This is a genomic window from Cyanobacteria bacterium FACHB-DQ100 (genome assembly GCA_014695195.1).
Classification (GTDB): Bacteria; Cyanobacteriota; Cyanobacteriia; order Leptolyngbyales; family Leptolyngbyaceae; genus Leptolyngbya.
Genome location: JACJNW010000023.1, coordinates 287,381 through 343,591, shown reverse-complemented (window position 1 = coordinate 343,591; position 56,211 = coordinate 287,381). Strand labels below are relative to the sequence as shown.

Sequence of the window (56,211 nt, the reverse complement as noted above, 5' to 3'; positions counted from 1 at the left end):
TTGGCTCGTCCGTCTTTCTGGTGTCTGAGAATCGGCGTTTCAGGAATTTGAACTTCCAAAATCCGGTTCGCGACATCAAGGGTTTCGATGCGCTGCTCTAAGTTCATCTTCACGCGCTTTTCACAGCCCGATGCCACTTGCACAGCATACCAACGGGCGCTTTTTGACAACACCTCATCCTGGTTGTCGTCAGCGCGATCGTTTTGCGTTTCGTCTGAAGTGTATGTCATCCGAACACCTTCACTTGTGCCCAATGAAAGAGTTGATCGACGAGATAGATCGTGGTTGCAGAGAGCGTGACCATCAAAATCACTGAAATGGACTCACCGATCAGTTGCTGACGGCTGGGCCAAACGACCTTATCCAGTTCTTCCTTCGTTTCCTTAGCAAACTCGTTCGGGTCAAATCCTGATTTTTGGGGAGTTAAGACCTCTTCTTTCTTTGCCACCGCTGGTGCTCCATTAGCGCTCGACCGACTTTCTATAATAAAGACTTTTCTCGATCGCGGCACACGATCCGATCAAAATCGCTACTCATGCAAAATCAGAGTAATTCAGCGCGCCCTGGAGGACTTGAACCCCCGACATCAGGTTTTGGAGACCTGCGTTCTACCAACTGAACTAAGAGCGCATATGCTGAACGACTCTGATTGCGTTCTGTATCTAGTTTACCAGCAATTGGACAAACTAGGTTAAAGGACGATCGAAACGCTGCTTCAAGCGAGTTGCCTTACCCACGCGATCGCGCAGGTAGTACAGTTTCGCCCGACGCACTTTCGCCCGACGAATCACTTTGATGCTTTCAATGCGCGGAGAGTGAATGAGGAAGACTCGCTCCACTCCAACACCTTGAAACACACGCCGCACCGTGATGTTTTGCGTGATGCCCGTACTGCGTTTTGCAATAACGACACCTTCATAGGGCTGCGTCCGTTCCTTGTCGCCCTCTTGAATGATCACGCCGACACGAACCGTATCCCCGATATAGATCGTGGGGATATTGTCTTTCATTTGTTCCGCTTCGATCGAGCGGATGATTTCTTGCGCTTTCATAAAGGGCGTGTAAAACTCACAATCGCGTATCTTAGCGCATCAATTGTCATTTCGTCTATAGCAATTTCGGAAGTTTTTTGGAAAAAGAGGTTTGAATCTTAAGTCAGGCTTAAATTCGGGCGATTATCCCCCCATGCAGGATTGAATTCTTAGAGACCGATCAACTCTACTAAACGTTTAGAACTCGCTACAGGTTTTCTCACAAGGATGTCTCGTTGGAGATAAGTTCATGCTTTCTGTGCTATTTTTTCCGCACCATTTGGCGTTGCACATTCCAGATGGCTTTTTAAATTTACCTGTCACATTGCTGACTTGGGTATTTGCGATCGCTTTGATTGCAATCAGTCTCAACCGAGTTCAGGCAGAGTATCAAGACCGTGTGGTTCCCCTGATGGGGGTGTGTGCGGCATTTATCTTTGCGGCTCAGATGATCAATTTTCCGATTCCGGGGGGAACTTCAGGACACTTGCTTGGTGGAACTTTGGCGGGTGTCTTGTTAGGTCCTTGGGCGGGATCGCTAGTCATGACAGTCGTGTTTATTGTTCAGTCCCTGTTGTTTCAAGACGGCGGAATCACTGCGCTGGGAGCCAACATCTTTAACATGGGATTGATTGGCACGTTTGGTGGCTACTACTTGTATCGATCAATTCGCAATATGATCGGGCGCGATTCTACGAAATCTGTGCTGATTGGAGCCGCGATCGCAGCTTGGATAAGCGTTGTAATTGCGGCACTGGTTTGTGCAGTTCAGCTCGCGATTTCAGGAGCCGTACCGCTCGTCGTTGCGCTGGTTGCAATGCTGTTGTGGCACGTCATGATTGGGATTGGTGAAGCAATCATTACCGTCGTGGCATTGAGCTATATCTTGAAAACTCGCCCGGATATGGTTTACAGAGCACCCCGTGCTGCTATGCAAGAGCTTCCTCGATCGTACTCTTCACGTTAAAAAGGTAGTGCTATGACTCAAGCTTCACAAACTCGAAATCGCGCTTTTATTATCTCCGGTTTAGGAATTGCTTTGTTGGTTGCAGTGTTTCTTTCTCCGTTTGCTAGCTCTGATCCAGACGGACTCGATCGCGTCGCTCAAGATCAAGGCTTTGAGAAAAAAGCGGCAGAAGAACCGATCGCACACAAGTTACCGTTTTATCAAATCTTTGAGGAATATCAGTTGCGGGGTGTTCCTGAGCAAATCGCCACTCCCGCAGCAGGCTTAGTCGGAACGTTAGTTGCGTTTGGATTAGCTTGGGGGGCTGGAAAAGTTCTGGTTCGTAATCGTGAGCATGATTGATTAGGATTTGCTTCAAAGTCCCCCACCTGTGGGGGATTTAGAGAACGAACCCCAAAGCTTCAATGATTCAAGTAATCCAATTTAGACTCGATGATTTTATTGCACATTGGCGCACCGCATCTTGCTGAAGCTGAAGAAAAGAAAACGGTTTGGCATCGATTGACACCACGATCGCGCGTGTTGTGCGTGTTGTTATTAGTATTCGCGATCGCGTTAACCCCGAACGGTCGCTGGTGGACTTGGGCAATTTATGGAAGCGCGATCGCGCTAATTGTCCTAGCGAGCCGTGTTCAATTATCAGTTTTATTGAAGCGAGTTGCAGTAGAGTTTGTTTTTATTGGCGTAGTCATTCTTGGAACGTTGTTTCGAGGCGGCGGTGATGTTTTATTCCAATGGGGTTGGATACAAATTACAACTGAAGGCTTAACTATTTTAGGAAGTATTGCCCTTAAAGCACTCTTGTCATTACTGATTCTGAATACTTTAATTCTCACAACCTCGATCCCAGCATTACTTCATGCGTTGGCTGCACTGAAGATGCCGCCGTTGCTCGTTGCGATTCTTGCGTCGATGTATCGGTATATCTCCGTGTTAAGTGATGAATTTAGCTCGATGCACAAAGCGGCTCGATCGCGCAACTTGTTGGGCAATTCCAAACGTCAGCGCACGGTCATCGGGAATATGTTCGGCTCGTTGTTCATTCGCACTTATGAGCGCGGCGAACGCGTGCATCAAGCCATGTTAGCGCGGGGTTATCAAGGTTTACCTCCGATTGCAGAGGTTCAGAAAGGGGGACGGCGCGATATTTTAGCGTTAACGATTACGATCGCAGTCTTATTGTCCGGTCAAGCACTTTATCTATTTCATGCACCATAATCCGATCGACATCTACAATCTTTCCTATGCTTATCCAGACGGCACTCAAGCACTCAATGGAGTGACTGTTTCCATCGCTGCCACAGAACGAGTGGCTTTAGTCGGTGCAAACGGGTCTGGAAAATCAACCTTACTCATGCACTTTAATGGCTTGATTACGCCGCAAGTGGGTCAAGTGCTCGTCGGGACGCTGCCAGTCGAGGCGCAGAATCTAAAACGGATTCGCGATTTTGTCGGGCTTGTGTTTCAGAACCCAGATGATCAACTGTTCATGCCGACGGTTTGGGAAGACATTACCTTTGGCCCAATGAATCAAGGCATTGCTGGACAGGAACTCAGAGATCGATCTATTCATGCAATGCGCTGTGTTGGACTCGATCCCGAAACGTATGGATCGCGCAGTGCAAACGGTTTATCAGGTGGAGAGAAAAAAAGAGTCGCGATCGCAGGAGTTCTGGCAATGCAGCCGCAAGTTCTCGTTCTCGATGAACCCTCGGCACAGCTTGACCCACGATCGCGTCGTCAGTTGATTGAACTGTTAGATACGCTGCCGTTGACGCAGCTAATTGCAACCCATGATTTAGATTTGGCGTTAGAACTGTGCAATCGAACGATCGTTTTAAGCAAAGGGCGAATTGTATTCGATGGTGAAACTGAGCGAATTATGAGCAATCCAGAGCTATTAGCTGAACATGCTCTAGAGCCACCTTTAAGCTACAGTCGCCCGTACTGTCAGCTTGAAGATGCTTACAACAATGCCTGAATGTCTTTTTCAATGTCTTCAGGCTTGGTGGTCGAAGGATAGCGTTTGACGACTTGACCGGAGCGATCGACTAAGAACTTCGTGAAGTTCCATTTGATGCCTTCTGTCCCAAAGATTCCGGGTGCAGCTTTGGTCAGGAATTTGAACAGCGGATGTGCATTTGCTCCATTGACATCCACTTTTTCAAACAATGGAAACGTCACGCCAAACCGCATTTCACAGAAGGATTGAATTTCGTTAGCGCTTCCGGGTTCTTGTTGTCCAAACTGATTACAGGGAAATCCCAAAACTGCAAATCCTTGATTCTCATATTTATTGTGAATCGATTGCAATCCCTGATACTGAGGTGTAAAACCGCACTGACTTGCAGTATTCACAATCAGCAATACTTTATCTTTGTAGGCGCTAAGTGAAACAGGCTGACCTTCGATACTATTCGCTGAAAAATCGTAGATAGAGGGCGATGTTTGCGTAGTCATAGTGATCGTTGTGAAACTGCTCCTCTCAGTTTACAACTGCTTTATATTTCTTTACTGAGCTTGCAGGATGATCGATCCACGATCGACACCTCGCTCATACCAAATTGATTTGTGGATGCAACAGATTCTCGCCCCCTGAATCCCCCATTCTGGGGGACTTTGAGTATGATCTGTCGCATTCTATGTTTAATTCGGTATCACACCTGCAAACGCTAGATTGCAAACGCTAGAGTGGAACCTGCTCGACGGTCTAAGGTCTAGGCTTTACAGACCAAGCATTTTCTACCATAGGCGCTTTAATCTTCCGATGTCTTTTCTAAAATTTCTTCAGCAATATCGCTTTGCCAGCTTTCTGTTTATGCTCTGTCTCAGCGCGGTACTGCTATCCAACTCGGTTCCTTTTCTACAATCCGCATCGGCGGCGGTTCCAGATTCCGTCACCACGACAGATACTGTTCGTAAGACTGTTCTTGATAACGGATTAACGGTCTTAACCAAAGAAGTTCCAACCGCTCCAGTCGTCACGGTACAAGTTTGGTATCGCATTGGATCGCGGGATGAAGCGGCAGGCGTGAATGGCATTGCCCACCAATTAGAGCATTTGATGTTCAAAGGAACGACCGATCGACCGATTCAGTTTGGTCGCTTGTTCAATGCGTTAGGCAGTCAATCGAATGCATTCACTAGCCACGATCAGACCGCATATTACGGCACGGTTCAGCGAGATAAATTGCAATCGCTGCTAGCACTCGAAGCCGATCGAATGCAGAATGCTTTGATCAACTCCGATTCATTGACCAGTGAAAAGCGAGTAGTAATCTCGGAATTGCAAGGCTATGAAAATAGCCCGGACTATCGGCTCGATCGTGCGGTGATGAGAGCAGCTTTACCAAATTCACCGTATGGATTGCCTGTGGGTGGCACAAAAGCGGATGTCGAGAAATTTGAAGTCGAGCAAGTTCGTAACTACTACAGCAACTATTACAGCCCGGACAATGCCACATTAATTCTAGTGGGCGACTTCAAGACAGAACCCACTCTGCAAGCGGTGAAGGAATTGTTTGGCAAAGTTCTGAAGCGGGAAAAGACCAATACCCCGAAACCGACTGCAACGGCTGCGAAACCGACAAAGCAAACTCAACCGATCGTGCTACGAGAGCCAGGTAGTGCTCCTTTGCTCAGTGCCGTTTATCCTTTACCCAATGCAACTCATCCAGATGTGCCCGCGCTGCACGTTCTAGATCTCGTTCTCACTCAAGGTCGCAGTTCTCGTTTGTATCAAGCCCTCGTCGAAACCGGATTGATTAGCGGTTTCAGTGGCTATCCCGCAAACATGATTTCAGGCGGATGGTATGACCTTTCTGCTACCGCTGCCCCAAATCAGGACTTGACCAAGGTTAGTGAAGCGATTCAAACGGTATTCGCAGAGGTTCGATCGCAGGGTGTGACCCAAGAAGAACTCACCCGCGCTAAAACCCAGCTAAAATCCTCAGTGCTTCTAAGAAATCGTGATATTACTAGCCAAGCGTTTCAACTTGGGGACGATCAAACCACCACCGGGGATTACAAATACACCGATCGCTTTTTGGCAAACGTCGATCGTGTGACTCCTGCTGACTTACAGCGCGTGGCTAACACTTATTTCATCCCAGACAAAGCAACGATCGGGTTGTTTCAACCTACGACGATCGACGGCAAATCTGGCAGCGCTGTGAATGCAGGTCAAACCAGTGAGAAATTTAGTGCGGGACTACCTGTTGATCCGGCTCAGGTGTCAAAATACCTGCCTACGGTGCAACAAGGCGATCGCACTCCACAAGCTCTACCCGAAAAATACGTGCTGCCAAACGGCTTGAGAGTTCTACTCATGCGCGATACCAGCACTCCGACGATCTCGCTCAGTGCTGCGATACAAGCGGGTTCAGAATTTGATTCCAACACAAAGGCAGGACTGGCAAAACTAACGGCAGACAACTTAACGAACGGCACAACGACCAAAGACGCGCTAACCCTGGCGAAAACGCTTGAAGATCGAGGAATCAATTTTGGCGTTGACACCAATCGAGAAAGCGTTCTAGTGAATGCTAACGCCCTATCCGAGCACCTGCCGATCGTGCTGCAAACTTTATCAGACATCGCGCAGAACGCAACGTTTCCCGATCGAGAACTCGAACTTTCTCGCGCCCGATCGCTGACCACACTCAAAGTTCAACTCGATAACCCTGCCGTTCTTGCTCGTCGTGTCTTTCAGCAAACCGTTTACCCGGAAAATCATCCGTTCTACAGCTTCCCCACCGAAGCCAGCCTAACAGTGATTCAACGTCAGGATTTAGTCAACTTCTACCGATCGCACTACCGACCGGATAAGACGATCGTCGCGCTGGTAGGCGATTTTGATCCAATCGCAGTCAAATCGCTGATCGAAAAAGAATTAGGCGGCTGGAAAGCGACTGGAAAAGCGCCAACTCTGACCTTCCCGCCCGTTTCATCTCCAAGTGCAACCGTTCGCCGTTATGCTGCGATTCCCGGCAAAACTCAATCCGTGACGCTAATTGGCTCAGCCGGAATCGATCGCCGCGACCCACGCTTTTATAACGCTTCCGTGATGAATCAAATTCTCGGCGGAGATACCCTATCGAGCCGATTGGGGTCAGAAGTGCGCGATCGTCAAGGACTCACCTACGGAATCTACAGTTTCTTTCAAGCAGGCAACCGTCCTGGCCCGTTCGTGATTTCGATGCAAACGGCTCCCGAAGATGCCGATAAAGCGATCGCTAGCACGGTCAATCTCTTAGCCCAAATCCGCACCAAGGGTGTGAGTACAACCGAAGTAGTGACGGCGCAGCGATCCATCACCAACAGCTACCCCGTTGACTTAGCAAACCCCGATCAACTTGCCAGCGTTCTCTTAATGAACGAGATGTACGGCTTGAATGCGATCGAGCTGCGACAGTATCCGAATCAAATTGATGCGGTGACGCAGGCTCAAGTGAATCAAACTGCCCAAGACCTACTTCGACCTGAACAGGTCATCATCGTTACAGCAGGCCCGCCAAAGTCGTAATTCCTCGTAGTAAGATTAAGTTTTCTTAAAGGGTGTGTCTAAGCTGTCACATCCTTTTATTTTTTTAATAGGAACGCGCAGAACAATTCAAATCTAGTAGAGATGTTCTATTCAATCGACAATCGGTTCGTTAAAATGGAAGTAGAATTAAGTACCTGTTGGTTTACTGCCTTCGGGAACCCTTGATACGCGATTTCGAGCCTCTGGCTAACTCCGGATTACCAGCGTTATCTACCGATTTGAATTGAGCTTGTCTTGATTCAGATTTTGCGCCAAGTCCCTTTACTGCCTCAACAATGACTTTAAGAGTGTCTCCCCAGTCCCGACTCCCAGGCTACGACCGTGTTGCGCTTCAAATCCTGTCCTTGGTGAGAAAGCTTTTGCCTGATCCAGCACTAGGCTTGATTGTATGAATACTCTGCCCCTGGATCAGATCAACCGAATTGCGATCGCACCCTACCCATCCCGTGCCATTGCGCTCAAATCTGTTTGATGAAAGACGGCGGCAGAATCGAAGCTGCGGTCTAATTTAGTGATATTCGAGTAATTCGCTCAGGAGAAGCATATGCTACACCGCAAGATCTATCAACTCTGTTGTGATGGTCGTGAAGTTTGGATCTTCTTGCGGGATCAACAACGCTGGATCGAACGCGCCAAGATTCTAGATATCGAAGGAGATTTGGTGACGTTGCGTTATGAGACCGACGAAGAAGACGAGAACTGCTCTTGGGAAGAAATGGTACGGCTCGAAAGCATTGGAGCGGTAACTCAAAAACTCTCCTCTGTGCCGAAAGGATGTGTTGATCCGCTCGTATCGGATGATTGCCCCGAAGCCGAACAGATTTCCAATCCTCCGTCCGATAAGCGCGAAGACTAAGGGAATCTATATCGCAACAATAGGGAGAAGGGCTGATTGCCCTTCTTTTTTTAGGGTCTAAGCGGCGAAGCCCTGATTTGAAGAGATGACCCACTTAACATACAGGTGATTCGACAGGTGATTTGATTCTGGTATCTGCACTGCACAACTTGTCTTAACATCGTGGTTGATCGTACCGCAGTCGTCCAAGTTTGCGATCGTTGCCACGGACTCACCAACCGCTTGAATCAGCCAACGAAGGTAAGATAATCTTGCTTGCCTGGAGTACGAAGAACCCTATGGATGAACCACCCACAATCGAGATTCGTTTATCGCTTGAGTTTCAGCAGAGCCTTAGCAAACTTGCCAAGAAATATCGAAATATTGAGCCTTCAAGGCTTGCGGAGTGAGGAAAGCTCATGAATTTGCTGATCTAAGGCGAGATTACCTTGAGCACCAATCTCGCCTTAGATCAGCAAATTCAGAATGTGACAAATCAACGAGTGTGGGTGCTCATCTTTGCCTCAGAAGTGGAAGATCAGTTTGATCCAATGATCCACCCGTTGACGCAATTAAAGCCAATTTACAAAAAGCACTGCATCAGGTTAGGACAAGATAAACAATTCTACTTTCTCAACTCTGGAGCGACATTGAGTAAAACTGTAATGATTACCTACTTGATTAACCCTAGTTTGTCAGGTTCAGAATGGGGGCTTGGCACTGAAAAATATGATAGTGTCTCCACAGTAGAACTTCGCTAGGCATCCATTCTGAAAATCTTGGACAATAGATAACTTTGTCTTCAAATTCTGCATACTTACTGCTACTCAGCAATACTGAAAGACAAAGTTTTCTAGTTCTAGGATGTACCGAAATTAAGTACCTATCAAACAATTTATGAATATCTGCCCTCAATAACAATCCATTGGAAATCGAATTTGAACCGCCTTTTGCGAAAGGATCAATATGAGAAGCTTCTAATGCAGCCGGAACATCACAACCTGTAACAGCACAGCGATTTTCGTACACTTTCAGCAAGGTCTGACGAAATTCTTTCTGCTTAGGACGAGAAAGAGTTATGACACTGACTCTCTGAATCTCTTCCTCAATATCAGCTTCAGCAATAGGTGAGAAATAAGGAACTTTAGCGGCAATTTGTTTTTCGATTTTTTCAAGCTGCTTTGTTAGACGTGTAATTTCTCTCCTTCTTTCAAGCATCCTTATAGCTTCAAGATGCTCAGGTGATCCTGCTCTACCAATATATTTTCTTGTACGGCTTCTTTTGCTCGAAGCTTCAATTGTTGAATTTTCGCTACACCATCTAGCTTGCCTAAAGTTCCGACTGCCGACTTTATCAACTTCAATCCATGCTCCTTTTGGAGCAACCTCACCTGATTCAAAAACACAGGAAATCGCCTGTAAAATCTTTTTACGCTCGTCCCCAATTGTATCAAAAGCTTTTTGGAAACTCATGGGCTGCTTGTGATAACTATTAGTGTAATTTTGCCCAAATAGAGCAGTTGTAAAACTTCCCAAAATAAAAGGGTGAGAGTAATCTCACCCTAATCGCAATGTTCAATCGTCCAGACTTTATTATTGTGTTGTCACCACTTCCGCAGGTAAGCGTTTGAACTCTAAGCGCTCAGTGTCACCGACATCGACAAAGATCGTATCGCCTTCCGTGTAGTGTCCACGCAGGATTTCTTTCGCGATCGCCGTTTCCAATTCTCGCTGAATCGCCCGCTTCAATGGACGCGCTCCGTACACTGGATCAAAGCCCACTTCAGCTAAGAAATCTAAGGCAGCCTCAGACAACTTCAGCGACATCTTGCGCTCTGCCAATCGACTCTCCAACCGCTTGACTTGAATCTTGACGATTTCGCGCAGTTGCGATTTTTGCAAACTGTGGAAGATGATGATTTCATCGATCCGGTTCAAGAACTCAGGACGGAAGCTCGATCGCATTGCATCCATCACCCGCGATCGCATCTCTTCGTAGCGATCGTCGTCTCCACCATATTCAAAGATGTACTGTGAACCGATGTTCGAGGTCATGATGATAATGGTGTTCTTGAAGTCCACTGTGCGACCTTGAGAATCCGTGACGCGACCATCATCGAGAATTTGCAGCATCACGTTGAATACATCGGGATGGGCTTTCTCGATCTCGTCAAACAGAATCACCGAGTACGGACGACGACGAACGGCTTCGGTTAACTGTCCGCCTTCTTCGTAACCGACATATCCAGGGGGCGCACCGATTAGGCGGGAGACGGAATGCTTCTCCATATACTCGGACATATCGATCCGCACCATTGCTTCTTCGGTATCAAACAGGTAAGCAGCAAGAGCTTTAGCAAGCTCGGTCTTACCGACACCGGTTGGGCCTAAGAAGATAAAGCTGGCAGTCGGACGGTTTGGATCAGCAAGTCCGGCTCTCGATCGCTGAATCGCATCGGATACCGCCGTTACCGCTTCATCTTGTCCGATCACTCGTTTGTGCAGAACATCTTCAAGCTGTAAGAGCTTCTGCATTTCAGATTCAACCAGCTTGCTCACTGGAATACCCGTCCACTTAGAAATGATTTCAGCAATATCTGCCTCGATCACTTCTTCACGCAGCAGAGATGTACCAGATTTCTGGGCTTGAGTCAGACGGGCTTCGGCTTCTTCAACTTTACGGTTCAATTCATTGAGCTTGCCGTACTTCAATTCAGCCGCTCTGTTAAGGTCATAATCGCGCTCAGCTTGCTGAACTTCAAGGCTAACTTGATCAATCTCTTCTTTTAGCTTCTTCAGCTCATCAATCACGCCCTTTTCAGCTTGCCATTGAGCATTGAGCTTCGATTGGTCTTCTTTGAGATCTGCCAGTTCGCGATCGAGGCGTTCTAAACGATCGCGAGAAGCTGCATCACTTTCTCCCTTAAACGACAGCTTTTCCATTTCAAGCTGGAGAATTTTGCGATCGACCTCATCCAACTCTTCTGGCTTCGAGGTAATCTCCATCTTCAACTTCGCAGCCGCTTCGTCTACGAGGTCGATCGCTTTGTCAGGCAAGAAGCGATCGCTGATATAACGAGTCGAAAGCGTTGCGGCTGCAATCAAAGCAGAGTCCGAAATCTTAACCCCGTGGTGAACTTCGTAACGTTCTTTCAGCCCGCGCAGAATCGAAATGGTATCTTCAACCGTTGGCTGATCGACAAAGACCTGCTGGAATCGCCGCTCAAGGGCTGCATCTTTCTCGATGTACTTGCGATATTCATCTAAGGTTGTTGCACCAATACAGCGCAATTCACCCCGCGCCAGCATCGGTTTCAGCAAGTTACCCGCATCCATCGCGCCTTGAGTCGCACCTGCACCGACGACCGTATGAATTTCATCAATAAAGAGAATAATATTGCCGCGAGAATCAGTGACTTCCTTCAGAACGGCTTTTAACCGCTCTTCAAACTCACCGCGATATTTCGCACCTGCAATCAGCGCCCCCATATCTAAGGCAATCAGCTTGCGGTCTTTCAGCGATTGCGGCACATCTCCGCTCAAAATACGCTGTGCTAAACCTTCAGCGATCGCAGTCTTACCCACACCCGGTTCCCCAATTAAAACCGGATTATTCTTGGTTCGACGAGACAGGATTTGAATCGTGCGGCGGATTTCGTCGTCTCGTCCGATCACGGGGTCGAGCTTCCCTTCGCGAGCATACTGAGTCAAATCACGCCCGTACTTCTCTAGCGCTTCGTATTTGTTTTCTGGCGTTTGGTCAGTCACTTTTTGATTACCCCGAACTTGTTCGATCGCGTTTCTCAGCTTCGCTTCATCAACTCTAAATTCTGTCAGTAGAGCCTTTCCGAAGCGACTATCTTGGGCATACCCTAACAGCAAATGTTCGATCGAAATAAAATCATCCTCGAACTGTTTGCGATAGTCTTCAGCGCGATCAAGCAGCGAATCGGCACTGCGTCCCCAATAGACATTCGTGCCGCTCCCCGATACTTTCGGCTGACGACGGATAAATTCATCGGCTCGATCGCGCACTCGATCGACAGGAACAGCCAATTTATTGAAAATGCTAATCGCTAAACCGTCTTGTTCCAGCAGCGCCTTCATCAAGTGTTCGGTTTCAATCTGCTGTTGCTGTACCTGCTTTACGATCTCTGGAGTGCGGACGATCGCTTCCCAGGCTTTTTCGGTAAATTTTTCGGCATTGGTTGGCTGCATCGCGTTCCCCCTCATAAGATCGATCGTGATAAAGACATTGTAGAGAAGCGATCGACCTTGGCGAGATCGGAGTACCGCCCTTTACCCGTCCAAATACCCGAAGAGTATGATTAGAAAATTCTTGACGGTGGAGATGGCGATGAGGCGATTAATCGAGAGATTTATGGCGACGACCTCTAAGCTGAGTTAATCAAAATCAAGCTCGGTGAAGAGTTCAGCGATCGCTAACCGAAATCCCTCAATGACTTCCTCACCCTCTAGAAAATCAGTCTTTTTTAATAAGCGATCGAGCGTTGCGCCGCGATACACAAGCACCGTTTCTTCATCAGGATTAATCACCCAAACCAACCGAGAACCACTTTCAAAATACTCCACAATCTTCTGGTGAATCTCATCGAACGTATTGCTAGGAGAAATGACTTCGACCGCTAAATCTGGCGCACCCTCAAAGAAGCCTTTCGGCAATTTTTTCAAGCCTTTTAATCGGTCTTTGGCAACGAAGGAAACATCGGGCGATCGCAGGTTTCCAGACTTCATCCTGAATGCCGTACTCGAATTGCACATTATACCCAGTTTGAAATCGAAACAACGTTCTCCTAAATAGCTACCTACAAGTGCAGCAAGATAACCATGCTCCATTCCTGCACACTCCAAAATTCGGATTTGTCCATCAACGAACTCGTAGTGATCGCCGTTGTCGGGCAATGCCATAAACTCTTCGTCTGTCCAAATCTTGGGCTGTGCAGAAATAGTCATGGTGATGTCCTCAATTGCCAAACTTCTGTTTAGCTTGATCGTAGATCTCAGATGTAATTTGAGTTGCGCCCATTTCTTGAGCGAATTTCTCAATTTTCTTTCGGGCTGCCGGACGCACAAAGAAGGGAATTTCTTTTAATTTTGCCTCGGCTTCAGATGTCCACTCGATCATTAGTCCTCCTGCACTTGCTATGTTCGCCCTCACGTTTAGTCTAGAAGAACTGTTCTACTCGATCGATAACTTTTGCCAAACTTTTGAGTCTCGCTGGCAACTTGGACTCAAGTATCGCAACCGACAAGGGAGCTTAAGTAAATCATGAGTAAATCAGGACATCCTGAACTGCGATGATTAAAAAACCCTCTAGAAACGATCATCCGCTTCTAGAGGGTCAGGTTTATCTCAGTCCTTAAATCTTTGCTTCTTCTTGCACCAGCTTCTCCCAGCCCATGTTCTGTAATGCACTATTACGACGAAGCGGACGAGTGACAAGCTCTAAGATATCGCGAGTGTTGCTAAATCCATGAATTTGAGCGAAGGTAAACTCAACTGACCACTTCGTACTAATGCCTCGCGCCTCTAATGGATTGGCATGAGCCATTCCAGTGATGACCAGATCGGGCTTGAGTGCATGGATGCGCTGAAGCTGATTGTAGTTATCGGGCTTTTCGATAATCTTGGGAACTGGAACTTCCATTTCATTGCAGGTTTTCACCAGAAAATCGAGTTCTGCGGCTTGATAGCGCTTATCCATATAAGGAATACCAATTTCTGGACAAGTCATGCCACAGCGAATCAGAAACCGCGCTAGCGAGATCTCCAGCAGGTTATCCCCCATAAAGAACACTGACTTTCCACGAACCAATTGCAGATAGTCCTCAACACTTTCCCAAATCTTGGCTTCTCGTTCTTCTAAGCCTTTCGGTTCAATGTTGAACACAGAACAAATCTTTTCGATCCAAGCGCGGGTGCCATCCGGCCCGATCGGGAACGGTGAGCCAATGAGCTTCGTTTTCCGTCGCCGCATCAACGTGGTAGCTGTCCGCGATAGAAATGGATTCACACCCGAAACATAGTATCCTTCTTCGATCACTGGAAGCTCTGTGTATCGCTTTGCAGGAAGCCATCCAGAGACTTTAATGCCTTGCTTCTTCAGCTCTAAAGTGAGCTGAGTGACGATCGGATCTGGTACTGATCCAAACATCACTAATGGCGGATGATCTACATACTCGGAATCCTGCTGTTTGATCTCTTCCTGCTTGCGCCCAAAGTTCATCAGCTTTTGGATGGCGTTGCGCTCTTCTTTCTCTGTTTCACCTGTGGGGGCTTTGGTCGGACAGCGTTGCGCCATTGCTGCAAGCACCGTGTCTTCGCCCTGAGTAAAGGCATAGTCTAGACCGTTAGCGCGAGCCACGACGATCGGAATTCCAATCTCTGCTTCAAGCTTTGGGGCTAATCCTTCTAAATCCATTTTGATAATCTCAGTGGTGCAGGTTCCGATGAACACAATCACACTGGGATTACGATCGCGCTTGACTTGTTCACACAGTCGTTTTAGTTCCTCGTAATCATTGAGCTGGGCTGAAATATCACCTTCTTCAAGTTCTGCCATTGCATAACGGGGTTCTGCAAAAATCATCACGCCCATTGCGTTTTGCAGAAAATACCCGCAAGTTTTTGTCCCAATGACTAGGAAAAAGCTATCTTCAATTTTTTGATAAAGCCATGCAACACAGCTAATCGGACAAAAGGTGTGGTAATTACCGGTTTCACACTCAAATTGCAGAGCTTGAGGTTGAGGATCAGCGAGAGTCATAACAGTGTTTCTCTAAATGAGGGTTTTATCGAGGAGCGCGATTCGATTGATGCGATCGATCCCGTCCTTCACAGGCTTCGTCTACTTCAGCAGGGCGGCGGGATTTGACTTCAGGGGCAGAACTTGCAGGTAGATATTTCGGCTTTTCGGCTTGAAGCTGCTTGAGATGGATCAGTTCTTGCTCTGGGTCGAAGTTCAGTCCCAGGGCAACAATGATGCGATCGGGATGATTGCTCAAATCCACAATCAGCGGCAGGAGGTCAACGAGTCGCGGTTCTACACTGGAAAGCGCACCTAAGATGAAGCTGGATGACGGTCGCCGCTGTCCGTCGCAACTCACCCAAATCGATAATCGAGTAATCCAAGCGCGGTTTTCCTGGTAGTAGTCGAGCCAGCGATCTTTGAGCGATCGCCGCAGTTGATCAATGTTCACAAGTCAAATCAAGATAACGATAAAGTCAGCCTCAATGTAATCACATAGTAATCACATATCGCGATTTGCCTTCTCTATCCGTTACCCTTCATTCTTTCTTTAGACCATCATTAAGTCGAGTTCTTCTTCGGCGGTTTTGGGCTGTTTTGGATTGAGGTAGAAGTCCGACAGCAGCGAGAACAATTCACGATCTTGGGCATCTTTTGGCACAACGCCTTCTGGGTTTGCCAAAATTTGATCAGCAATGTTCAGATAGTAGTCGCAGACATAGTTCAGCGAGGGATCAGATTCTGCCATCTCGAACAATGTTTTTCCTTTCACCCGCGATACGCGAATATCTTCGATGAGCGGTAGCACTTCTAACACAGGCATGGGAACGGCATCGACGTATTTATCAATCAAATCGCGCTTTGCAGTTCGATTGCCGATCAGTCCTGCCAATCGGAGTTGATGTGTCCGTGCTTTTTCGCGCACTGAAGCTGCAATCCGATTGGCTGCAAACAGGGCATCAAATCCGTTATCAGTCACAATCATGCAGTAATCTGCATAGTTCAAGGGTGCAGCAAATCCACCACAAACTACGTCGCCAAGAACATCAAATAGAATGACATCGTATTCATCAAACGCATTCAGTTCTTTGAGCAGTTTTACCGTTTCGCCCACGACATAGCCACCGCAGCCTGCACCTGCTGGCGGGCCGCCTGCTTCTACACAATCGACTCCTCCGTAACCTTTGTAGATCACATCTTCAGCCCAGACATCTTCGTAGTGGTAATCCTTTTCTTGAAGCGTGTCGATGATCGTGGGGATGAGAAATCCAGTCAGGGTAAAGGTGCTGTCGTGTTTGGGGTCACAGCCGATTTGTAGTACCTTTTTGCCGCGTTTTGCGAGCGCAACGGAGATGTTGCAGCTTGTCGTTGATTTGCCGATACCGCCTTTTCCGTAAACTGCGAGTTTCACTCTGGGTCTCCTGTCTTTTGTGAAGGGGTGAGCGCGGGTACGTCTCTATTTGCATTGTTGTTGATGTTTGCAGTTCTGCCTAGCTGTCGAAAGAAGAAGTTACATTGATAGCAGAAGTCTGGTTCTGCTAAAAATCAAGAGAACCTACTAATTGACTCAGATCATCTCTAAAGTCTAATTTTAGAATTTCCTTAGCTTTTATATCTCAGACTTTACAAAATATAGAACAATAAGCAAAATAAAACGAAGTCGCTGTATAGGCTTTTATACCTGGCTTTTGTGAAGGTTTTAGCGCTTCAATACGGTTATTCGCTTCGTTATGAAGTGCTTCTTGCCCCCTAAATCCCCCATGAATGGGGACTTTGAAGTTGGAGGAATCTTGGGGATTCGAGAACCCCCTTTTTTCAAAGTTCCATCCTGGCATTTAGGGACATCGAGCCTGATCTACCGAAGCCAATTCTATTAAGAATCATCAAACTTTCAGACAAAAAATCGTGCCTCCTGGGAAAAGCACGATCGCGACATCACCGAATTGTGCAAACCCTACATCAGATAGTTCATATCAATCTGAATTTTCGTACCGTCGCCGGAGACCTGAACCGCCGTTTCCTCGAATTTCGGGGCACTCATGCCGATCTTAGGATTGCGTGAAAAACCGAATCCTTCTTTAGGAATGCCGAATATGCCTGTATTCAGCTTCCCATCCCCGTTATCGTCATGAATCACAGCAACAGCATACTCACCGGGAGACAGTTGATCAAATATGACTGAAACCGAAGCTTCCTTTGCCTCAACAAAGCGAGACGCAATGGCACGATCGCTCTCGTTCGGAAAGCCTTGCTCCCCTGAAAACAAGCTGAAACACACAATCCCTTTCTGGTTTCTCAAGCCATTGATCTCAACCGTCAAGCATCCATTAGCGATCGTATTTGTAGAAGGCGACATTCTTGATTGTTCCAACATTGTTATCAGCCGTATTTAAATTTAATCTTTTTTATATTCATATCGCTTCTATAAACAGGTCTCAACTCACACTAGGGTATATTTCAGTTAATTCTTCAATCGAATCAAGTATCATGTCCCAACTTACGACAGAATCGCGGAGTGATACGATCGGTGCAGAACGCCGTTGTAGGACTGTTGTATGTCGATTATCGTTTCACTAGAAGATCTTGAACTGTTCCGGGAACAACTTTCAGATCATCCAAATGCACTTGCAGCTTTAGACGTGATCGAAGATTGTGACGGAGATCTTGAAGATGCCGCAATCTCTCTTGCGATCAAATCAGGACAGCTACCAGAAGAAAATGAGCGCTGGATCGATGGACTTGCTAAGCGATGGCGACATATTCTGTGTGAAGCGCAGATTAAAGAAGGACTCGAAGACGGGTTATCCGGGGTGTTGATTGATGCGATCGTTGCGCAAACAGAATTGCCGATGCGATTAGCTGTTCCCGTTGCAATTTATGTAGTTAAAACGGGAGTCCAGCCCTTTTGCCAGCCCATGCAAGAAAAGATTTTTGATGCTTAAAAGGACGCGACGACTCACGGCGTAAAGACGCGATTAGGAGCTTCGCTGCATCTACGGTATTCGCGTCTTTACGAGGAGATCGTGCCTAAGCAACCAGGGATTGACAAATTTGTCCTTGAAGCTCTCCTTCTCGAACCTGCATTGCTTCAATCGATCGCATCAGAATCTCGCGATTGTCGAATCCTTGTTCGCTCAGTTTAATCCAGCGTTGGGCTTCATTGCCTTCGCGTACAATCTTCTTCACCGGCAGCAAGAAACAGCTAAAGCCCTGTGCTTTTGCAATCCCGAACATTTCCCCGTAAAGTTGCTCAACCCAATCCCGCGCCCGGATCGGCTGTCCATCTTTCCAATGTCTTAATTCTGCATCTAAGCTCGATCTCGCTGCCGCCGCCTCATTTGCATCGGTAATCTCAATTAAATCCTCTGCGCTCAATTGGCTGAGTTGCAGCGGATCTAAGCTCGGATCTGACATCACTTGATGCAATCGCGCCTCTAATAACGCAGTAATCGCCAGCAGCGCGATCGGATCAGACACCAAATCACAAATTCGCAATTCCAGCCGATTCAAATTGTAAGGACGACGATCGCCATTCGGACGCACCGAAGACCAAAGATGCCGCACATTCTGCATTGTCCCTATGGCGATCTGTTCTTCTGTCCAGCGAATATAGTGAGCATGACTTTCAAACAGCGGCACATGGGCAGGCGTTTTTGGAAACAAACCCCAGCGCGTGGAATGATACCCAGTGATCTCACCGTTAAAGATTGGAGATGCCGCGCTCAATGCTAAATATAAAGGTGCTTCAACGCGCACTAATCGACAAGCCCGCATCAATACATCGGGATCACTCATGCCAATATTAATATGAACGCTAGCCGTGACAACTTTTGTACCGTAGGTGTTTTCGATGTAATCGTGATAAGGATTCGTGGGATCAGAGCGCCAGAATCGATCGCCCTGTCCTTTAAGCGGCAAAGTGCTGCCCGGAATCAGCGTGTAATCGCCCTTGGACTTGAGAAATTGACGCAGCCGCAACCGAGGTGTAACTAAATCACACAGCGATCGCTCATACCGAAAGCCGGGCGGTGTCGTGTACTCGACATTGCGGCTATCTGGCTCACGCACGAATCCATCCAATGCCGCCACAATCTGATCCGATAGTCCTACCACATCCCCTTGCGGAGTCCCAGTGTAGACTTCAATTTCAAATCCTTTCGATAACATCGCTGACCCCTTTCTGACTGTCGCCTCTTCTAGTATCTGAGAAAACCGAACGCCTGCCACGCTCTAAAGGAGTGCGCTCATATTTTCCTTACACAATGCTGAACTCTGCTTTGCATTTCGGATCGCCACTTCTTGAGAAGTTGTGTATAGTGCAGTAGCTCACAATTCGGGGAACTTGCATCTACTCTGGCTTGTCATCCCCCATAAGAGACACGCATGCACTTATGACTCTGAGATGAGAGAACTTATGGTACGTCTAGGCATTGGTAAATTTCCCTTTTCCCGCGCGATCGTTCCCACCCAACTGAGCTTACTTGCTTTACTGTGCTTGGGTACTCCCTTAATGGCTCAAGCACCCACCGATAGCCAGCTCCCAACTACTTCAACCCCATTGGTGACTAGCCCCACGATTACAACAGTTTTATACGTCAATCCCACAACCGGCAGCGATCAGCCCACGGCTGGAAAAACCGATGCTGCACCCTATCGCACCATTACGTTCGCACTCCAGCAAGCAACCGCAGGAACGCTAATTCAACTCGCTCCCGGCAACTACACCGAACAAACCGGCGAACAATTTCCGATCGTGCTTAAACCCGGTGTTGTCCTACGCGGTGACGAGAACAGTAAAGGCGCGAATTTCCTAATTCAAGGCAGTGGACTAACGCCGAGTAAAGCCTTTGGCAACCAAAACGCCGCGATTCGAGCCGCCAATAGTAGTGAAATTCGCGGTGTAACCGTGACGAATATTGTCACACGCGGCACTGGAATTTGGGTCGAAGATGCAGACTGCATGATTGCCAACAGCACGTTTACCAATAGCAATCGGGAAGGCGTTTTCATCGTAGGTAACTCTAGTCCTGTTGTCACCGACAATGTGTTTACCAAAAACTCCGGCAATGGTATCTCGATCACTGGCGGAGCGCGGGGTGTGATTAGAAACAATGTCTTTAATGCAACCGGATTCGGGCTGGCGATCGGCGGTAACTCAATCCCTCGACTCGAAGGCAACCAGATTACGCAGAACACAGCAGGCATTTATATGGATGGATCGAGTAGAGCCATCCTCCGCAACAATGTAATCACCGATAGCCAAGGCGATGGTATTGTTGCCAGAGATAACGCATTCCCTGATTTGGGAACTGCGGACAGCCTAGGAAACAATACGATTCGTAACAACGGTCGAGATGCCAGCCGCAAAGGTGTTGACCTGAACAACACGACAAACAATACGTTTCAAGCGATCGGCAACAACATCGATCCGAAGCGCATCTCAGGTCCAGTAGCGTTTGTAGCTGGCGGAACAAACACAGCGTTTTCTGACGTTCAAGGGCATTGGGCACAACAGTACATCCAAGCGTTAGCATCACAAGCAATCATCACAGGCTTCCCAGATGGCACATTCAAGCCGAACGAGCCAGTGACTCGCGCTCAGTTTGCGACGATCGTTTCCAAAGCCTTTAATCCGGCTCCTAGAAATCCGGCAGTCAACTTCTCTGATGTTCGCAGTAACTTCTGGGGCTTTGCGGCGATTCAATCGGCTTCACGGGGTGGCTTTATGGCAGGTTTTCCAGGCGGCACGTTCCGACCGGATCAGCGAATTCCGAAAGTTCAGGCATTAGTCGCGCTGTCGAATGGCTTACAGTTCGGGGCTGGAGATCCGAGCGCGCTTTCTCGCTTCCAGGATGCGAATTCGATTCCCGGCTGGGCAGCAAGCCCGATCGCGGCTGCTACCCAACGTCAGATTGTGGTGAACTATCCAACAGTCGGACAACTCACGCCTAATCGAGAAGCCACTCGCGCAGAAGTAGCCGCCTTTATTTACCAAGCGCTGGTGAATCAGGGTAAAGCTCAGGCGATTCCGTCTCCATACGTTGTTGGAGCGCGTTAAGTTAGACCGAGACTCGCGTTCTCTAAGGGGTTTTGCGGCTCTCAAAGCGAAATAGCCAGACCATGAGCGCGACTAACCCAATTTGCAGGGCAAGATTTGGCACAGCCGTTTCTAAATCTCGCCCTGCAAGGGTTCGCGCGAGAAACACGACTGCGCCGATCGCGCCTGATCCCCCAAAGGCAAGATAGATAAATTTCCGCAGTCCGCGGTAGGGTGCAGCGGCTTCAGCTTTAAGACGCGCATATTTTTTGGGGTCGGATCGCTTGAGTTGCTCAGATTGCTGATTCATTAAAAGAGTCAAAGTTTTCTCGATCGTGGCATGAGATGGAATTTTGTGCAATTTGTGTGAAAGTGCGATCGAAAACCTGTTATACTTGCTAAGGTCTTATGCCGATGTGGCTCAGGGGTAGAGCACTCGATTCGTAATCGAGCGGTCGCGGGTTCAAATCCCGCCATCGGCTTTTTAAGCTTTTCAATTAAATCGCTGATCTCGGAGTTTGATGAGGCCTTCAAGCTTCGCTTCTGTCAGTTGATACCTCATCCCACATAAATAAAAAACACCCCGACCACATCTTCGGAGTGCCTTTTATGTTAGACGCGTATTTGCGGCTATCTAAGTTCCCATATCAATAGAATAATTTTGCTCTGTTTCCCGTAAATCAGTCTTAAGGAATGGATGCTCTCGTCCGATCGGAATAGTTGGTCACGCAATGCTACAACTCTTGAGGTTGATGAAACCAGGCTTCCTGTAGGAAAGTTCATAGTCGTTAACCTGCTTGAGCAACAGCAGCTTACTCAAGAACTAGAAAACCACTCCCACAATGGTTTGAGCTTGTTGAACGATCGCACTGATAAGTTGATGAGTTGCAGGGAGTGAATCAATTCCCATTCCCGCACAAAGCAGCATCATGTACAGAATTGAATACTTAAAGGTAGATCGAGCTACCATCAAATCTGACGGAGCCTGCATCAAATTCCAAGCTTTTTGCACAAAGATGCCGCCCAATAGAAGCGCGATCGCGGCATACACTGCACCCATCACATGCAACGGATAAACCAACAGCAGCGACACCGGAATCAAAGATAGCGTGTAGTAGAAGATCTGTTTGCTCGTTGGTTCATTCCCATTCACCACAGGCAACATCGGAACACCAACTTTGGCGTAATCTTCGCGAATCAGAATCGCTAGCGCCCAGAAATGCGGCGGAGTCCAAAGAAAGACGATCGCAAACAACACCCAAGCCGCCCAACTGAGATCACCCGTCACCGCAGCCCAACCGACTAGCGGCGGAATCGCACCCGCAGCTCCACCAATCACAATATTCTGCGTGCTATGGCGCTTTAGCCAGTGCGTATAGACGACCACGTAAAAGAAGATTCCCGACATTGCCAGACAAGCACTCAGCAAGTTCGCAAAATACGCTAACAATCCAAACGAAGTTAACGCCAATGTGACAGCAAAGATGAGCGCGTCTCGAACGCTGACTCGACCGGATGGAAGCGGACGGCTGCGAGTCCGTTCCATGATGTAGTCGATATCGCGATCGTACAAACAGTTAATTGTGTTCGCTGATCCTGCTGCAAATGCGCCACTGATCAACGTCACGATTAGCAGTACCGGATCAACCTGTCCCTGAGCTGCAATCCACATTCCACCTGCTGTTGTAATCAAGAGCAAGAGAATAATGCGCGGCTTGGTGAGTTGCCAATAGCTTTTAATAACTTGAAGAAAATCTTGGTTGTGGCGGATTACGCCCGTTGCTGAATCTTGCATTTTTTATCTCGGTCAAACGTAGAGAGAGTAAGCATAAATTATTCAGATCTTAAGCTTCAACTTTGACGACCTGCCCTTCAGCCGAATCGCGCAAAGCCAGCACCGTAAAGACCAGTAATGTTCCGAGTAAAGCGGCTCCGGTTACTTGGTGAGCGACGGTAAGCGGTTCAACTTGCAGCTGCAAGCGGAAAGTTGCTACTCCTAACGTAATTTGCAGTACCAGAAGCAATCCGGCAACATTGATTAAGCGACGTAGAAGGGGATGCAAGGCAGGAGTACGCCAAGCCAAAATCACCAAAGTGAGCACAGATAGAATCGGCGGCACAATTCCTGCAATGTGGCTATTCATGATCGTGCACAGTTGCGACTGTCCAAAGCATTGATGCAATGCCCACTGCGACGACACTAATCCGCCTAGAATGCTCTGAAAGTAAACAAAACCCGTCGCAGCAATTCCGACTAACCGAAGCTTTCCAACCGTTCCGGTGCCTTGATAAGGAATCAGTAAGGTTCCGATCGTCAATAACGTACTGAAGAATAACAATCCGGTTCCCAAGTGCGCCGTCACAATATCAAAGCGCAGTAGCTCTGTGACCGTCAAACCGCCTAAAACGCCTTGAAACACAACTAAGAACAAGGCCAACAAAGTTGCCCAAGGTGTCCACTTCGGTAAGTCGCGGCGGAACCACCAGGAAACAGCGACCAATGCGATCGTACCAAATCCGATCGTGGTAGCAATCAAGCGATGGAACCATTCCAGAAACACTTCAAGATTCATCTGACTGCGGGGCACAAATTCACCATAACACAAGGGCCAATCTGGACAGGACAGTCCCGCATTCATGACTCGTGTGGCACTGCCCAGCGCCATCAGAAATAGAGTGGCGACTGCCAAACCAAAAACGAGGCGAGTAATCCAACTGCGAGCCTGAGCCGGATGAGAAATCTTGGAGGGATCAAACAGTGAATCAGACATAATTAATTCCGAAAGGCGGATAGTCGTTCTCTAGAAATAAAAGTTCATGAAGCGTGAAGCATCTGCTCTAGGTTCTACTTTAGTGACGTAATCTTAAAATTAGGGTCGAGTTTTGGAAATTCTTTGGATTTCGCCTAAATTGAGTCCACACTGTTCCTTTACTCTGAGGTGATCCCAAAGAAAACCTTAAAGTTCAGGAATTTTGTCCCCCAGATTCGATTCCCCTGCCCTACCGTGGAAGAAGACTAGACTGGATTGAGCAAGCATTCTCAATAGAAACTGTTCTCTCTACTCGTTGGAAAATTGTTAAGACGGCAACATAGACAGTCGAATCTCTACCTAAAAGCTGTTTACCCAATATCCAGAATCTAGAACCCTTGAAGTAGTTATAGGCAAGATTGGTGAGCCGTGAACATTCCTAGTCAAATTTCAACTCTCCTCGCGGGTATCATTCTGACGCTCGTAAGCCTTTGGTATGGTCAGAACCATAACCTGCTCCCGATCGCTGCTTCCGAAGCAGCCCCACTGATTGATCAGTTGTTTGGTGCAATGTTGACGATCGGCACGGGCATTTTTCTTCTTGTGATCTTTGTGCTGGTTTATTCGTACTTCCGCTTTCGCCGTGATCCCGATGACCTCAGCGACGGGCCACCCGTCCACGGCAATATTCCGCTTGAAATTCTTTGGACGGCGATCCCGGCGGTGATCGTGCTGGGAATTTCGGTGTATAGCTTTGAGATCTATAACACTGAAAGCGGCATGAATCCGATGGATCACTCGATGGCAGCGCACTCGAAACACTCGCATCAAGTCGCACAGATGAAAGGATCAGCGATCGCAGCCCCGTTAATCGCGCAAGTTGATCCCGTCGCCAAAGATGCGGAAGTGCGCCAGAATGCGGCAACCGATGCGATCGAGGAAAAAATTCCTCTGCGTCAAGATGCGCCTGCGGCTGGGAACGTTGCTCCTAGAGCGGGTTCGATTCCCGCAACCGGACAAGAACCGTTAGTCATCAATGCCGCAGGAATGCAATACGCTTGGCTGTTTACTTATCCCGAAGAAATTATTGCGGGTGAACTGCACTTGCCTGTCGGTCGGCCAGTCGTGATGAATATCACGGCGAACGATGTGCTTCATGCGTTTTGGGTGCCTGAATTTCGCTTGAAACAGGATGCCGTGCCAGGAAGACAATCTGAAATTCGCTTTGTTCCGACCAAAGAAGGAGACTATCCGATTATTTGCGCGGAACTGTGTGGAGCCTACCACGGCGCAATGAAATCTCATGTGGTGGTGGAATCGCTCGAAGCTTATGAAACTTGGCTACAGAGCATGAAGGTCGCGCAGACCAATGCAAGCGATCGCGCGATCGCGCTGAATCCTGCTGAGATGACAGATAGCGAGTATCTCGCGCCCTACGCCCAAGAAGCGGGTGTCACTCCTGATCTGCTGCATCAACTTCATCCGATGAGCTAACCTCTTAAACACCTTTGCTATGACACAAGCAGCCCAAATTCAAGAACAAGCGAATCGCCCCGCTCATCCAGAGAAAAAGGGCGATTGGAAACAATACTTCACTTTTAGCACTGATCACAAAGTCATTGGGATTCAGTACCTTGTGACAACCTTCGTCTTTTATCTGATTGGCGGTGTGTTGGCAACCATGGTGCGGACAGAGTTAGCGACTCCAGAATCTGATTTTGTCAGCCGCGAAGTGTATAACAGTCTGTTCACCGTTCATGCAACGGTGATGATCTTTTTGTGGATTGTCCCGGCAGGAACGGGTGGCTTTGGTAACTATCTCGTGCCTCTGATGATCGGGGCGCGAGATATGGCGTTTCCGAAGCTCAACGCACTGGCATTCTGGATGATCCCGCCGGCTGGAATTCTGCTTATGAGCAGCTTTCTGGTGGGTGCGCCTGGTGCGGGATGGACGAACTATCCACCGCTGAGTCTGATCAGTGGAAAAGCCGGAGAAATGATCTGGATTCTCAGCGTGTTGACTCTGGGAACCTCTTCGATTTTGGCGGCAATTAACTTCCTGGTGACGATCGCCAAAATGCGGACTCCCGGCATGGGCTGGAACCAGATGCCTCTATTTTGCTGGGCGATGTTCGCTACCTCCATTCTGGCGGTGATTGCTACTCCGGTATTGGCGGGTGCATTGATTCTGCTGTCGTTTGATGTGTTGATTGGAACGGCATTCTTTAATCCCACCGGGGGCGGCGACCCGATCGTTTATCAGCACTTGTTCTGGTTCTACTCGCACCCTGCGGTTTACATCATGATCTTGCCTGTGTTCGGCATGATCTCGGAACTGATTTCCGTTCACGCTCGTAAGCCGATTTTTGGATACAAAGCGATCGCTTACTCCAGTCTTGCCATCTGTGGCTTGGGCTTAATCGTCTGGGTTCACCATATGTTTACCAGTGGCACACCGCCTTGGATGCGAATGTTCTTTATGATCACGACGATGATCATTGCTGTTCCGACTGGGATTAAGGTGTTTAGCTGGTTGGCAACGCTTTGGGGTGGAAAATTAGACGACAGTTCCGCATTGCTGTTTGCGATGGGATTTATTGCGCTCTTCGTGATTGGTGGAATTAGCGGTGTAATGACGGCTTCTGTTCCGTTTGATATTCACGTTCACGATACTTACTTTGTCGTCGCTCACCTGCACTATGTTCTGTTTGGCGGTAGCGTATTCGGATTGTATGGAGCGTTCTATCATTGGTTCCCGAAAATCACCGGGCGCATGATGAATGAGGCTTGGGGCAAGGCTCACTTCTGGTTAAGCTTTGTCGGCTTTAACTTGGCGTTTATGCCGATGCACAAGTTGGGCTTAGAAGGCATGAACCGCCGGATTGCGGAGTACGATCCCAAGTTTGCAACGCTGAATTTGATTTGTACGATCGGGGCCTTTCTGCTGGCGATGTCAACCATCCCGTTTATTGTGAATGTCACTTGGAGTTGGCTACGCGGTGAGCCTGCGGGAGATAATCCGTGGCGGGCGTTGACGCTGGAATGGATGACCACTTCTCCGCCTCCGCCAGAGAACTTTATCGCCGATCCGGTGCTGGCAACAGGCCCTTATGACTACGGTTTAGCGCCACGATCGACTGAGGTAGATGTGCCATTTTCGGATGCCAGTAATCCAGCACTGTCGGCTGGCCCTAGCTCGACGCTAAGAGCAAAGCCTGATCCCGTAGTTGCTGCTAATCCGAGCGATCGGGGAACCGAAAGCAACAATCGATAAAGCCTTGTAAGGATGAAGCCACTTCATCCTTTTGTCCTTTATTCTTGCAATACCCATGACGACTATCGATCCTGCAAAAACTTCTCGCGACTACCAACAAGAAGCGATCGCAGAACCTGCCCATCATCAGGAGCATCCCGATCTCCGCATTCCTGGACTGATTGTGTTTCTTGCGGCTGAAGGAATGATCTTTCTAGGGTTATTCATGGCATATATTGCCTTTCGTGCCGTGACTCCGGACTGGCCTCCGGAAGGAACGCCAAAACTAGAACTCTTACTGCCTGGAATTAACACGGCAGTTCTGATTGGCAGTAGCTTTGTGATTCACAATGCGGATCAAGCAATTCAGAAAAATGATGTGAAAGGCTTGCGGTTGTGGTTTGGGATCACGGCGCTGATGGGGGCTGTGTTCTTAGCAGGTCAGCTTTATGAGTATTTCCATTTAGAATTCGGACTGAGAACAAACATTTTTGCCAGCACGTTTTATGTTCTAACTGGCTTTCACGGGCTGCACGTTTGTTTTGGGTTGATTCTGATGTTGGCGGTACTGTGGCGATCGCGCGTTCCGAATCACTACAACAGCGAAAAACATTTCGGAGTCCAAGCTGCAGAAATCTATTGGCACTTTGTTGATGTCATCTGGATTATCCTGTTTATCCTGCTGTATCTTCTGTAAGTTTGATAAATTTAGAGGACGGATGGAGTAGTTTTGCTCCATCCGTTTTTAATTGGACTTAAAGATCTTGCGTTTTACCTATTTATGCTGTCAACGTTTGTGATTACTCTGCGCGAAGGCGTAGAAGCAGCACTCGTCGTGGGAATTGTGCTGGCTTATTTGAGTAAAGCGGGTCGATCGAATCTCAATCCTTGGGTTTACGCTGGTATTGGTGCGGGTATAGTTGCCAGCGTTGCCGTTGGGGTTGTCTTTCTTTGGACATTGGGAAGTTTAGATGCTTCCAATCATGTATATGCGCCAGTGTTTAAACCATTGCTCGAAGCGATATTTGGATTGATTGCGATCGTGTTGCTGAGTTGGATGCTGATTTGGATGACAAAGCAGGCAAAATCACTCAAAGGAGAAGTCGAACGCGAAATCGATCAAGCAATGCAAACCAATGCCGCTTGGGGTGTGTTTGGCTTGATTTTCTTTGCGGTGCTGCGGGAAGGATTTGAAACTGTTGTGTTTATCGCAGCACAGTTTCAGCAAGGGTGGTCGCCTGTGATTGGTGCAGCGGGGGGATTAACAGGCGCGATCGTCGTTGGCATTCTCTTGTTCAAGCTGGGTGTGAAAATCAATCTGAAACAGTTCTTTCAGGGGATGGGAATTTTCTTGCTGCTGATTGTTTCTGGATTGGTGATCGGAGTATTGGCGCACTTGGATAAGAGCTTTGCAATTCTGTCTCAGTTGAATCCGCGCTATGCCAGCTTATGTCTCTCTGAGCCAAGTTCTTGCTTTCTGGGTGGATTGATTTGGGACGCTTCAACGGTGCTATCGCAGAAACAATTTCCAGGAGTCATTCTGCATACATTGTTTGGATATGTCGATCGACTCTATTGGATTGAAGCGATCGCTTATCTCAGCTTCCTTACGATCGTGGGTCGTTTGTATTTACAAAGCCTCAATCCTGTTAAGGAACCAAAACCGTCAGCGCTTTCGGAACAACCTTAAAATGTGCGGGCGTTGTCGTCGTGATTTCACCATCCGTATTGATTGATTTCGCCTTTGGCACATACACAAAAATCTCTTTTCCTTGCCAAGACTGCACCCAGCGAGATTGGGTATGAGTTCCACGGCGCAGAGCAGGCAGCGCCAGCGCCATTTGCCACCAGTGATCAATCTCTAGACTGTAGAGATCCAAGCGTTCATCGTCGATCGCGGCATCTTCCGCAACTGCCATTCCGCCACCGTAATAGCGACCATTGCCGACAGCGATTTGAACGGTTTTCACTTTCTGCGAGCGACCATCGCACACAATTTCCGCTTTAAACCGCCGCGACTTCCACAACACCTGAAACGCAGTTGCAGCATAGGCAAATACACCCCAGCGGCGTTTAGCGGTCTTAGTTAAGCCGCGTGTAATCTGAACACTCAACCCCAAACTTGCAACATTAAAGAAATACTTGCCATTTACCCAACCGAGATCAATTTGTTGCTTCTTACCGTTCGCGATCACCTGACACGCTTCGGGCAAAGTTGAAGGAATGCCGAGCGTTCTCGCTAAATCGTTTGCCGTTCCGAGCGGCAGAATTCCAAGCGGCAACTTTGTTTCGATCAACCCTTCAACGGCAGCGTTCAGTGTGCCATCTCCGCCGCCGACAATGACTAGATCCACGCGATCGCGATACTCCCGAATCGTTTCCGCTAAGCGAGACGAACGATCGATCGGTGCTTCGAGCAGTTCAAAGCCCAATACGTTTAACTGGCTAATCGCAGCTTCAAGCTGAGCCTGTCCCTTACGGGCATTGCGATTGACGAGGAGGAGCGCACGACGAACCATGATAACCATCACAAGAATACAGCCGATGCCGCGATTTTAGCGAATGTTCAACGTTCTCGCACGGATATACAACAATCGCTAAGATTACGATCGAGCAAAAGTCGCCCAAAACGAAGCGAAAACCTCGATCGAACTCAGCACCTCGACACTAAGCCGTTAAGAAAACCACACCAGAATGATACAGTTTGATTCTAAGTATCCTCCTCCATCCGTCCTATGACTGCTCCGATCCTTGAAGTTGAAAACGTTCATGCAGGCTATGTCAAAGACCTGGACATTTTGCAAGGTGCGAATATGCGCGTCTATCCGGGTGAACTGGTGGCGATTATCGGACCCAACGGAGCCGGAAAATCAACGCTTGCCAAAACGGTGTTCGGACTGCTGAAGCCGCATACCGGAAATATTCGCTTCAACGGCAACGAAATCGCAGGACTCCGATCGGATCAAATCGTGCAGCGGGGCATGTCCTATGTGCCACAGCTTGCGAATGTGTTTCCGTCTTTGACGATCGAAGAAAATCTCGAAATGGGCGCATTCGTCCGAGATGTCCCGCTCCAACCGCTCAAGGACGAAATCTATCAGCGGTTCCCCCGTTTAGCAGAACGACGTAAGCAAAGAGCTGGAACCCTCTCCGGTGGCGAACGGCAGATGTTAGCGATGGGAAAAGCTTTGATGCTCAAACCGAATTTGCTGTTACTCGATGAACCTTCTGCGGCACTGTCTCCCATCTTGGTGAATAGCGTCTTTGATCAAATTAGACAGATTAATCGGGATGGAACCGCGATCGTGCTGGTCGAACAAAACGCCCGCAAAGCCTTGGAAATGGCGGATCGAGGCTATGTATTAGAAGCGGGGCGCGATCGATTTGAAGGAGTTGGATCAGAATTGTTGAACAATCCGAAAGTCGCAGAACTTTATTTAGGCGGGGGTAGGGCACGCGGTTAAAGAGGGATTAATCTTTCCTACTGTTGAGAGAGAGTGAGTAACCCCGAAAGACAGAGAACGACTGTAGTTTTTCTTTTTACAGTTAAGGAGTATAGGAAAGCACAGATTTTCTAACGTCATTTACTACTTTAGTCTTTTGAGGAAACCTATGAAATCTCACATGAACCTTGCTCAACGTACACTCGCTATTCTGAGCGCAACTGGAACCGCTGCCGTGATGGCATTGCCCGCATTTGCTCAAGCAGTGCCCACACAAGGCGTTGTTAACAATGGCGATGTCAACCGCCTGGAAAACCAAAATCAGTTCAATACTCAAACCCCCGGTAGCACTTCTGATAACTGTGTACCTGTAGCCGGTGGTGTGGGTGGCCCGATCGACTCCGAAACTTCGAGCAGCACCGGAATTGCACCGTCGAGCTATGACACTGCCAGAACTGGAGTTGACAATGGTAGCCTGACTCTGAATTCAGACCTCAGTGTCCGTAACAGCAGTGTTCGTAACAGCGCAAGCAATTCGATCGGCGGCACCAATAATACTCAGAACTTAGACTCGAGTACCGCGGCTGCGAGAATTGGCGTTCCCAACACGGCTGGCGCGACTACTAACCAGAGCGCTAACGCTAATATGAACGGCGACATGAGTATGAACCGCAGCATGAGCAGTTCGGTCAATTCGACCTCAGCGAACAACACTCAGAATTTAGATTCAAGCACCGCGGCTGCAAGAATTGGCGTTCCCAACACGGCTGGCGCAACGACAAACCAGAACATGATGGGTTCAACTGCGAACCAGAACACGATGGGTTCAACGACAACCTACAATTCCAATTCGGGTGTGCGTCCTGTTGCAGTCAATCGTCAGTTTGACGCAAACAATCCTAATCCGGCAGTGGCATACCGCTACAACGGTCCGGCAGGAACGGCTGGTCATGAAGTGATATCGAATTTGAATGCGCTCCAATACGGTCAACGATCGTTCAGTGCTAACGCTGGATCAAATCAAGTCGCTTCGTCGGTGTCTGTTGCTTGTGCGCCTCGTTAATAGCGAATTCGAGGATCGATGTAAGCGTTAATGATGTCGATCACAATACTAGCGATCGCAACAATAGCCGCAAAGAAAACAACGATTCCTTGCACGGTTGGATAATCTCGTTGAGAAATGGCTCGGTATAAGCGATTTGCAAGTCCGGGCCATGAGAATGTCACCTCTGTAAGAATTGCTCCCCCTAACAACGCAGCGAATGTCAGCCCCAGAATTGTGATCACTGGAATCATTGCATTTTTCAACGCATGATTGATCAGGAGCTTCAATTCTGGGATTCCTCGTGCGCGGGCAGCTTCGACATATTCCGCTTGCAGAGTTTGCCTCAGATTAACACGCACGATTCGCTCAAAAATGCCGCTGATTAACACCCCAAGCGTAATCGCAGGCAGCGCAAGATAATAGAGCGCAACTAGAAATTGATCCAGATGACCACTGAGCAGACTATCGATCGTATACAGTCCTGTGACCGCTTGGGGAGGTGCGATCGTGAGCGGAAATCTCGTTCCCAGCGGAAACCACTTCAATCCAACAGCAAATACAAGTTGCAACACCATGCCGAACCAAAACATTGGAATGGAATAGGTGATGATGCCAAACAGCCGTCCACCCGCATCTAAGGCAGTGTTCGGACGCGAGGCGGAAATTGCACCCACAGTAATCCCAACAGCGAGCGCGATCGCCAACGACACGATCGCCAGTTCGACAGTTGCCGGGAAGAACTTACCAATAATTTCCCAAACGGCTTGTCCTTGAGTGGTTAAGGATTTACCTAAATCGAGTCGCAGCAGCGACCCCATGTAGTCTAGGTATTGAAAAAATAAAGGCTTACCGAGTCCTAACTGATTGCGGAGTTCATCTTTTGCGGCTTGGGGTGCTCTTGGCCCTAAAAGCGCATCGACTGGATCGCCGGGAGTTGCTCTGAGTAGAAGAAATACGATCGTGGTGATCAACCAAATCATCAATGGAGCCATCAACAATCGGGATAAAACGTAGTAGCGTAACGCGCTCGATCGAGACATGATTTGTTGCCTAGTGAAAATTGGTGCGTGTACCCGACACGGTAGAGGCGCTTCGGCGAAACGTCTCTACCCGGATTTATTGGAACCGATCGACCAGCGCCGCTCGCGCCTGTTCTCGATCGTCAAAATGAATCTTCTCCGTACCCAGAATCTGATAATCTTCGTGCCCTTTACCCGCGATCAACACGCCATCGCCGGGTTTTGCCTGCAAGATTGCGGTTCTAATCGCAGTCGCACGATCGCTAATCACAGTTGGGTTCACTGATTTTGGAATTCCAGCCACCACATCTTCTAGAATCTGCTCTGGATTTTCAGTTCTGGGATTATCCGAAGTGACGATCACTTGATCGGCTAACGCTGCGGCAATGCTCCCCATTTTCGGGCGCTTGGTACGATCGCGGTCTCCCCCACAGCCGAACACACAAATCATCTGTCCCCCAATAAACGGACGAGATGCTTTCAGCATATTTTCCAAACTATCCGGCGTGTGAGCATAGTCTACAATCACGCTGATATCTTGATCGGGTTTAATTTGAACTTGTTCCATGCGTCCGGGAACTCCCGTAAAGCCGGGTAGCGCTTCCACGATCGCGCTCAATTCTAACCCTAACTGTAATCCTGCTCCTACTGCTGCCAGCAAATTCGCTAAGTTAAACTGTCCGACTAACGGCGACTTAAACGCAGCTTCGCCCTTTGGAGTATGCAGTGCACCACTCACACCGTCTGATTCATAATTCAGATTGCTTGTCCACAGATCCGCTTGTTGCTGAGTGCTGTATGTCCAAACAGAGTCGCAATTCAACTGATTGACCAACTTCTGCCCATACGGATCGTCGAGATTGACGATCGCTTTCCCTCGCAAATAATCGCCATCAAATAAGAGCGCTTTGGCTGCGAAGTAGTCATCCATATCGCGGTGAAAGTCGAGGTGATCTTGGGTCAAATTCGTAAACACCGCCACTTCAAATTCGCAGCCCAACACCCGACCTTGAGCCAGCGCGTGAGAACTCACCTCCATCACGCCAAATTCACAGCCAGCCTTGATCGCTGAATCTAACTGATGCTGCAATTCCACCGGAAACGGAGTCGTATGCAGCGCCGTTTGCTGAAAGCCTTTCCAGCGCGTGTAGAGCGTTCCCAGTAGGGCGGTGGATTTATTTGAGCGCTCCAGCAAATATTCAATCAAATGCGTGGTCGTGGTTTTGCCATTCGTGCCCGTGACCCCAACCAACTTCAGCTTTTGAGCCGGAAAATCATAAAACGCAGTCGCTAAATCGGCGCAAGCTTGAGCCATGTCGATCGCCGGAATCACGAGCGGCGGCGGTTCGGACTGAAACGCCGGATCGCCCATCGCCCGACTCGCAGCTTGCGGAGACACGATCGCCGCGATCGCACCTGCCGCGATCGCGCTTTGCCAAAAATCTCCTCCGTCCACACGAGTCCCCGGCATTCCGATAAACAAATCGCCCATCTGACAGGAAAGCGAATTCGTGGTTAACCGTTTGACTTCAGCATTGAGCGCGGGATGATTCGGAATCTCGCCCATGTTCGGAAGCTTGGCTAATAATTCTTTAAGCTGCATCGATAACTCCTTGCCCAATCGAGCTTCGCCTACGTTTTAAGCGTTTGATGACATATATTTCTGTAACATAGATTCCACTTGTTGAACGGTCGATCGTGGAGAAAGACGTGGCAGCATTTTATCCTCAAAATACAAAACCGGGATTTCGTATTGATACGCCTGAAACCAATCGTCGCGGGTCGTGATATCCCGAATTTCGAGTTCAAACGAAAAGCTGTGGATTTGCTCTAATTTCTCCTGCAACCCTTCACACAGATGGCATCCGGGCTTACTGTACAGAATAAGTTTCATGACTGCGTGCCAAATCATCCCCCGATATTATGACGAAAACGGTTTTAATTACAGGCGCATCAACGGGAATTGGTCGATCGACCGCTTTACTGTTCGCGCAAAAAGGCTGGACAGTGATTGCAACGATGCGAACTCCCGAAAAAGCCGATTGGCTCACCGAAAACATTCATCCACTCCGGCTTGATGTCACCGATCGAGATTCAATTCAAAGCGCGATCGCTCAATCCTTGTCCCAATTTGGCGCGATCGATGTTTTGGTCAACAATGCAGGTTATGGATTGATCGGAGCATTCGAGAATTGTTCACCGGAGCAGATTCGCAAACAGTTCGATACGAATGTGTTTGGACTGATGGAAGTTACCAGAGCCGTACTACCGCATTTTCGAGAACGGCGATCGGGAATCATTGTAAACATCACGTCGATCGCGGGTCGAATATCGTTTCCGACCTACACAATGTACAACTCCAGCAAATGGGCGGTTGAGGGCTTTTCTGAAGGGCTGCAATACGAATTAGAGCCGTTTAACATCCGCGTCAAGTTAGTTGAACCCGGTCCGATCAAAACCGATTTCTTCGATCGCTCTCCCGACATTGCCCGATCCGAAATCACTGCTTATGACGAGTTTGTCAATCGAGTTTTGGCAAATCTGAAACGGGCAGGTGAACAAGGGGAACCCGCAGAAGTTGTGGCAGAAACGATCTACCGAGCAGCAACCGATGATTCGCGACGATTGCGGTATGGGAGCGATCGTGTCGGTCGCCTTTTCCTCACATTGAGAAAGGTGCTGCCTGACCGCGTGTTTAGTACAATTATTCGCAGTGGTATGACTCGCTAAATTTATGATCAAGATTCTTCATTTGTCGGATATTCATCTCGGTAGCGGGTTTGCTCACGGCAAGATTAATCCCGAAACTGGATTGAATACGCGACTGGAAGATTTTGTCGCTACTTTAGGAAAATGTATCGATCGCGCCATTTCTGAACCCGTGGATTTAGTGCTATTTGGCGGCGATGCGTTCCCGGATGCAACTCCGCCCCCCTACATTCAGCAAGCCTTTGCGGGACAGTTTCGCCGCCTTGCCGATTTAGGAATTCCTGTTGTTCTCTTAGTTGGAAATCACGATCAGCATTCTCAAGGCGCGGGCGGTGCAAGTTTGTGTATTTATCGAACGCTGGGTGTCCCTCACGTGGTTGTGGGCGATCGATTAGAAACGCATCGCATCCAAACCCGGAACGGTGACATTCAAGTGATTACCTTACCTTGGTTGACGCGATCGACGTTGTTAACTCGCCCTGAAACCGAAGGGTTATCAATGTCGGAAGTAGGGCATTTACTGCTCGATCGATTACGAGCGGCAATGGAAGGTGAAATCCGTCGGCTCGATCCCACAATTCCAACCGTATTGCTGGCGCATTTGATGGTGGATGCCGCAAGCTATGGCGCAGAGCGATTTCTAGCCGTTGGTAAAGGGTTCACAATTCCATTAGAATTTTTAACTCGCGATGCGTTCGATTATGTGGCTTTAGGTCATGTGCATCGACATCAAATTTTGTCAGAAGATCCGCTTGTGGTTTATCCCGGCAGTATCGAGCGCGTTGATTTTAGCGAGGAACATGAGGAGAAAGGCTATGCTCTGGTGAAAGTCGAGCGCGGTTCGACCACGCTCGAATTCTGCCCGCTGCCTGTGCGCTCATTCTGCACGATCGAACTCGATTTAACCGAGTCGGACGATCCCCATTCAGAGTTACTGGCGGCGATCGAGAATAAGCCGATTGAAGATGCCGTCGTTCGCGTCATTTACCAAGTTCGTCCTGAGCAGATTGATTTGATCGATGATTCCGACTTGCACACTGTTTTATCGATCGCGCACACCTACACGATTCAGGCAGGATTGCTCAGTCAGATGTCACGATCGCGCTTACCGGAATTAGGGGTCGGAAGTGCGATCGAGCCTTTAGATGCCCTCAGAGCCTATTTAGCCAATCGCGAAGACTTGAAACTGTTAGCTGAACCGATTTTAGAAGCGGCAAAAGCGTTACTAGCAGAGGAAGAGTTTTATATTGAATCGGATGCTGGAGAAATGGAAGTCGGGCAGACGCAATTGAAGCTGTTGTAGAAGCCAGTCGTTTTATCTGTAGCGATCCTGAATCAGTTGTGAAGTGGGGAGTGGGGTGTTGTTGTAAGAACGATCGCCAAACAAACCATCTTCAGAAATCAAATAAGGATTAATCCTTCACCTGAATTACATCGGTAGATTGATGGCAATAAATTCACAAAAATCTACAGTTTGATTATTAGCGGAACGATAAGTTCAGGAATCGCTAATCGCCTCAAATCTGCTGTTCTATTTTTGTAATTCATTTACTGGAAATTAATATGCCACGCCTAGTTGGGAAACGCTCAAATCCGACTCCCGCGATCGCGCTGATTATTCTCGCTGCCGCTGCCCTTGGAGTCTCACTTGAATACTACGGATATATGAATGTTGTTCCCGGATTTGGTCGTACTGTGCCTTATCCGATCGATCAAAATAACGACTTTGACGCAAGATAACTTGCTGAATTTTTATCAATTACATCCAAGCTTTAATAAGAGGGCATCATGAGAAAAGGAAGTGACATCATCGGCAGAACAATTCTTGCCTTTGATACTGGCAAGCGCGTGGCACGAGTTCAAGACCTCATCTTTGATCAAGACACCAATCAATTATTAGGGATTCTAGTTCAAGAATCAGGTTTATTTCATTCAGCAAAAGTCGTTCCGCTTGAAGCAATTTCCGCATTTGGAAGCGACACTCTAATCATTCCAACTAAAGAAGCGATCATTTCTACACACCACGATGAGCGAATTCATCGGGTATTTCGTCGCAATATTATTCTCAAAGGCACCCGCATTGTTACCACCGACGGACGCTATCTCGGCTCTGTCGTCGATCTGTTCTTTGACGAGCAAACGGGCGCGATCGAAGGCTACGAAACGTCGGGCGGTATCTTTGCAGATGCTTATTCGGGTCGATCGTTTATTCCTGCACCTCAGACGATCCGCATCGGTCGCGATGTCACTTTTGTTCCCCCCGAAACGGCGGAACTGATGGAAGAACAAGTCGGCGGCATCCGGGGTGCAATGCAAAGCGCATCGGCTCGCATTCAAGAAGGCTCAGAAGCGGCAGGTCAAAGCATTCAAACCGCAGCTCAATCGACACAGGAGCAGCTCCAACGCAGCGCAGAAGCCGCAAATACAAGACTCCAAGCCGCGACCACCACCGTCTCGAATGGATTTGAAAACGGAACGCACAGCGCCACCACAACGATGACAAATCAACTTGTCGATCCCGATGAGCAGTTTGCCTATGTGATTGGAAAGACGGTCGATCGCGATATCTACACCGATGACGGACAACTGCTGATTGGTAAAGATCAAGTCATCACCCTAACCGTTGCCGAAGCAGCTCGCTACGCAGGCGAACTAGAAAGCCTCTACCGCGCCGCAGGGGGAAGCTTGACTGCACCCGCTAACCGCCAGCTTCATGAATTGGGAGAGCGCGTTCAAACCGGATTTCAAGAAGTCAGCGATCGCGCCCGGACTGGATTTCAAACCTTAACTCAAAGAGCAAATGAAACCTTCTCGACGGTGACGGCTCGATTCGGAGTCGAACAAGCTAAAGGACGACGCGCCGATCGCATGATTCGCGCTGACAGTGGTGCGATCATCGCTGCACCCGGTCAGATCGTTACCGATATCGTGATCCAACGTGCCAAAGCCACCAACCGAGAAACTGCGCTCCTAGATGCAGTCGGATTGCATCCAACCGAAGCGGTTCGTGGTACGACAAACGATTCTTTAGCGATCGTCCGTACCCGCTTACGAAATCACTCCTCGATCGCATCGAGCCGACTGCATCAAGAAGCTGCAATCTTCCAGGAGGAAGCTGCGATCGCCCGCGAAAATGCCAAAACGCTGTGGCACGACCTCAAGGAGCGCATCGCTGAATACCAAGGTCGTAGCGCTAGTGCAATCCACCGCAATCGCGTCGAACACGCTTTGGGTCGTCCGGTGAATCGAGTCATTCTTGATCGTCAAGACAACGTGATCCTGAACGTGGGTGAAATCATTACTCACAAAGCGATCGAGCAAGCGGAAGCCAGTGGTGTGATCAACATTCTGCTTAATTCTGTTTACAGCAAAGAACCGACGATTCGCGAAGAAGAGCTACGTGCCCCTGAACCTGGGATGGCATCGCTAGAGCAAGAACACGCGATTCACAACTAACGGGGTTGAGAATTGGGGAGTAAGCTGTGTTTCGGATTTAAACAGAATCGAACAGCCGTACTCCCCGATGTCCTTTCGCGATCGTCCTCTAAAAAAATTCAGTTTTGCTTGGAATTTACCCAGTTTGTGTGTTAGATTAAGCAAGGTTACGAAATCCGCGGGTCGCTAGCTCAGCGGTAGAGCATTCGGCTTTTAACCGACTGGTCTCGGGTTCGAATCCCGGGCGACCCATAATTTTCTGGGGCTGCTATTTCTTAAGCTCCAATTGATTTAATAAGGGCACTCTACTCCTTTAACGGTGACATAACGGTTGAAGAAGTAGAGCGCTCTTTTATTTTGCTAGCGCTTCTAAAGCGCTACGTAGCAGTGAAGCTCACACAGAAAAGGTAGGTAGCATGAGGCTACCTACCTGAAATGTAGATCAAATAATTTGGAGCAATTAGGTTCCAGAAGTCCAAGAGTTGATGTACTCGATCTGGTCAGAAGTTAGACTGTCGATCGAGAAGCCCATCGCTTGCAGTTTCAACCGTGCGATCTCTTGATCCAATTCGGTTGGAACCGGATAAACACCCGGTTCTAACTGTCCTTTGTTCTTGACCAGATACTCTGCGGCTAAAGCTTGGTTCGCAAAGCTCATATCCATCACAGCGCTTGGGTGTCCTTCTGCGGCTGCCAAGTTCACCAAGCGACCTTCACCCAGCACAACGACTGATTTACCCGATTTAAGCGTGTACTCTTCGGTGAAGTTGCGAACGGTCTTCACATCGGCTGCCCGTTCTTTCAGCGCTTCGAGATCGATTTCGATGTCAAAGTGACCAGAGTTGCAGACGATCGCGCCGTCTTTCATCGCGTCGAAGTGTTCCCCGCGAATCACATGCTTGTTGCCTGTGACGGTGATGAAGATATCACCCTTCGCAGCGGCTTCGGACATCGGCATTAGTTGGAAACCATCCATCACGGCCTCGATCGCAGCAACCGGGCTGATCTCAGTGACGATGACGTTTGCGCCTAAACCACGAGCGCGATTCGCTGTACCTTTACCGCACCAGCCATATCCAGCCACAACGATCGTCTTACCTGCTAGGAGAATGTTGGTCGCGCGGATAATGCCGTCGAGCGTCGATTGTCCGGTTCCGTAGCGGTTATCGAAGAAGTGCTTCGTTTCTGCGTCGTTGACGTTGATGGCAGGGAACGCCAAAGCACCATCTTTGTTCATGGCTTCCAAGCGAACCACTCCAGTTGTGGTTTCTTCAGTTGTTCCAATCAAGTCTTCAATTTGGTGTTTGCGTTGTTGCACCAGGGTTGCGACCACATCACAGCCATCATCAATGATGATGTTAGGACGGTGATCGAGAGCGATCTGGACGTGCTTATGATAGGTTTCGTTGTCTTCGCCTTTGATTGCGAAAACAGGGATTTCGTAATCTGCAACTAAGCTGGCAGCTACGTCGTCTTGAGTCGAAAGCGGGTTGCTAGCAATCAGAATCGCATCGGCTCCGCCTGCTTTGAGGGCGATCGCGAGATTTGCAGTCTCGGTCGTAACGTGACAGCACGCAACGAGTCGAATGCCTTCAAACGGTTTTTCTTGAGCGAAACGATCGCGGATTTGCTTTAGCACTGGCATTTCCCGCCCAGCCCATTCGATCCGCTGTTTACCTGCGGGTGCAAGGGCAAGGTCTTTGACTTCGTACTTCAAACGGACGGGTGTTGCGGTCATGAAAATGTTTCCTTAGTAAGAGACATCAAGTGCGGGATGTGAAAACCCCTTAATACGTTAACTTGCATTTTCAGGATCAATTCAACGATCGCTAAAGTTTCTAAATCGATTCCATAGTGATCAGTAAGGATTGACAAAGCAAGCTAATCCCTAATCTCAGGTTCGATACTGAGCGAAGTCAAGGTGACAGGTAAAGCTTCTTACGTGCTTTACACAGCCTTTCTTGACTCTTTTGAAAAGCTTAACGTTTCTTCAAGAAATTTGGGCGATTTCACTGAAATCCGATATCATAGTACAGAAATACCATTCTTTTTCGAGGGAAGAACCGATCCAGCTTGGGGCGGCGATCGCTCCAAAATCTACCCCAAGATGTAGTGAATAGTAACTACAATAGAGAAGTAATGAATTCTCCCTTCTCCATGCAAGATGTCGTTCCAGTAGGTCGGTTTTTCTCGATGGGCGGTGGACGGGTTGGGCAGTATCTCTCGACTAGAGTTTTAAGTGTGAGGACTCCGTTTCGACGATATGCGCGATCGTCTGAGGTGTGTTATCTCGGTTTTGAGAAGTTTAGCCAAGCCCAGAAATTTGCTCAATCTCTTGCGAGTTCAGGAATGCGCTTCTCGGTGCAGAAGAGTCAAGTGCTGACTCAGTTTCCGTACGAGATCAAGTTGTCTGGCGATACGGAGACGGCTCGACGACTCGCGTATTGGGATCGCAAAGACCACGATCGCGCCATTGTTGCATCGCATAAATCTGCGATCGCGGCATAGATCGATCTCCTTGAAATCGTAGCGATTATGCACTACAATAGTACAAGTGATTCAGGTTCTTGTTCCATGACGAAGCATTATATTCTTCAGCTTGATCCGAGCGCCAAGTACGAATGGGATCGGTGTTCGCTTCGTGATCCGATTACTGCCGATCGCCCTGGTTTTGCGGAGCTAATCGCGCAAGCCGTGGGTGAGCAACCCGGTTCCTACCTTGTGTCCGTCAAGATTGAAGTGCAAGTCTTAGAGCAAGCTGCACCGCAGTCTCAGCACGAGACACAGCTTCCACCGATTTCTGAGTTGCCCACTCATGTGCCTGTTCTGCAAGGAATGGTCGCTTAATGGCTGAAAGGTTTGCTGCTGTTCGTAGTCGGCTGTCAGTTTTGACCCGATGGCTACTGACCACTTATTATTTTCAGGAATGTCAGTCATGAAACTTCGTTTAGATCAATATCCCACCGCGATCGCCCAAGCTGCCCAGCATGTGAATGAGCTAGAGCAGAAGATCGCTGAGATCCGCTATCATATCGCTCGGTTAGAAGGCAATGCCGATATGGTGGTGGCGTTTGAGACAGCGCTGAAGAACGATAACCAGCGCAAGGCGCGGCGGTTTGAAGTGCTGCAAGTGAATTCCGAGTATCAGCGGGGGATCGATGCCCTCAATCGCGCAACGACTGAGAAGGCAAATGCGTTTGCTCATTTAGAGCGGTTGCGGAATGAGTTCAGCGTAGCCAAGCTAGAAGCGCGGTTGGCGATCGCACAGCAATTGAGCGGGTTAGAATCGCGTGAATTGGTTGGACTGTAATTGGTTGAACTGTAGAGACGCGATCAATCGCGTCTCTACGAAGGGGTTGAAAGACTCCCGGTGAATCTGTAGCAGTAGAGCCTTTTTGAGTTCTACTGCTTTTTCATAAAAAAAGACCTCCACCACTCGCGGCAAGGTCGTTCAGTTGATTCAAGTTCTCAGAGCATAGCGTAATCGAAAGGTGGATCGAATGCAAGAAAGAGTGGTGGTGGTGATTCGGGATTTAATGAAACTTCAAGGTGTGAGCATTCGACAGATCTCTGCCAGAATCGCTGAAGAGCATGGGGGAAGCGCATTAGGATACACACAGCAGATCAACCGTATCCTGAATGATCCAGCGTATGAACCGAGTTTTGCAACCGTTGAGAAGATACTATCAGCGTTGAAATTTTCAATGTGGCAATTGCCCTCGAATCTTAAAACGATCGAATCCCGATTAGATAAGTTAAGTGATGAAATTTATGAGATCAAGAACACCGTTGCTCAGCTTTGTGCATCGATTGAGGCAATATCCAACGATCGCGACAAAGTACAGTAACATCTACAAAAATTAGACTGTATGAGCATTAAGCAAATGCTACATCTCGATTGAGCCGCGCTGACAAATCGATTTATGATTTTGAAGTGGAGTGGAGGCCTTGATATGCAGTGTGTGGTAGTTGATCCATCGGTTCCGGGGCGATTGGCACTCAAAGAAGTCGATCGACCCTCGCTTTTGCCATCGCAAGCTTTGGTCAAAGTTGCAGCCATCTCGCTGAATCGGGGAGAAGTAAGACGCGCTCAAACCGCCGCCGCAGGATCACGACCGGGATGGGATTTGGCAGGAACGATCGTCACTGCTGCCGCTGATGGGTCAGGCTTTGCGGTTGGAACACGGGTGGTTGGATTTGTGTTGTCGGGGGCTTGGGCAGAATATGTGGCAGTGCCGACTGATGCGATCGCAGCCTTACCGGATCAGGTTGCGTTTGCCGATGCTGCAACGCTTCCGGTTGCTGGATTAACGGCGTTGATGGGGCTTTCAAAGGGCGGATCACTCTTAGGAAAATCGGTTCTGATTACTGGCGCGTCGGGTGGTGTAGGATATTTTGCCGTTCAGTTAGCGCGGCAAGCAGGTGCGATCGTTACGGCACAACTGCGGCGATCGGACTGGATTAATTTTGCGAAAGAAGCAGGTGCCCATCGAACGATCGTCGGAGAATCGCTGCAAGAATTTAGCCCGTATGATTTGATTCTGGATTCGACAGGCGGCAGTTTGCTTTCAAACGCATTAAGCGCGATCGCGCCGGATGGAATCTGTGTCACGTATGGAACGACGGCAGATGAAACGGTGACGATCGACGCGAAATCCTTTTACGGTGTAGGTGGCGCAAGCTTATACGGCTTCATTCTGTTCCACGAACTGAAGCGCCAACCTGCTGCCGCTGGACTCACAAAATTAGTGCAATTCGCTGCCGATGGAACCCTGAAACCGCATATCGCTCGCACGGCTTCTTGGAAGGAAATCGCAACTCTCGCGCAGCAGCTAACCGATCGCCAATTTGTCGGCAAAGCGGTGCTGCATCTCGATTAGCATTCCACGATGTTTAGGGGATTGCTGCAAGAGGTCTAAAGCCGATCGCACAATTTCATCCGGTTCGATATCCAAGCACTCTAGATTGTAAGGGCACTCGAACGCATAGCAAGGATGGCAATCGGTAGGTTGTCGCAACAGTCGCGCAAATCCGCTGCGCGGCTCCCACTGGCATTCCAGTTCAGTCCCCGCAAACAGGATAATGCTCGGTGTTTTAGTTGCATCGGCAATGTGCATCGTTGAAGTATTGTTACTCAACATCAGTTCTGCATGGGCAATCAAAGCGGCAAGCTCTGACAAGCTAGTTTTGCCAATCAAGTCGATCGCGCAGTCGCCCAATACTTCCAGCACAATTCCAGCCCGATCGCGATCTTTCTCGACTCCGGTGACAGCGACTTTCCAGCCTGATAGATTTGCAAGTTGTTTCGCTGCGATCGCAAATCGCTTCGCATCATAGTTGCGCGATTGGCAGCTTGTCCAAGCATTCAGAACAATGTAAGGCCGATCAATCAGTTTGAGATTCGGGAATTGAATTTCTAGGGAACGATCGCGCACCTCAAATCCGACTGACTCGATCAAACGTAGATTTCGTTCCACTTGATGCAGATCATCCGGTGCAGCAGGAATTTCATGCGTGAGCATTGCGCCGCCTGTTTCTTTTGATTCTCCTAACCGGAGCGGAATTCCTGCCAAACATGAAGCAAACGCGGCTGGATGCGGAGACTGACTAAAGCTTGTGAAGATGATCACAGCATCAAATCCGCGTAGCTTTTCAACTAACTGCCACTCCCGCGCTGGCTCAAACGGCAATCGCCCTAAATCCTGCCACAATACGCGCCATGTCAATACCTCATCGACCCACGGCAACACCGCAGCGGAAGCCGAACCTCCGGGACTTGCCATTAAGGTCAACTTTGCTTCGGGCAAGTTTTCTTTAATCGATCGCAAGGCTGGACTGGTCATGATCACATCACCAATATTGTCCAACCGCATCACTAGCAAATTTCTAACCGATGTCCAAGGATGAGCTAACACAGAATTTTCACTTAATCAAATGCTTTGAGCTTCCAGCAATTGAGTTGCAACTGCCATCACTCGATCGACAGAAATTTCATCGACACAAGTTGCCCAATCTGCGCTTTGCGCTCCGCGCAATTCCGTCGGAACCGAACATTCGCCACTGTACCAACAGGATTGAACGGTAAAGTTTTCAATTCTGCGCTCTGGACAGTTCAAATAGCCTTGTAAATTAACGTGCGGTTGCGGTTGTCCGTACCGTTCATACCAGGATGGGCCAAATAATGTGATTGTTGGCGTTCCCACTGCTGCCGCAACTCTCGCGGCTCCAGTATCACTAGCAATCATCAAATCAACCTGAGAAAGCATCGCAGCCAGTTCTCGTAATGTTCCTAATTCCCATAATTTTGCGTTGTTAATCTGGTCTGAAATGAGTGCTGCTTGTTCGCGATCGGAGCCAACTAAAACCACGATCGCGGCCTCTAATCTCTGTCCCAGTTGAATAAAATTCCGTTCATCCCAGCGTTTAATTTTCATTCCTGCATCAGGACAAAGCACAACCAGAGGACGCGCTAAACCTGCAAGTTTTTCTCTGGCAGCCTGGTACTCTTCAGGCGTGAGATACAGCTTAGGCGGCAGGATTGCAGATTCTAAGATCAGACCTTCCGACAATAGAATCTGAGTAAATCGATCGCTGACAAACTGATTCGGAGGTGGCGATCGCCAAAGATTCGATACCACACGATCAGCACGACTAGAAATTAATTGATCAATGCGATCGTAATTTGTATCCGAAACAATTAAGTCAAATGTCTGCTCAGATAAAAGCTGCTCGATCGCCTGTCTGACATTGTGTTTATCTGCATAGACAACTCGCTCAATGAATGGATCATGCTCCAACAATGATCCGCCTGGTGCAAACGTTAGCACGGTCATCTTGGCTTGATTATGACTGCGCCCCAATGCTTGAATTGCAGACAGCGCAATTAAAACATCTCCAATCCCACCCAATAGCTCAATAAATAGAATTTGCTGCATCTGAACGATTACGAACCCTCCCTGATTAGCTACCAGGTGCAGCAGGCTGCTGTCATTGTTCTAAAGAGAGAAATTACTCCGGCTGCATCTGGCAACCCAGCTTAAGCAGCGATCGCTACAGGGAATTTTCAGTAGAACAGAGCAAAATTAGCAAAAATCGTTGCAGTCGCCCAAAACTCGCTTATAATCCAGCCAACTCTTCGAGCCGCGCTCGACAGCACTCTTTGCTTCTATCGCCATGCTGAAATTCTTCAAACTCGAACTCATTTCCGCGATCGCTCTTCTCATCAGCACTCCTGCGATCGCGGCTCCCCTAGAAACTTGGCGCTTCGATCCAAACACCAACCAGCTTGAAGTCACTGTGCCTGCTGGAATTACACCGCGCTATTCTCTCATGGCACAGCCGGCTCGGATTGTGCTTGATCTTCCTGACACTCAGATTGCCGCTGTCAATCCAAGAGGGACGTTTTCAGGAGCCGTTCGCGAAGTTCGAGTGTCGCAATTTCAGCCGAATATTGCCAGAATCGTTTTGGAACTTGCCCCCGATACCGAATTAAGCAATCCGCAAGCTCAACTTCAACCCGTCAAAAGCACCGAGCAAGGGCAAAATCGCTCTGCTTCAGCAAGTGTCCGCTGGACGCTCCGCCCCATGCTTGCCGCTTCTGCAAATTCAAAAGCTGTGTTTAATGCGGCGCGTCCAGTTCAAGCCGCACCTGTTCAAACGCCAGAGGCTCAGACTGCGACTCCTCAAACTTCAGCGCCAGCGGCTGCGATCGCCCAAGCCTCTGCCAACGATTTTGGTTTACCGCCTGCTCCACCTGCAATCAACGTTGCACCAGAAGCGCCGCCTTCGGTAACTGCACCCCCCTTGCCGCCTGCTCAGGCTCGCCCGTTGCCAACCGCACCCACTGCACCCACTGCTGGATCGAGCAATAAGCCAGGAAGTAGCCTATTGTTTCCGACTGCACCTGCACGATCGATACCGCAATCGAATCCGCTCCAATTGCCCGAAGTCAACTCTAGCTTGGAGATTCCTCGATCGTTTCCACCCGTGATTGCTCCGGCTACTCCACCAGAAGTGACTGTTCCGCAGCTTGAGCAACGCTCAGATCCGCCACGATCAACACAGCGCCCCTCAGAAGATGCTCCAGTTCCAGCGCGATCGAGAGTAATTGAGTTTGGTCAGCCTTTGCCGCGTTAACGTCAGTTCGATGCAATTTTCGCTGCCCCTCACAACTTCGGCTTATTCCAGACCCGCTAGAGCAAAGGATGCCGTCATGAATTTATGCAACCACCTGCATTGTTTACCAGCCTAAGCGGGTCGGTTGTTCATACACTCGTTTCAAGGTGTTGACATCCCTTGCTGAAATTGGAGGAGGAGTGCGAACCTGCGAGAAGTACATCACATCGGTTTCAAGCGAGCTATGTCCCCAAATGCCTAAAGCGTGACCGAGTTCATGACGCGCCGCCGCAAGCATTGACAAATCTGGGCGGTTCGGCTGAACTCGAATAATCATGCGATGCTGCAAGATTGCATCTTGTTCATACAGTTCAAAGCGAACGTCCGCAAATCGAACGCGCTCAACGGGAGGAAATCGGAGCGGAATCGAAGCCCGATCGATCCGAATATCTGCGCTGTCCCTACGATCGACGAGTTCCAATGGAAAATAAGCTTTCCATTCGTTTACCGCTTGCGTCATCAGAGTTACCCAAATCTGACTCCACTGATCCGCAGGCTGAACGTAGACCTTCACCGGAAAGCGCGACCAAACGAGATATTCAGGTTCTGTTTTTTGCACTCGATCGAAGTAATCGCCCGATCGATCCGTCCACTGTGCCAAGATTGGCGGAAGCGGATGAACCTTCGGAACAGACAACGCCACCCCAGAAATCGCCCAAAACAAAACGCATCCGACTGCAAAAAGAGCAATCGAATGCGTCCTGAACCAGCGAAATCTTAGCGACCCAGCCATCCCGCACTCAGAATCACTGTGATTCCCATAAAGAGGATCGTTAACAGCCAAGTGGCGCGATTCAGGGTTGTTTCTGCGCTCTTGGTGCTAGTAAACAGTTGAGCTTGACCGCCTAGACCGCCTAACCCATCGCCTTTGGGACTATGCAGCAGCACCAGAATCACGATTCCGACCGCAGAAAACATCCAAACTGATCTCAAAACTGTAAGTAGCGTCATAAGGTCAATACGATCGACATACCCTTCATTATATTGACATTGGCGTTGTATTGATTCGCTTTACGCGAGATTGGGCATTCTGGCAGAAAAACGTAGTTTCCCTGAGTGTCATGATTAACGCTGTTCGTTTTGCTGTAGTCAGCGGAGAAGCAAGCCTGAATGACCTGATTAGAACGCTCCTTAGCTTGTTCAACTTCACCCTAATTCAGATTGGAGATGTTCGGCTTTCGTTTGCGACGTTATCGGCTCTTGTTCTTCAAATCGGCTGTGTCGCGATCGCCTCGCGCATTATTAAGCAGCTCATTAAAAAGCGAATTTTAGCCAGCTTTGGACTAGAGCTTGGGACACGCGAATCCCTTTCTTCGCTGGCAAGCTATGTCGTTGCGATCGCAGGCTTTTTCTTTGTTCTCGATTCTGCCGGAATTAACCTAAGTTCTCTCACCGTTTTTGCGGGGGCGATCGGGTTGGCAGTTGGTATTGGCTTGCAAAATTTAGCGAACAATTTCATTAGTGGCATCATTTTATTGCTCGAACAGCCGATTCGTGTGGGCGATTTTGTCGAAGTTGGAACCGTACTCGGAACGGTTGAGCGCATCTCACTGCGATCGACCCAGATTCGGACGGGAATGGGCTTATCGGTGTTTGTGCCCAATAGTGTGCTGGCAAACAATAGTTTGATCAATTGGACGCATCTTGATCCGACTTGCTGTGTGGCGCTTCAGATTGCGGTTGCAGATACGAATGATTCGATGTTAGTCACAGAGGCAATGTTAGCCGCAGCGTATGAAGAACCGGATATTTTGTCATCGCCGCGTCCGATCGTCTTTTTCAAGGGCATCGAAAATAACGCGTTTCTGTTTGAGATTGAAATCTCGATTACTCAACCGATGCGAAGGAGTTCGATTAAAAGCGCTTTACTCTTCCGCATCCAAGCCAAGTTTCAGGAATATGGCATTACTTATCCAAGCAAGAGTGTTCTGATTCGGATGCTCTGTCCGAATCAGATGCCTGTGTTCATCGAACAAGCTGCTACACCATTCGAAGAGTTAGCAACGAATCAAAAGTTGAAACGATCGACCGCTATCACGCTCAAAGAGATGCTTCGCAAGGTGAGCTACTTTTCAACTCTGAGCGATTTTGAACTGAGACACATTATCGAGGAGGGATATCAGAAAAAGTTTGCAGCAGGTGAGACTATCTGCCGCGAAAATGATCCCGGAGATTCGTTCTATATCATCTTGTCGGGTTCGGTAGATGTGTTTGTGGAGTCGATCGACAAGCAGGTTGCAGTCCGCATGGCGGGCGAGTTTATCGGAGAAATGTCTTTGCTGATGGGAACGCCTCGAACTGCAACGCTACGAACTTTAGAGGAGACGATTTTATTTGTGGTCGATCGCGGCAATCTGCAACGGTTATTGCGAAAACAGCAGGAGCTTGCCGATCGTATTTCAGAAGAGTTAGTCAAACGGCAGGATAGCTTGGAGCGCTTAGGAATCAAGATTGGTGCTCAGGAAGAACCGCCGCTCGTTCAGATCCGCAAACGGATTCAAATCATATTTGGAATTTGATTGACGTTAACGAGCGTTGAGCTTTTTCTGCACTTTCGCGATCAAACGTTTGAAGGCAAGCTGAGTTAAACGCGATCGCGTCAAGGGCGCAATTGTGGCGGGATGAGCTTGTTTATGGTCAAAAAATTCATTCACTTCCCGTAAAATTACGTTCAATCGGTGCAGAATATTGGGCGATCGATATTCATCAAAGAAACTAGCAGGTAAAGGGGGGGTAGGGTTAGCGATCGCTCTCAAAATTCGCTGGACATCATACTCGGTCGAATAACCCGCAATTTTCTGACAGTTAAATCCTGGATCTAAGTAATCTGACAATCCACCGTTCACGCTTGAAAACACTTGACATCCACACGCCATTGCTTCCATCGGTTGCAGGCCAAAACCCTCGCTCACACGCTGTTGCGCCCAATACTCGGCAGAATCGTATAAATAAATTTTAGTCCGATTGAAAACAGTTGAGAGACTATCAACGAAAGTATTGATAATCTCAACTTTACAACGCTGCTGAAGTGCAGGAATTAACTGATTAATCAAATACTCCGAGGATTTTCGTGTGTGGATCAAAACATCAATATCGCGATTCAGATCTAAAACGCGATATTCATCAGAGATTTGATTTGGCAAATAATAGATTAGCGAATTTGGTGAAAGCTGCCCCCAATATCCTAGTGTATTGCGGCTAACCGTGACGATCGGAACACTCGAAGGCAATGTAAAACCATAGCCTGCACTATGAGCGTGATAAATCGCGTGATAGTTTTTCAATCGCTTGGCTAACTTTGCGACATCAAACCCCCAGCTCATCACAAAGATAATGTTGCTCAAGTCTTTCTGCTCCAGCACATCATCGAGAAACAAAGTGCCTTTCTCGCGTTGTCGATAAGTGACAATCTCTGCTGGACAAAGCTGCTTTGCCAGTTCAAAGGCTTTGAGTTCTGCCCATAAGCCTCCGCAGGCAAAGCGTTTTCCAGTTCCAGGCAGCAAGAAATAAAGCGATCGCATCTCAAGTCACATCATTCGGTGTGGGTATTCTATTGCAGCGATCGTTCCAGCGCAAGAAAAGAAATCAAGCCTTGCATCAAGGGTTCAATCTGAAAGGATGGCTCAAAATGAGGTACTTGATTCTGGTGACTCGGAATCAGAGACAGCAAGTGTGTTGATGGTGCAACTTGATTGTCCTGGGTGTTAAACGATAGATCAAACTGCTTCACCTGATTCTGCTGTAGAGGGACTGATGAAAAGAATAATGGGATCGTCGCTGGACGGTCACGTGCCCCTGTAGCAGAGCTATCGCTCACCTTTGCAATACAAGTCGAATCAAACGGAATCGAAGCATTCAGCACATCGAGCGCCGCGCTTTGCCGCGCAGCATCAGCACGATCGAACCCCTTTGCCCAACTTAAACCGAACTGATGCCGATCGTTGCGGCTCTTTGCCCAAACTGAACTCGCATTCTTCACCATGAAGTCTCTGTAACGCGAGTTCGGTGAAGTTTGATGCAGGTAAGCTAAATTGCGAATGAAAATGCCCTTAAACTGCGGCCCGTCCTCTCCACAGTTTGGCTCACAAGGTTCGCGCAAAACTCCATTTCTAGAAAGATGCTGAATTGTTGCATTGGCGATCGTGTGAGCTTGATTCAGGTAAGAACGGTCTTTTGTACTCTTATACAAACCAACCAGTCCCCCGATCACTACGCCCTGGTTATAAGTCCAGGTCGTTTGCCCGTTGTTGCGGCAACGATCGTCGAGTCCATCATTAATTAAATTTTGGCGGTTGATCATACCCGATCGTTTGATCCAGTTCCAGCCGCGCTTTGACCAGTCGAGGTAACTTCCTTTACCGTAGTCATTCACGGTGCGTTGATGCAACCGGATAGCAATAGTAAAGAATAACTCATTCGTGATTGCGTTTTTATACTGACGATCTTTGCGCCACCACATGCCGCCGCCGCATTTTGAATCCCATCCTTTAGTCATGTCTCTGAAGATGGCTTTTGCGGTGTTGAGATAGCGCTTTTCACCGGTTAGATCGTATGCCTTAATCCACGTCAACGCCCACCAGCCTTGGTCATCATACACATCGGCTTCGGTGAATCCTGTTGATTTTTGCTTGTTGTAGGTGTTGGAGATGATGTGGCGGTAGGTGGACTGATTCGTCGTGCGCGAATAATCGATCGTCGTTTCGAGCGCGTTTGCTGCATTCCACCAGCCCGTCGATTTCCAAAGTCCTGTAGAACTGCTGTAAAACAGTTGAAGCGCAGCCATTCCAGCGGCAGCGGCTTGGCAAACTCCGGGTAGAACCATAACCGAGCATCTCCTTAAATCTTGGTCACAACAATTGGGTCACAAGGTAATTAAGGATACTGCCCTAGATTATTTTTTTAACATAACTCAAAAAACAAATATTACTCGCTGACTGCGTGTTGCTTTAACTCAGTCAGGCTGGCATATTCGAGTGCTGCGGCATGAGTTGAAGCCAACACAACCGGAGGCGCGACCCCTGCATCAAGCGCTTCTTTCCAACGAGCAGCACACAGACACCAGCGATCGCCCGGTTTTAATCCGGGAAAATCATAAAGGGGCATCGGAGTGCTGAGATCGTTTCCGCGAGATTTGGTGAATTCGAGAAACTCGGCGGTTAGCTGAGCGCAGACGACATGAACACCCGTATCTCCGGCTCCGGTGCTACAAAATCCGTCGCGATAATATCCCGTCATCGGCGAGGTGCAGCAGCTTTGAAGTTCCTCTCCTAAAACATTTCTAGCGCGTGAAACCATGATCAGTTCTCCCTATTGATGTCTAGTTTTCCAGGGCTTGCTGGAGTGCCTCTTGTTTGAATCCAACAAATACCGCCTTTCCATCCTTCACAAATAGTGGACGCTTCAGCAGCATGGCATCTTTTGCAAAAGCGTCCACCCATTGATTGTCTGTCCAAGCTTGTTTTTCTTCTCCTAAAGCCCGGTAAGACTGCCCTGACGTATTTCGCATCGGTTTTGCTCCCAAGGCTGAGACCCAGGCTGCGATCGCAGCCTGGGTGGGCGGTTGATCTTTTGTGTTGATAAAGTCGTAGGCGATCGCGCGATCGTCTAGCCATTTGAACGCTTTTTTACAGGTTCCACAGGTGGGAATGCCATAAACTTGCAGAGTCATCGATTCTAAGCTTTGATTGCCTTGATGATTCTAAAGCAGAACATTCACCAAGATCCAATAGATCACTAGCGTTCCAATAATTCCAATCCATAATTTTGCTTGGTTCATAATATAAGGGTTTTATGTTACGTGAGTGATAAATTTTCCGCTTCGGTTTGAGCGGCTGGATGCCCCCTAAATCCCCCACGAGCGGGGGACTTTGAGCGAAGAGGTTCCCCGAACTTAGAGAGATTCTTAACGCTCACAGTTCCTAAATATGCGGGATTTAGAGGGCTACCCGGAGCATTATTGAAGCTATCTCCAGTTTGCGATCGTCACTGCCCCAATGGGATCTACCACAAGAGCGAGACTGGCTTAGCGCTCGACCAGTTGCCGGAAGCGGCGATCGTTCATGATTTGCTCAAATTCAGGATCGCCTTTGGCATCTTCCCGGTAGCGAGGATTGAGCCGAATGGCTTCTTCGAGGTTTTCGATCGCCGCCTGGGTATGTCCCTGAAGTGCGTAACAAATGGCTTTGTTGTAGTACGCAGGCGCATAGCTTGGCTGAATATCGATCGCAAAGTCAAAGCTTTCAAGCGCATCACGATCGCGCTCTAGCTGAATCAGCAGATAGCCGCGATAGTTCCAAACTTTGTAGGCTTCAGAATTGAGTTTGAGGGCTTCATCAAATGAAGCTAATGCTTCGGAATAGCGTCCCAACATTTGCAGCGCTAATCCACGATTCAGCCACGCGATCGAGTCTTTGGGACGAATTTGCACCGCTTGATTGAACGAGCGAAATGCTTCTTCGTGACGCTGCAATTTGCCCAGGGCGACGCCCCGATCACACCACGCCTCTGAGTAATCGGGATCGAGTTGAATTGCGCGATCGTAAGACGCGATCGCCTCTTTGTATTGTTTCAGTCGTCCCAGCGCCAAACCGCGTCTCAGCCAGAGTTCCGGATTGTTGGATTGCTGCTTGATGGCGCGATCGTAGTGTGCGATCGCCGCCTCAAATTGACCGGATCTAAATAACTCCTCAGCCTGGTCGAAATCGGTCGATTCTACTGACTCAGCCGTGGAGGTTTCAGCAGGCTCAGGACGGCGATTTTGGGCTTGTTCACGCAGTCCCGAAAGTTGAGAAACGAACTCAAGTTCTAAATGCTGAAGCTTGTTGAAAATCGCTTGTTTTTGCTGCACTGCATCGGATTCGAGGAGCCGCAACTTGTCGAGGAAGTTGGTTCTTCCTTGAAGCGCAGTCGATTCTAACTCTGAGAACTGAGATGAAACTTCTGCCCCTCGCTGGTCGAGATCGGCTTGCAGTTGTTTTTGACGCTGTTCTAGCTGCGATAATACTTCCGTTTCTTTCTGGTCGAGGTTGCGCTGTACCTGTTTTTGATGTTCCTCTAGGTTCGATCGAACTTCCGTCGCTGTTCCTGAAAGTTCCGTTTCTAACTGTTCAATCCGTTCGCTGACTTGATCGCGCTGCTGTTGGGTATCAACCTGAAATGCGATTAGCTGGGCTGCAAATTCTGCTTTGAGATGACGCAGATCTTCGAGGAGTTGATTACGTCGATCTTCTGTGTCAGTTTGTACATCGCTAAGTTGTGTAATGTAATCTTGCTCGAATTGCGTTAAGCGTTGCAACATTTGATCGCGCTGGTGTTGCGCGTCAGATTGTAGCTGATCGAGCTGCGTTGTAAATGCGGTTTGCGATTTCGTTAAATGTTCCTGCGTGAGTTGTTGCTGCTCTGTGGCAAATGCGCCAATTTCATCGAGTTGTGCGATTAATTGATTTTGTAATTCCGTGAATCGATCGACGACAAGCGCGCTTTGCTGGTCGGTATCGGTCTTTAACGTTGTGAGATGGGCGACGAAGCCTGAAGCAAGCTTTTCTAGCTCTCGTTTTGATAAATTAACTTGCGTTTCGAGTCCGGCTAAGAGTTCGGACTGCGATCGTGACAACTGAGCCGTTAAGCCCGTTAAGCTTTCTGCATCTTCTGAAATTCGGCGCTGCAATTCCTGGACTTCGACTTCGAGTTGAGCGATCACATCGCGGGACTGCTGAATTCGGCGTTCTGCTTCCTGTTGAACATCTTGGAGCTGATGCTCAACCTCGGAGAGATGCTGAAGCTGCTCTAATCCCCGTTCGACAATTTCACGAATAATAATCCGTCGGAATCGCCACAACGCCACAAGCAGCGCGATCGGAAACACGGTTAAGGTAATCAGCGCCACATTCAGCAGCATACTGGAGCGAGTTAAGGCACGATCGATTTCTGATTCCACTTGCGATCGCACTTGCTGCTCTTGTCGCAGTTGGGTCAGTTCCTGCTGCGGGGATTGCTGCGCTCGGACAACTTCAATCGAACTGAGCGGAGCCGAACAGACAAGAAATCCGCCCAGTAGAAAGGCAAAAACTGATTGATTCTTTTTCAGCATAAAGAATTTCCGCTCGATCGATGGAAGTTGTACTATTGTCCAATTTACCAAGCCGATCAGGAAAATAGCAGAAATTATCTTAATGATCGTGGCGCGATGGGTCTACATACAGACGCTTATCGGCAGTGGGCAAAACGTTATTCGGGATGGAAATCGATCGGGGAGCTACGATCGCGGTTTCCATCAAGCGATTTTATTCAACTCGTCGGATTTGCTATTTCTACGTTTGGGGCGTTTGTGGTTTTCTAGCTTTTTGTAGCCAATGGATTACGATCGCGGTTTCCATCAAGCGATTTTATTCAACTCGTCGGATTTGCTATTTCTACGTTTGGGGCGTTTGTGGTTTTCTAGCTTTTTGTAGCCAATGGATTCTGCTTGGTGACTGTTTTTCCCATACTGTGCTAGGACTGAGTTTTTCATCGCTTGTACGCCTTGATGAAATTCCCATTCGATTTCACGCACTTCGTCTAGAAGAGCGCGATGTTTTGCTTTTGCCTGAATTTCTAGTTCGTACAAGTGATGCAGTTTTCGTTCGATCTCGCTGAGCTTGATGAGATCGGCTTCTGAACGGCTAGGAATGTAGTCAAGGATTCCTTTTGCACCTCGCAGGGCGTTGATGTCTTGATCAATGATTCCACTCCGTAATCGTTGGCTTGTGTCTGGAAGTGTCATAGTTTGCTAATAGGTTAAATGACATTCTTCCTAACATTCCCGTTTGGCTGGGATCAATGACAAGAAAGCTTTTTTACGAGCGCGGGAATAAAGCTGCAAATGACCGGAGCTTGATTCTCGTCGTTGGAATAAAGATCCAACAAGTCGGATGCTTTTTCCAGAGGTAGAAAAGCGGGGAGCAAATCGCTAGCGATTTGCTCCCCGCTTTGGAATAAAGCTGCGGGTTTTGGGAATCGAGGTGCGCGATCGCGGTTCTAGGCTGTGGAAGTGCGATCGCGCTTTGCTCCTAATCGGTCAACTCTTTGAGGAGACCGTCTAATCGATCGTTGGCATCTTTTGCGAGGCGGATAAAGTGTGCACTTGATGCAAGTCCGCCGATTGTGGTCACTGTGCCTTCTGGAAATTGGTTCGTGAACAGCAAGCCTGCTCCAGCAAG

Annotated in this window: 58 protein-coding genes and 3 tRNA genes (2 of these 61 only partly in view); 28 read left to right on the top strand and 33 right to left on the bottom strand. The window is 48.5% G+C overall.

The window, feature by feature from the left end; genetic code table 11:
• The 4 genes from nusG to rplS all read right to left on the bottom strand — a co-directional run.
• On the bottom strand, positions 1–230 hold the 5' portion of the coding sequence (gene nusG / locus H6F51_09745; GenBank protein MBD1822777.1) for a transcription termination/antitermination protein NusG. It extends 397 nt beyond the left edge of the window; the window shows 230 of its 627 coding nt (coding positions 1–230); its start codon is at positions 228–230; the stop codon falls past the left edge of the window.
• Complete coding sequence (gene secE / locus H6F51_09740; GenBank protein MBD1822776.1) at positions 227–448, bottom strand: preprotein translocase subunit SecE; 222 nt, start codon at positions 446–448, stop codon at positions 227–229. Before secE ends, nusG begins: the two co-directional genes overlap by 4 nt.
• A 109-nt stretch (positions 449–557) precedes the next feature.
• Positions 558–630: transfer RNA gene (locus H6F51_09735), tRNA-Trp, on the bottom strand.
• A gap of 56 nt (positions 631–686) precedes the next feature.
• On the bottom strand, positions 687–1,052 hold the full coding sequence (gene rplS / locus H6F51_09730; protein ID MBD1822775.1) for a 50S ribosomal protein L19: 366 nt from the start codon (positions 1,050–1,052) through the stop codon (positions 687–689).
• Positions 1,053–1,281: 229 nt separating this feature from the next.
• Between rplS and cbiM the strand changes: the two genes are divergently transcribed.
• The 4 genes from cbiM to H6F51_09710 all read left to right on the top strand — a co-directional run bounded on the left by cbiM (position 1,282) and on the right by H6F51_09710 (position 3,979).
• Positions 1,282–1,998 carry a cobalt transporter CbiM gene (cbiM, locus tag H6F51_09725; protein ID MBD1822774.1) on the top strand — a complete coding sequence of 239 codons (717 nt, stop codon included), beginning with the start codon at positions 1,282–1,284 and terminating at the stop codon, positions 1,996–1,998.
• A gap of 12 nt (positions 1,999–2,010) precedes the next feature.
• Positions 2,011–2,340, top strand: coding sequence for a PDGLE domain-containing protein (locus H6F51_09720; protein MBD1822773.1), 330 nt, complete (start codon positions 2,011–2,013; stop codon positions 2,338–2,340).
• A 90-nt stretch (positions 2,341–2,430) separates the two neighbouring features.
• Positions 2,431–3,216: a cobalt ECF transporter T component CbiQ gene (cbiQ, locus tag H6F51_09715; GenBank protein MBD1822772.1), complete on the top strand. Its 786-nt coding sequence runs from the start codon at positions 2,431–2,433 to the stop codon at positions 3,214–3,216.
• Positions 3,206–3,979 carry an ATP-binding cassette domain-containing protein gene (locus H6F51_09710; protein MBD1822771.1) on the top strand — a complete coding sequence of 258 codons (774 nt, stop codon included), beginning with the start codon at positions 3,206–3,208 and terminating at the stop codon, positions 3,977–3,979. Before cbiQ ends, H6F51_09710 begins: the two co-directional genes overlap by 11 nt.
• Here H6F51_09710 and H6F51_09705 read toward each other — a convergent pair.
• Positions 3,964–4,458: a glutathione peroxidase gene (locus H6F51_09705; protein MBD1822770.1), complete on the bottom strand. Its 495-nt coding sequence runs from the start codon at positions 4,456–4,458 to the stop codon at positions 3,964–3,966. The two genes, H6F51_09710 and H6F51_09705, sit on opposite strands and share 16 nt — an antisense overlap.
• 307 nt (positions 4,459–4,765) lie before the next feature.
• Here H6F51_09705 and H6F51_09700 point away from each other — a divergent pair, with 307 nt between their 5' ends.
• Positions 4,766–7,522 (top strand): insulinase family protein, encoded by a 2,757-nt coding sequence (locus H6F51_09700; protein ID MBD1822769.1) that lies wholly within the window; start codon positions 4,766–4,768, stop codon positions 7,520–7,522.
• Between the two features lie 565 nt (positions 7,523–8,087).
• Positions 8,088–8,399 (top strand): hypothetical protein, encoded by a 312-nt coding sequence (locus H6F51_09695; GenBank protein MBD1822768.1) that lies wholly within the window; start codon positions 8,088–8,090, stop codon positions 8,397–8,399.
• A 666-nt stretch (positions 8,400–9,065) separates the two neighbouring features.
• On the opposite strand, the gene H6F51_09690 is transcribed toward H6F51_09695, so the two are convergent.
• The 8 genes from H6F51_09690 to H6F51_09655 all read right to left on the bottom strand — a co-directional run bounded on the left by H6F51_09690 (position 9,066) and on the right by H6F51_09655 (position 17,522).
• On the bottom strand, positions 9,066–9,851 hold the full coding sequence (locus H6F51_09690; protein MBD1822767.1) for an HNH endonuclease: 786 nt from the start codon (positions 9,849–9,851) through the stop codon (positions 9,066–9,068).
• A 120-nt stretch (positions 9,852–9,971) separates the two neighbouring features.
• A complete protein-coding gene (clpB, locus tag H6F51_09685; GenBank protein MBD1822766.1) occupies positions 9,972–12,596 on the bottom strand; it encodes an ATP-dependent chaperone ClpB in 2,625 nt (874 codons plus the stop codon).
• 186 nt (positions 12,597–12,782) lie between these two features.
• Positions 12,783–13,352, bottom strand: a complete 570-nt coding sequence (locus H6F51_09680; GenBank protein ID MBD1822765.1) for a Uma2 family endonuclease — start codon at positions 13,350–13,352, stop codon at positions 12,783–12,785.
• A gap of 10 nt (positions 13,353–13,362) precedes the next feature.
• Positions 13,363–13,524 (bottom strand): PCP reductase family protein, encoded by a 162-nt coding sequence (locus H6F51_09675; GenBank protein ID MBD1822764.1) that lies wholly within the window; start codon positions 13,522–13,524, stop codon positions 13,363–13,365.
• Positions 13,525–13,759: 235 nt separating this feature from the next.
• Positions 13,760–15,166, bottom strand: a complete 1,407-nt coding sequence (locus H6F51_09670) for a ferredoxin:protochlorophyllide reductase (ATP-dependent) subunit N (protein MBD1822763.1) — start codon at positions 15,164–15,166, stop codon at positions 13,760–13,762.
• Between the two features lie 25 nt (positions 15,167–15,191).
• Entirely contained in the window at positions 15,192–15,599 is a 408-nt protein-coding gene (locus tag H6F51_09665) for a hypothetical protein (GenBank protein MBD1822762.1), read from the bottom strand.
• Positions 15,600–15,698: 99 nt separating this feature from the next.
• Complete coding sequence (locus tag H6F51_09660; GenBank protein ID MBD1822761.1) at positions 15,699–16,559, bottom strand: ferredoxin:protochlorophyllide reductase (ATP-dependent) iron-sulfur ATP-binding protein; 861 nt, start codon at positions 16,557–16,559, stop codon at positions 15,699–15,701.
• 543 nt (positions 16,560–17,102) lie between these two features.
• Complete coding sequence (locus H6F51_09655) at positions 17,103–17,522, bottom strand: DUF2141 domain-containing protein (protein MBD1822760.1); 420 nt, start codon at positions 17,520–17,522, stop codon at positions 17,103–17,105.
• A gap of 181 nt (positions 17,523–17,703) precedes the next feature.
• Here H6F51_09655 and H6F51_09650 point away from each other — a divergent pair, with 181 nt between their 5' ends.
• Positions 17,704–18,090 (top strand): hypothetical protein, encoded by a 387-nt coding sequence (locus H6F51_09650; GenBank protein ID MBD1822759.1) that lies wholly within the window; start codon positions 17,704–17,706, stop codon positions 18,088–18,090.
• 85 nt (positions 18,091–18,175) lie between these two features.
• Here the strand turns inward: H6F51_09650 and gshA are convergent, their stop codons facing one another.
• Positions 18,176–19,315 carry a glutamate--cysteine ligase gene (gene gshA, locus H6F51_09645; GenBank protein ID MBD1822758.1) on the bottom strand — a complete coding sequence of 380 codons (1,140 nt, stop codon included), beginning with the start codon at positions 19,313–19,315 and terminating at the stop codon, positions 18,176–18,178.
• A gap of 235 nt (positions 19,316–19,550) precedes the next feature.
• On the opposite strand from gshA, the gene H6F51_09640 reads away from it, so the two are divergent.
• Entirely contained in the window at positions 19,551–21,206 is a 1,656-nt protein-coding gene (locus H6F51_09640; protein MBD1822757.1) for a DUF1565 domain-containing protein, read from the top strand.
• 22 nt (positions 21,207–21,228) lie between these two features.
• On the opposite strand, the gene H6F51_09635 is transcribed toward H6F51_09640, so the two are convergent.
• A complete protein-coding gene (locus H6F51_09635; protein MBD1822756.1) occupies positions 21,229–21,495 on the bottom strand; it encodes a DUF3493 domain-containing protein in 267 nt (88 codons plus the stop codon).
• A gap of 100 nt (positions 21,496–21,595) precedes the next feature.
• Between H6F51_09635 and H6F51_09630 the strand changes: the two genes are divergently transcribed.
• Positions 21,596–21,667: transfer RNA gene (locus H6F51_09630), tRNA-Thr, on the top strand.
• 341 nt (positions 21,668–22,008) lie between these two features.
• Here the strand turns inward: H6F51_09630 and H6F51_09625 are convergent.
• Entirely contained in the window at positions 22,009–22,980 is a 972-nt protein-coding gene (locus tag H6F51_09625; protein MBD1822755.1) for a protoheme IX farnesyltransferase, read from the bottom strand.
• A gap of 49 nt (positions 22,981–23,029) precedes the next feature.
• The gene (locus tag H6F51_09620; GenBank protein ID MBD1822754.1) at positions 23,030–23,956 is read right to left on the bottom strand and encodes a heme A synthase; all 927 of its coding nucleotides are present in this window, start codon (positions 23,954–23,956) and stop codon (positions 23,030–23,032) included.
• A gap of 408 nt (positions 23,957–24,364) precedes the next feature.
• On the opposite strand from H6F51_09620, the gene H6F51_09615 reads away from it, so the two are divergent.
• From H6F51_09615 to H6F51_09600, 4 genes are all read left to right on the top strand, one after another.
• Positions 24,365–25,429, top strand: coding sequence for a cytochrome c oxidase subunit II (locus tag H6F51_09615; protein ID MBD1822753.1), 1,065 nt, complete (start codon positions 24,365–24,367; stop codon positions 25,427–25,429).
• Between the two features lie 19 nt (positions 25,430–25,448).
• The gene (ctaD, locus tag H6F51_09610; protein ID MBD1822752.1) at positions 25,449–27,209 is read left to right on the top strand and encodes a cytochrome c oxidase subunit I; all 1,761 of its coding nucleotides are present in this window, start codon (positions 25,449–25,451) and stop codon (positions 27,207–27,209) included.
• Positions 27,210–27,264: 55 nt separating this feature from the next.
• Positions 27,265–27,885 carry a heme-copper oxidase subunit III gene (locus H6F51_09605; protein MBD1822751.1) on the top strand — a complete coding sequence of 207 codons (621 nt, stop codon included), beginning with the start codon at positions 27,265–27,267 and terminating at the stop codon, positions 27,883–27,885.
• Positions 27,886–27,969: 84 nt separating this feature from the next.
• Complete coding sequence (locus tag H6F51_09600) at positions 27,970–28,878, top strand: FTR1 family protein (protein MBD1822750.1); 909 nt, start codon at positions 27,970–27,972, stop codon at positions 28,876–28,878.
• On the opposite strand, the gene H6F51_09595 is transcribed toward H6F51_09600, so the two are convergent.
• The gene (locus tag H6F51_09595) at positions 28,838–29,707 is read right to left on the bottom strand and encodes a lipid kinase (GenBank protein MBD1822749.1); all 870 of its coding nucleotides are present in this window, start codon (positions 29,705–29,707) and stop codon (positions 28,838–28,840) included. The genes H6F51_09600 and H6F51_09595 overlap by 41 nt on opposite strands.
• A 216-nt stretch (positions 29,708–29,923) precedes the next feature.
• Between H6F51_09595 and H6F51_09590 the strand changes: the two genes are divergently transcribed.
• Together H6F51_09590 and H6F51_09585 are read left to right on the top strand one after the other, a co-directional pair.
• A complete protein-coding gene (locus H6F51_09590; GenBank protein ID MBD1822748.1) occupies positions 29,924–30,652 on the top strand; it encodes an ABC transporter ATP-binding protein in 729 nt (242 codons plus the stop codon).
• A gap of 148 nt (positions 30,653–30,800) precedes the next feature.
• Positions 30,801–31,694, top strand: coding sequence for a hypothetical protein (locus tag H6F51_09585; GenBank protein MBD1822747.1), 894 nt, complete (start codon positions 30,801–30,803; stop codon positions 31,692–31,694).
• Here the strand turns inward: H6F51_09585 and H6F51_09580 are convergent.
• The 3 genes from H6F51_09580 to H6F51_09570 form a co-directional block, all read right to left on the bottom strand.
• Entirely contained in the window at positions 31,691–32,716 is a 1,026-nt protein-coding gene (locus tag H6F51_09580) for an ABC transporter permease (protein ID MBD1822746.1), read from the bottom strand. The genes H6F51_09585 and H6F51_09580 overlap by 4 nt on opposite strands.
• A 76-nt stretch (positions 32,717–32,792) precedes the next feature.
• Entirely contained in the window at positions 32,793–34,298 is a 1,506-nt protein-coding gene (locus H6F51_09575; GenBank protein ID MBD1822745.1) for a UDP-N-acetylmuramoyl-L-alanyl-D-glutamate--2,6-diaminopimelate ligase, read from the bottom strand.
• A gap of 36 nt (positions 34,299–34,334) precedes the next feature.
• A complete protein-coding gene (locus H6F51_09570) occupies positions 34,335–34,589 on the bottom strand; it encodes a glutaredoxin family protein (GenBank protein ID MBD1822744.1) in 255 nt (84 codons plus the stop codon).
• Between the two features lie 29 nt (positions 34,590–34,618).
• On the opposite strand from H6F51_09570, the gene H6F51_09565 reads away from it, so the two are divergent.
• The 5 genes from H6F51_09565 to H6F51_09545 all read left to right on the top strand — a co-directional run bounded on the left by H6F51_09565 (position 34,619) and on the right by H6F51_09545 (position 39,091).
• Positions 34,619–35,425: an SDR family oxidoreductase gene (locus H6F51_09565; GenBank protein ID MBD1822743.1), complete on the top strand. Its 807-nt coding sequence runs from the start codon at positions 34,619–34,621 to the stop codon at positions 35,423–35,425.
• A gap of 4 nt (positions 35,426–35,429) precedes the next feature.
• Complete coding sequence (gene sbcD, locus H6F51_09560) at positions 35,430–36,707, top strand: exonuclease subunit SbcD (GenBank protein MBD1822742.1); 1,278 nt, start codon at positions 35,430–35,432, stop codon at positions 36,705–36,707.
• Between the two features lie 260 nt (positions 36,708–36,967).
• Positions 36,968–37,144, top strand: coding sequence for a hypothetical protein (locus H6F51_09555; protein ID MBD1822741.1), 177 nt, complete (start codon positions 36,968–36,970; stop codon positions 37,142–37,144).
• 48 nt (positions 37,145–37,192) lie between these two features.
• Positions 37,193–38,860 carry a PRC-barrel domain-containing protein gene (locus tag H6F51_09550; protein ID MBD1822740.1) on the top strand — a complete coding sequence of 556 codons (1,668 nt, stop codon included), beginning with the start codon at positions 37,193–37,195 and terminating at the stop codon, positions 38,858–38,860.
• A gap of 159 nt (positions 38,861–39,019) precedes the next feature.
• A tRNA-Lys gene (locus tag H6F51_09545) sits at positions 39,020–39,091 on the top strand.
• A 208-nt stretch (positions 39,092–39,299) separates the two neighbouring features.
• Here H6F51_09545 and H6F51_09540 read toward each other — a convergent pair.
• Complete coding sequence (locus H6F51_09540; protein ID MBD1822739.1) at positions 39,300–40,577, bottom strand: adenosylhomocysteinase; 1,278 nt, start codon at positions 40,575–40,577, stop codon at positions 39,300–39,302.
• Between the two features lie 401 nt (positions 40,578–40,978).
• Here H6F51_09540 and H6F51_09535 point away from each other — a divergent pair, with 401 nt between their 5' ends.
• From H6F51_09535 to H6F51_09515, 5 genes are all read left to right on the top strand, one after another.
• The gene (locus H6F51_09535; protein MBD1822738.1) at positions 40,979–41,347 is read left to right on the top strand and encodes a hypothetical protein; all 369 of its coding nucleotides are present in this window, start codon (positions 40,979–40,981) and stop codon (positions 41,345–41,347) included.
• A gap of 66 nt (positions 41,348–41,413) precedes the next feature.
• The gene (locus H6F51_09530; GenBank protein ID MBD1822737.1) at positions 41,414–41,686 is read left to right on the top strand and encodes a hypothetical protein; all 273 of its coding nucleotides are present in this window, start codon (positions 41,414–41,416) and stop codon (positions 41,684–41,686) included.
• Between the two features lie 88 nt (positions 41,687–41,774).
• Positions 41,775–42,149, top strand: a complete 375-nt coding sequence (locus tag H6F51_09525; GenBank protein ID MBD1822736.1) for a hypothetical protein — start codon at positions 41,775–41,777, stop codon at positions 42,147–42,149.
• Between the two features lie 190 nt (positions 42,150–42,339).
• Entirely contained in the window at positions 42,340–42,687 is a 348-nt protein-coding gene (locus H6F51_09520; GenBank protein ID MBD1822735.1) for an XRE family transcriptional regulator, read from the top strand.
• A 105-nt stretch (positions 42,688–42,792) separates the two neighbouring features.
• A complete protein-coding gene (locus H6F51_09515) occupies positions 42,793–43,719 on the top strand; it encodes a zinc-binding dehydrogenase (protein MBD1822734.1) in 927 nt (308 codons plus the stop codon).
• Here H6F51_09515 and H6F51_09510 read toward each other — a convergent pair.
• Both H6F51_09510 and H6F51_09505 read right to left on the bottom strand, forming a co-directional pair.
• Complete coding sequence (locus H6F51_09510; GenBank protein MBD1822733.1) at positions 43,672–44,712, bottom strand: glycosyltransferase family 9 protein; 1,041 nt, start codon at positions 44,710–44,712, stop codon at positions 43,672–43,674. The genes H6F51_09515 and H6F51_09510 overlap by 48 nt on opposite strands.
• 57 nt (positions 44,713–44,769) lie before the next feature.
• Positions 44,770–45,774, bottom strand: coding sequence for a glycosyltransferase family 9 protein (locus tag H6F51_09505; GenBank protein MBD1822732.1), 1,005 nt, complete (start codon positions 45,772–45,774; stop codon positions 44,770–44,772).
• 238 nt (positions 45,775–46,012) lie between these two features.
• On the opposite strand from H6F51_09505, the gene H6F51_09500 reads away from it, so the two are divergent.
• A complete protein-coding gene (locus H6F51_09500; protein ID MBD1822731.1) occupies positions 46,013–46,975 on the top strand; it encodes an AMIN domain-containing protein in 963 nt (320 codons plus the stop codon).
• 103 nt (positions 46,976–47,078) lie between these two features.
• On the opposite strand, the gene H6F51_09495 is transcribed toward H6F51_09500, so the two are convergent.
• Positions 47,079–47,747: a peptidase gene (locus H6F51_09495; protein ID MBD1822730.1), complete on the bottom strand. Its 669-nt coding sequence runs from the start codon at positions 47,745–47,747 to the stop codon at positions 47,079–47,081.
• Positions 47,732–47,965 (bottom strand): preprotein translocase subunit SecG, encoded by a 234-nt coding sequence (gene secG, locus H6F51_09490; protein ID MBD1822729.1) that lies wholly within the window; start codon positions 47,963–47,965, stop codon positions 47,732–47,734. The genes H6F51_09495 and secG overlap by 16 nt, the downstream gene beginning before the upstream one ends.
• A gap of 110 nt (positions 47,966–48,075) precedes the next feature.
• Between secG and H6F51_09485 the strand changes: the two genes are divergently transcribed.
• On the top strand, positions 48,076–49,533 hold the full coding sequence (locus H6F51_09485; GenBank protein MBD1822728.1) for a mechanosensitive ion channel: 1,458 nt from the start codon (positions 48,076–48,078) through the stop codon (positions 49,531–49,533).
• 6 nt (positions 49,534–49,539) lie between these two features.
• On the opposite strand, the gene H6F51_09480 is transcribed toward H6F51_09485, so the two are convergent.
• The 5 genes from H6F51_09480 to H6F51_09460 all read right to left on the bottom strand — a co-directional run bounded on the left by H6F51_09480 (position 49,540) and on the right by H6F51_09460 (position 55,103).
• Positions 49,540–50,535 carry a glycosyltransferase gene (locus tag H6F51_09480; protein MBD1822727.1) on the bottom strand — a complete coding sequence of 332 codons (996 nt, stop codon included), beginning with the start codon at positions 50,533–50,535 and terminating at the stop codon, positions 49,540–49,542.
• A gap of 29 nt (positions 50,536–50,564) precedes the next feature.
• Entirely contained in the window at positions 50,565–51,797 is a 1,233-nt protein-coding gene (locus H6F51_09475; GenBank protein MBD1822726.1) for a glycoside hydrolase family 76 protein, read from the bottom strand.
• Positions 51,798–51,937: 140 nt separating this feature from the next.
• Complete coding sequence (locus tag H6F51_09470) at positions 51,938–52,309, bottom strand: DUF2237 domain-containing protein (protein ID MBD1822725.1); 372 nt, start codon at positions 52,307–52,309, stop codon at positions 51,938–51,940.
• Between the two features lie 22 nt (positions 52,310–52,331).
• A complete protein-coding gene (locus tag H6F51_09465; protein MBD1822724.1) occupies positions 52,332–52,682 on the bottom strand; it encodes a Spx/MgsR family RNA polymerase-binding regulatory protein in 351 nt (116 codons plus the stop codon).
• Positions 52,683–53,036: 354 nt separating this feature from the next.
• Complete coding sequence (locus H6F51_09460) at positions 53,037–55,103, bottom strand: tetratricopeptide repeat protein (GenBank protein MBD1822723.1); 2,067 nt, start codon at positions 55,101–55,103, stop codon at positions 53,037–53,039.
• Positions 55,104–55,199: 96 nt separating this feature from the next.
• On the opposite strand from H6F51_09460, the gene H6F51_09455 reads away from it, so the two are divergent.
• A complete protein-coding gene (locus H6F51_09455; protein ID MBD1822722.1) occupies positions 55,200–55,352 on the top strand; it encodes a hypothetical protein in 153 nt (50 codons plus the stop codon).
• Between the two features lie 36 nt (positions 55,353–55,388).
• On the opposite strand, the gene H6F51_09450 is transcribed toward H6F51_09455, so the two are convergent.
• On the bottom strand, positions 55,389–55,775 hold the full coding sequence (locus H6F51_09450) for a hypothetical protein (protein ID MBD1822721.1): 387 nt from the start codon (positions 55,773–55,775) through the stop codon (positions 55,389–55,391).
• A 286-nt stretch (positions 55,776–56,061) separates the two neighbouring features.
• Positions 56,062–56,211, bottom strand: partial view of a hypothetical protein gene (locus tag H6F51_09445; protein MBD1822720.1) — the 3' portion only. 102 nt of this gene lie beyond the right edge of the window; 150 of the gene's 252 nt are visible here — the last part of the coding sequence; its start codon lies off the right edge, out of view — the gene reads right to left on this strand; it ends in the stop codon at positions 56,062–56,064.

What these genes read in the sequence shown, in the direction of transcription:
- H6F51_09480 (MBD1822727.1), bottom strand. Translation starts at nt 50,535, where the DNA reads ATGCGATCGCTTTATTTCTTGCTGCCTGGAACTGGAAAACGCTTTGCC.
- rplS (MBD1822775.1), bottom strand. Translation starts at nt 1,052, where the DNA reads ATGAAAGCGCAAGAAATCATCCGCTCGATCGAAGCGGAACAAATGAAA.
- H6F51_09655 (MBD1822760.1), bottom strand. Translation starts at nt 17,522, where the DNA reads ATGTTGGAACAATCAAGAATGTCGCCTTCTACAAATACGATCGCTAAT.
- H6F51_09500 (MBD1822731.1), top strand. Translation starts at nt 46,013, where the DNA reads ATGCTGAAATTCTTCAAACTCGAACTCATTTCCGCGATCGCTCTTCTC.
- H6F51_09460 (MBD1822723.1), bottom strand. Translation starts at nt 55,103, where the DNA reads ATGCTGAAAAAGAATCAATCAGTTTTTGCCTTTCTACTGGGCGGATTT.
- cbiQ (MBD1822772.1), top strand. Translation starts at nt 2,431, where the DNA reads ATGATTTTATTGCACATTGGCGCACCGCATCTTGCTGAAGCTGAAGAA.
- clpB (MBD1822766.1), bottom strand. Translation starts at nt 12,596, where the DNA reads ATGCAGCCAACCAATGCCGAAAAATTTACCGAAAAAGCCTGGGAAGCG.
- H6F51_09620 (MBD1822754.1), bottom strand. Translation starts at nt 23,956, where the DNA reads ATGTCTGATTCACTGTTTGATCCCTCCAAGATTTCTCATCCGGCTCAG.
- H6F51_09455 (MBD1822722.1), top strand. Translation starts at nt 55,200, where the DNA reads ATGGGTCTACATACAGACGCTTATCGGCAGTGGGCAAAACGTTATTCG.
- secG (MBD1822729.1), bottom strand. Translation starts at nt 47,965, where the DNA reads ATGACGCTACTTACAGTTTTGAGATCAGTTTGGATGTTTTCTGCGGTC.
- H6F51_09565 (MBD1822743.1), top strand. Translation starts at nt 34,619, where the DNA reads ATGACGAAAACGGTTTTAATTACAGGCGCATCAACGGGAATTGGTCGA.
- H6F51_09555 (MBD1822741.1), top strand. Translation starts at nt 36,968, where the DNA reads ATGCCACGCCTAGTTGGGAAACGCTCAAATCCGACTCCCGCGATCGCG.
- H6F51_09485 (MBD1822728.1), top strand. Translation starts at nt 48,076, where the DNA reads ATGATTAACGCTGTTCGTTTTGCTGTAGTCAGCGGAGAAGCAAGCCTG.
- H6F51_09710 (MBD1822771.1), top strand. Translation starts at nt 3,206, where the DNA reads ATGCACCATAATCCGATCGACATCTACAATCTTTCCTATGCTTATCCA.
- H6F51_09605 (MBD1822751.1), top strand. Translation starts at nt 27,265, where the DNA reads ATGACGACTATCGATCCTGCAAAAACTTCTCGCGACTACCAACAAGAA.
- H6F51_09515 (MBD1822734.1), top strand. Translation starts at nt 42,793, where the DNA reads ATGCAGTGTGTGGTAGTTGATCCATCGGTTCCGGGGCGATTGGCACTC.
- H6F51_09675 (MBD1822764.1), bottom strand. Translation starts at nt 13,524, where the DNA reads ATGATCGAGTGGACATCTGAAGCCGAGGCAAAATTAAAAGAAATTCCC.
- H6F51_09705 (MBD1822770.1), bottom strand. Translation starts at nt 4,458, where the DNA reads ATGACTACGCAAACATCGCCCTCTATCTACGATTTTTCAGCGAATAGT.
- gshA (MBD1822758.1), bottom strand. Translation starts at nt 19,315, where the DNA reads ATGTTATCGAAAGGATTTGAAATTGAAGTCTACACTGGGACTCCGCAA.
- H6F51_09520 (MBD1822735.1), top strand. Translation starts at nt 42,340, where the DNA reads ATGCAAGAAAGAGTGGTGGTGGTGATTCGGGATTTAATGAAACTTCAA.
- H6F51_09635 (MBD1822756.1), bottom strand. Translation starts at nt 21,495, where the DNA reads ATGAATCAGCAATCTGAGCAACTCAAGCGATCCGACCCCAAAAAATAT.
- H6F51_09670 (MBD1822763.1), bottom strand. Translation starts at nt 15,166, where the DNA reads ATGACTCTCGCTGATCCTCAACCTCAAGCTCTGCAATTTGAGTGTGAA.
- cbiM (MBD1822774.1), top strand. Translation starts at nt 1,282, where the DNA reads ATGCTTTCTGTGCTATTTTTTCCGCACCATTTGGCGTTGCACATTCCA.
- H6F51_09600 (MBD1822750.1), top strand. Translation starts at nt 27,970, where the DNA reads ATGCTGTCAACGTTTGTGATTACTCTGCGCGAAGGCGTAGAAGCAGCA.
- H6F51_09550 (MBD1822740.1), top strand. Translation starts at nt 37,193, where the DNA reads ATGAGAAAAGGAAGTGACATCATCGGCAGAACAATTCTTGCCTTTGAT.
- H6F51_09575 (MBD1822745.1), bottom strand. Translation starts at nt 34,298, where the DNA reads ATGCAGCTTAAAGAATTATTAGCCAAGCTTCCGAACATGGGCGAGATT.
- H6F51_09465 (MBD1822724.1), bottom strand. Translation starts at nt 52,682, where the DNA reads ATGACTCTGCAAGTTTATGGCATTCCCACCTGTGGAACCTGTAAAAAA.
- H6F51_09470 (MBD1822725.1), bottom strand. Translation starts at nt 52,309, where the DNA reads ATGGTTTCACGCGCTAGAAATGTTTTAGGAGAGGAACTTCAAAGCTGC.
- H6F51_09510 (MBD1822733.1), bottom strand. Translation starts at nt 44,712, where the DNA reads ATGCGGTTGGACAATATTGGTGATGTGATCATGACCAGTCCAGCCTTG.
- H6F51_09720 (MBD1822773.1), top strand. Translation starts at nt 2,011, where the DNA reads ATGACTCAAGCTTCACAAACTCGAAATCGCGCTTTTATTATCTCCGGT.
- H6F51_09580 (MBD1822746.1), bottom strand. Translation starts at nt 32,716, where the DNA reads ATGTCTCGATCGAGCGCGTTACGCTACTACGTTTTATCCCGATTGTTG.
- H6F51_09690 (MBD1822767.1), bottom strand. Translation starts at nt 9,851, where the DNA reads ATGAGTTTCCAAAAAGCTTTTGATACAATTGGGGACGAGCGTAAAAAG.
- H6F51_09680 (MBD1822765.1), bottom strand. Translation starts at nt 13,352, where the DNA reads ATGACTATTTCTGCACAGCCCAAGATTTGGACAGACGAAGAGTTTATG.
- H6F51_09535 (MBD1822738.1), top strand. Translation starts at nt 40,979, where the DNA reads ATGAATTCTCCCTTCTCCATGCAAGATGTCGTTCCAGTAGGTCGGTTT.
- H6F51_09625 (MBD1822755.1), bottom strand. Translation starts at nt 22,980, where the DNA reads ATGCAAGATTCAGCAACGGGCGTAATCCGCCACAACCAAGATTTTCTT.
- H6F51_09450 (MBD1822721.1), bottom strand. Translation starts at nt 55,775, where the DNA reads ATGACACTTCCAGACACAAGCCAACGATTACGGAGTGGAATCATTGAT.
- H6F51_09640 (MBD1822757.1), top strand. Translation starts at nt 19,551, where the DNA reads ATGAGAGAACTTATGGTACGTCTAGGCATTGGTAAATTTCCCTTTTCC.
- H6F51_09540 (MBD1822739.1), bottom strand. Translation starts at nt 40,577, where the DNA reads ATGACCGCAACACCCGTCCGTTTGAAGTACGAAGTCAAAGACCTTGCC.
- H6F51_09530 (MBD1822737.1), top strand. Translation starts at nt 41,414, where the DNA reads ATGACGAAGCATTATATTCTTCAGCTTGATCCGAGCGCCAAGTACGAA.
- H6F51_09595 (MBD1822749.1), bottom strand. Translation starts at nt 29,707, where the DNA reads ATGGTTCGTCGTGCGCTCCTCCTCGTCAATCGCAATGCCCGTAAGGGA.
- H6F51_09475 (MBD1822726.1), bottom strand. Translation starts at nt 51,797, where the DNA reads ATGGCTGCGCTTCAACTGTTTTACAGCAGTTCTACAGGACTTTGGAAA.
- H6F51_09695 (MBD1822768.1), top strand. Translation starts at nt 8,088, where the DNA reads ATGCTACACCGCAAGATCTATCAACTCTGTTGTGATGGTCGTGAAGTT.
- H6F51_09505 (MBD1822732.1), bottom strand. Translation starts at nt 45,774, where the DNA reads ATGCAGCAAATTCTATTTATTGAGCTATTGGGTGGGATTGGAGATGTT.
- sbcD (MBD1822742.1), top strand. Translation starts at nt 35,430, where the DNA reads ATGATCAAGATTCTTCATTTGTCGGATATTCATCTCGGTAGCGGGTTT.
- H6F51_09570 (MBD1822744.1), bottom strand. Translation starts at nt 34,589, where the DNA reads ATGAAACTTATTCTGTACAGTAAGCCCGGATGCCATCTGTGTGAAGGG.
- ctaD (MBD1822752.1), top strand. Translation starts at nt 25,449, where the DNA reads ATGACACAAGCAGCCCAAATTCAAGAACAAGCGAATCGCCCCGCTCAT.
- H6F51_09590 (MBD1822748.1), top strand. Translation starts at nt 29,924, where the DNA reads ATGACTGCTCCGATCCTTGAAGTTGAAAACGTTCATGCAGGCTATGTC.
- H6F51_09700 (MBD1822769.1), top strand. Translation starts at nt 4,766, where the DNA reads ATGTCTTTTCTAAAATTTCTTCAGCAATATCGCTTTGCCAGCTTTCTG.
- H6F51_09525 (MBD1822736.1), top strand. Translation starts at nt 41,775, where the DNA reads ATGAAACTTCGTTTAGATCAATATCCCACCGCGATCGCCCAAGCTGCC.
- H6F51_09650 (MBD1822759.1), top strand. Translation starts at nt 17,704, where the DNA reads ATGTCGATTATCGTTTCACTAGAAGATCTTGAACTGTTCCGGGAACAA.
- H6F51_09495 (MBD1822730.1), bottom strand. Translation starts at nt 47,747, where the DNA reads ATGGCTGGGTCGCTAAGATTTCGCTGGTTCAGGACGCATTCGATTGCT.
- H6F51_09585 (MBD1822747.1), top strand. Translation starts at nt 30,801, where the DNA reads ATGAAATCTCACATGAACCTTGCTCAACGTACACTCGCTATTCTGAGC.